This is a genomic window from Enterococcus sp. DIV0682 (genome assembly GCF_051712685.1).
Lineage (GTDB): Bacteria > Bacillota > Bacilli > Lactobacillales > Enterococcaceae > Enterococcus > Enterococcus faecalis.
In genome coordinates, this window is the sequence record NZ_JBIOPK010000001.1 from 1 (window position 1) to 57671 (window position 57671).

52 protein-coding genes and 1 other annotated feature (1 of these 53 running past the window's edge) are annotated in these 57671 nt (G+C 38.4%); of the genes, 45 read left to right on the forward strand and 7 right to left on the reverse strand.

All coding sequences use genetic code 11. From position 1 onward, the window contains the following. From dnaA to IGK96_RS00070, 14 genes are all read left to right on the forward strand, one after another. Positions 1-1344 carry a chromosomal replication initiator protein DnaA gene (dnaA, locus tag IGK96_RS00005; protein WP_002356013.1) on the forward strand — a complete coding sequence of 448 codons (1344 nt, stop codon included), beginning with the start codon at positions 1-3 and terminating at the stop codon, positions 1342-1344. A 201-nt stretch (positions 1345-1545) separates the two neighbouring features. Beyond that, positions 1546-2676, forward strand: a complete 1131-nt coding sequence (gene dnaN / locus IGK96_RS00010) for a DNA polymerase III subunit beta (RefSeq protein WP_002356014.1) — start codon at positions 1546-1548, stop codon at positions 2674-2676. 579 nt (positions 2677-3255) lie between these two features. After that, on the forward strand, positions 3256-3501 hold the full coding sequence (gene yaaA, locus IGK96_RS00015) for a S4 domain-containing protein YaaA (protein WP_002356015.1): 246 nt from the start codon (positions 3256-3258) through the stop codon (positions 3499-3501). Continuing rightward, a complete protein-coding gene (gene recF, locus IGK96_RS00020) occupies positions 3488-4615 on the forward strand; it encodes a DNA replication/repair protein RecF (protein WP_002356016.1) in 1128 nt (375 codons plus the stop codon). The genes yaaA and recF overlap by 14 nt, the downstream gene beginning before the upstream one ends. Next, on the forward strand, positions 4612-6561 hold the full coding sequence (gene gyrB, locus IGK96_RS00025; RefSeq protein ID WP_002359210.1) for a DNA topoisomerase (ATP-hydrolyzing) subunit B: 1950 nt from the start codon (positions 4612-4614) through the stop codon (positions 6559-6561). Before recF ends, gyrB begins: the two co-directional genes overlap by 4 nt. 55 nt (positions 6562-6616) lie before the next feature. Next, a complete protein-coding gene (gyrA, locus tag IGK96_RS00030) occupies positions 6617-9118 on the forward strand; it encodes a DNA gyrase subunit A (RefSeq protein ID WP_002361457.1) in 2502 nt (833 codons plus the stop codon). Between the two features lie 174 nt (positions 9119-9292). Next, complete coding sequence (gene rpsF / locus IGK96_RS00035) at positions 9293-9595, forward strand: 30S ribosomal protein S6 (protein WP_002356019.1); 303 nt, start codon at positions 9293-9295, stop codon at positions 9593-9595. Positions 9596-9639: 44 nt separating this feature from the next. Continuing rightward, the gene (ssb, locus tag IGK96_RS00040; RefSeq protein WP_002363544.1) at positions 9640-10203 is read left to right on the forward strand and encodes a single-stranded DNA-binding protein; all 564 of its coding nucleotides are present in this window, start codon (positions 9640-9642) and stop codon (positions 10201-10203) included. 25 nt (positions 10204-10228) lie between these two features. Continuing rightward, the gene (gene rpsR, locus IGK96_RS00045; protein ID WP_002356021.1) at positions 10229-10468 is read left to right on the forward strand and encodes a 30S ribosomal protein S18; all 240 of its coding nucleotides are present in this window, start codon (positions 10229-10231) and stop codon (positions 10466-10468) included. Positions 10469-10624: 156 nt separating this feature from the next. Then, the gene (locus IGK96_RS00050; RefSeq protein ID WP_002363542.1) at positions 10625-12649 is read left to right on the forward strand and encodes a DHH family phosphoesterase; all 2025 of its coding nucleotides are present in this window, start codon (positions 10625-10627) and stop codon (positions 12647-12649) included. Between the two features lie 5 nt (positions 12650-12654). Further along, complete coding sequence (gene rplI, locus IGK96_RS00055; protein ID WP_002356023.1) at positions 12655-13107, forward strand: 50S ribosomal protein L9; 453 nt, start codon at positions 12655-12657, stop codon at positions 13105-13107. A gap of 273 nt (positions 13108-13380) precedes the next feature. Then, complete coding sequence (gene dnaB, locus IGK96_RS00060) at positions 13381-14748, forward strand: replicative DNA helicase (RefSeq protein ID WP_002381331.1); 1368 nt, start codon at positions 13381-13383, stop codon at positions 14746-14748. A 236-nt stretch (positions 14749-14984) separates the two neighbouring features. Next, positions 14985-16277 (forward strand): adenylosuccinate synthase, encoded by a 1293-nt coding sequence (locus IGK96_RS00065; RefSeq protein WP_002359213.1) that lies wholly within the window; start codon positions 14985-14987, stop codon positions 16275-16277. A 124-nt stretch (positions 16278-16401) separates the two neighbouring features. After that, complete coding sequence (locus IGK96_RS00070) at positions 16402-17271, forward strand: DegV family protein (RefSeq protein ID WP_002359214.1); 870 nt, start codon at positions 16402-16404, stop codon at positions 17269-17271. Positions 17272-17310: 39 nt separating this feature from the next. Here IGK96_RS00070 and IGK96_RS00075 read toward each other — a convergent pair whose 3' ends face one another. Further along, positions 17311-18942, reverse strand: a complete 1632-nt coding sequence (locus tag IGK96_RS00075; RefSeq protein WP_002359215.1) for an ABC-F family ATP-binding cassette domain-containing protein — start codon at positions 18940-18942, stop codon at positions 17311-17313. Between the two features lie 252 nt (positions 18943-19194). Here IGK96_RS00075 and IGK96_RS00080 point away from each other — a divergent pair, with 252 nt between their 5' ends. The 7 genes from IGK96_RS00080 (at position 19195) to IGK96_RS00110 (ending at position 27107) form a co-directional block, all read left to right on the forward strand. Next, on the forward strand, positions 19195-22080 hold the full coding sequence (locus tag IGK96_RS00080; protein ID WP_002415226.1) for a sigma 54-interacting transcriptional regulator: 2886 nt from the start codon (positions 19195-19197) through the stop codon (positions 22078-22080). A gap of 201 nt (positions 22081-22281) precedes the next feature. Next, complete coding sequence (locus tag IGK96_RS00085) at positions 22282-22794, forward strand: mannose/fructose/sorbose PTS transporter subunit IIB (RefSeq protein WP_002385473.1); 513 nt, start codon at positions 22282-22284, stop codon at positions 22792-22794. Positions 22795-23028: 234 nt separating this feature from the next. Continuing rightward, positions 23029-24021, forward strand: a complete 993-nt coding sequence (locus IGK96_RS00090) for a mannose/fructose/sorbose PTS transporter subunit IIA (protein ID WP_010775468.1) — start codon at positions 23029-23031, stop codon at positions 24019-24021. 34 nt (positions 24022-24055) lie between these two features. Further along, complete coding sequence (locus IGK96_RS00095) at positions 24056-24859, forward strand: PTS mannose/fructose/sorbose transporter subunit IIC (RefSeq protein WP_002356031.1); 804 nt, start codon at positions 24056-24058, stop codon at positions 24857-24859. 22 nt (positions 24860-24881) lie between these two features. Beyond that, positions 24882-25793 carry a PTS system mannose/fructose/sorbose family transporter subunit IID gene (locus IGK96_RS00100; protein WP_002356032.1) on the forward strand — a complete coding sequence of 304 codons (912 nt, stop codon included), beginning with the start codon at positions 24882-24884 and terminating at the stop codon, positions 25791-25793. Between the two features lie 161 nt (positions 25794-25954). Continuing rightward, complete coding sequence (locus IGK96_RS00105; RefSeq protein WP_002356033.1) at positions 25955-26332, forward strand: DUF956 family protein; 378 nt, start codon at positions 25955-25957, stop codon at positions 26330-26332. 247 nt (positions 26333-26579) lie between these two features. Continuing rightward, a complete protein-coding gene (locus IGK96_RS00110) occupies positions 26580-27107 on the forward strand; it encodes an HdeD family acid-resistance protein (protein ID WP_002356034.1) in 528 nt (175 codons plus the stop codon). Between the two features lie 44 nt (positions 27108-27151). On the opposite strand, the gene IGK96_RS00115 is transcribed toward IGK96_RS00110, so the two are convergent. Then, positions 27152-27355 carry a hypothetical protein gene (locus IGK96_RS00115; protein WP_002383512.1) on the reverse strand — a complete coding sequence of 68 codons (204 nt, stop codon included), beginning with the start codon at positions 27353-27355 and terminating at the stop codon, positions 27152-27154. A 197-nt stretch (positions 27356-27552) separates the two neighbouring features. Here IGK96_RS00115 and IGK96_RS00120 point away from each other — a divergent pair, with 197 nt between their 5' ends. The 5 genes from IGK96_RS00120 to mprF all read left to right on the forward strand — a co-directional run bounded on the left by IGK96_RS00120 (position 27553) and on the right by mprF (position 34533). After that, the gene (locus IGK96_RS00120) at positions 27553-28323 is read left to right on the forward strand and encodes a MurR/RpiR family transcriptional regulator (RefSeq protein WP_033624281.1); all 771 of its coding nucleotides are present in this window, start codon (positions 27553-27555) and stop codon (positions 28321-28323) included. Between the two features lie 148 nt (positions 28324-28471). Continuing rightward, complete coding sequence (gene malX, locus IGK96_RS00125) at positions 28472-30040, forward strand: maltose/glucose-specific PTS transporter subunit IIBC (RefSeq protein WP_002378674.1); 1569 nt, start codon at positions 28472-28474, stop codon at positions 30038-30040. A gap of 14 nt (positions 30041-30054) precedes the next feature. Beyond that, positions 30055-31269 (forward strand): MalY/PatB family protein, encoded by a 1215-nt coding sequence (locus tag IGK96_RS00130; protein WP_016618494.1) that lies wholly within the window; start codon positions 30055-30057, stop codon positions 31267-31269. Positions 31270-31368: 99 nt separating this feature from the next. Continuing rightward, positions 31369-31749: a RidA family protein gene (locus IGK96_RS00135; protein WP_002356039.1), complete on the forward strand. Its 381-nt coding sequence runs from the start codon at positions 31369-31371 to the stop codon at positions 31747-31749. A 192-nt stretch (positions 31750-31941) separates the two neighbouring features. Then, a complete protein-coding gene (gene mprF, locus IGK96_RS00140; protein WP_002407592.1) occupies positions 31942-34533 on the forward strand; it encodes a bifunctional lysylphosphatidylglycerol flippase/synthetase MprF in 2592 nt (863 codons plus the stop codon). Positions 34534-34570: 37 nt separating this feature from the next. On the opposite strand, the gene IGK96_RS00145 is transcribed toward mprF, so the two are convergent. From IGK96_RS00145 to IGK96_RS00155, 3 genes are all read right to left on the reverse strand, one after another. After that, a complete protein-coding gene (locus tag IGK96_RS00145) occupies positions 34571-37186 on the reverse strand; it encodes a YfhO family protein (RefSeq protein ID WP_016618497.1) in 2616 nt (871 codons plus the stop codon). A gap of 544 nt (positions 37187-37730) precedes the next feature. After that, positions 37731-38240, reverse strand: coding sequence for a ClbS/DfsB family four-helix bundle protein (locus tag IGK96_RS00150; protein WP_002356044.1), 510 nt, complete (start codon positions 38238-38240; stop codon positions 37731-37733). Between the two features lie 7 nt (positions 38241-38247). Continuing rightward, complete coding sequence (locus IGK96_RS00155; RefSeq protein WP_002408153.1) at positions 38248-38715, reverse strand: VOC family protein; 468 nt, start codon at positions 38713-38715, stop codon at positions 38248-38250. 64 nt (positions 38716-38779) lie between these two features. Here IGK96_RS00155 and IGK96_RS00160 point away from each other — a divergent pair, with 64 nt between their 5' ends. Then, a complete protein-coding gene (locus IGK96_RS00160; protein WP_002389777.1) occupies positions 38780-39727 on the forward strand; it encodes a helix-turn-helix transcriptional regulator in 948 nt (315 codons plus the stop codon). A 91-nt stretch (positions 39728-39818) separates the two neighbouring features. Here the strand turns inward: IGK96_RS00160 and IGK96_RS00165 are convergent, their stop codons facing one another. After that, entirely contained in the window at positions 39819-41072 is a 1254-nt protein-coding gene (locus IGK96_RS00165) for a glutamate-5-semialdehyde dehydrogenase (protein ID WP_002385467.1), read from the reverse strand. Continuing rightward, positions 41059-41874: a glutamate 5-kinase gene (gene proB, locus IGK96_RS00170; RefSeq protein WP_002389550.1), complete on the reverse strand. Its 816-nt coding sequence runs from the start codon at positions 41872-41874 to the stop codon at positions 41059-41061. The genes IGK96_RS00165 and proB overlap by 14 nt, the downstream gene beginning before the upstream one ends. A gap of 319 nt (positions 41875-42193) precedes the next feature. On the opposite strand from proB, the gene IGK96_RS00175 reads away from it, so the two are divergent. The 18 genes from IGK96_RS00175 to glmU all read left to right on the forward strand — a co-directional run. Then, positions 42194-42679, forward strand: coding sequence for a dUTP diphosphatase (locus tag IGK96_RS00175; protein ID WP_002367569.1), 486 nt, complete (start codon positions 42194-42196; stop codon positions 42677-42679). Positions 42680-42757: 78 nt separating this feature from the next. After that, on the forward strand, positions 42758-44128 hold the full coding sequence (radA, locus tag IGK96_RS00180; RefSeq protein WP_002356050.1) for a DNA repair protein RadA: 1371 nt from the start codon (positions 42758-42760) through the stop codon (positions 44126-44128). 100 nt (positions 44129-44228) lie between these two features. Continuing rightward, positions 44229-45374, forward strand: a complete 1146-nt coding sequence (locus IGK96_RS00185) for a PIN/TRAM domain-containing protein (RefSeq protein ID WP_002368622.1) — start codon at positions 44229-44231, stop codon at positions 45372-45374. A gap of 18 nt (positions 45375-45392) precedes the next feature. After that, the gene (gene ispF, locus IGK96_RS00190; protein WP_002367570.1) at positions 45393-45866 is read left to right on the forward strand and encodes a 2-C-methyl-D-erythritol 2,4-cyclodiphosphate synthase; all 474 of its coding nucleotides are present in this window, start codon (positions 45393-45395) and stop codon (positions 45864-45866) included. A 52-nt stretch (positions 45867-45918) separates the two neighbouring features. Continuing rightward, positions 45919-47376 (forward strand): glutamate--tRNA ligase, encoded by a 1458-nt coding sequence (gltX, locus tag IGK96_RS00195; protein ID WP_071646502.1) that lies wholly within the window; start codon positions 45919-45921, stop codon positions 47374-47376. After that, positions 47375-47581 (forward strand) — a binding site (T-box leader). (Overlaps the previous gene by 2 nt.) Before the next feature lie 64 nt (positions 47582-47645). Beyond that, positions 47646-48185 (forward strand): serine O-acetyltransferase EpsC, encoded by a 540-nt coding sequence (gene epsC, locus IGK96_RS00200; protein WP_002356054.1) that lies wholly within the window; start codon positions 47646-47648, stop codon positions 48183-48185. Next, positions 48178-49590, forward strand: a complete 1413-nt coding sequence (gene cysS, locus IGK96_RS00205) for a cysteine--tRNA ligase (protein ID WP_002370606.1) — start codon at positions 48178-48180, stop codon at positions 49588-49590. Before epsC ends, cysS begins: the two co-directional genes overlap by 8 nt. Then, positions 49587-49985, forward strand: coding sequence for a Mini-ribonuclease 3 (locus IGK96_RS00210; protein ID WP_002356056.1), 399 nt, complete (start codon positions 49587-49589; stop codon positions 49983-49985). Before cysS ends, IGK96_RS00210 begins: the two co-directional genes overlap by 4 nt. After that, positions 49975-50832, forward strand: a complete 858-nt coding sequence (rlmB, locus tag IGK96_RS00215) for a 23S rRNA (guanosine(2251)-2'-O)-methyltransferase RlmB (RefSeq protein ID WP_002356057.1) — start codon at positions 49975-49977, stop codon at positions 50830-50832. The genes IGK96_RS00210 and rlmB overlap by 11 nt, the downstream gene beginning before the upstream one ends. A 14-nt stretch (positions 50833-50846) precedes the next feature. Then, positions 50847-51377, forward strand: a complete 531-nt coding sequence (locus IGK96_RS00220; RefSeq protein WP_002356058.1) for an NYN domain-containing protein — start codon at positions 50847-50849, stop codon at positions 51375-51377. 85 nt (positions 51378-51462) lie between these two features. Beyond that, positions 51463-52029 carry a sigma-70 family RNA polymerase sigma factor gene (locus IGK96_RS00225; RefSeq protein WP_002356059.1) on the forward strand — a complete coding sequence of 189 codons (567 nt, stop codon included), beginning with the start codon at positions 51463-51465 and terminating at the stop codon, positions 52027-52029. A 57-nt stretch (positions 52030-52086) separates the two neighbouring features. Beyond that, positions 52087-52389, forward strand: a complete 303-nt coding sequence (locus IGK96_RS00230; protein ID WP_002383497.1) for a Veg family protein — start codon at positions 52087-52089, stop codon at positions 52387-52389. A gap of 180 nt (positions 52390-52569) precedes the next feature. Continuing rightward, complete coding sequence (ispE, locus tag IGK96_RS00235) at positions 52570-53421, forward strand: 4-(cytidine 5'-diphospho)-2-C-methyl-D-erythritol kinase (protein WP_002379846.1); 852 nt, start codon at positions 52570-52572, stop codon at positions 53419-53421. 166 nt (positions 53422-53587) lie between these two features. Beyond that, positions 53588-54541, forward strand: a complete 954-nt coding sequence (locus IGK96_RS00240; protein ID WP_002367576.1) for a metal ABC transporter substrate-binding protein — start codon at positions 53588-53590, stop codon at positions 54539-54541. A 25-nt stretch (positions 54542-54566) separates the two neighbouring features. Beyond that, positions 54567-55259, forward strand: coding sequence for a metal ABC transporter ATP-binding protein (locus IGK96_RS00245; RefSeq protein WP_002356064.1), 693 nt, complete (start codon positions 54567-54569; stop codon positions 55257-55259). Positions 55260-55420: 161 nt separating this feature from the next. Next, on the forward strand, positions 55421-56260 hold the full coding sequence (locus IGK96_RS00250) for a metal ABC transporter permease (protein ID WP_010818108.1): 840 nt from the start codon (positions 55421-55423) through the stop codon (positions 56258-56260). 143 nt (positions 56261-56403) lie between these two features. Continuing rightward, the gene (gene purR / locus IGK96_RS00255; RefSeq protein ID WP_002381336.1) at positions 56404-57225 is read left to right on the forward strand and encodes a pur operon repressor; all 822 of its coding nucleotides are present in this window, start codon (positions 56404-56406) and stop codon (positions 57223-57225) included. Positions 57226-57426: 201 nt separating this feature from the next. Further along, positions 57427-57671: the 5' end (the start) of a bifunctional UDP-N-acetylglucosamine diphosphorylase/glucosamine-1-phosphate N-acetyltransferase GlmU gene (glmU, locus tag IGK96_RS00260; RefSeq protein ID WP_016618502.1), read on the forward strand. Its footprint extends 1141 nt past the window's final position; only the first 245 of its 1386 coding nucleotides appear in the window; it begins with the start codon at positions 57427-57429; its stop codon lies beyond the right edge, outside the window.

A 57671-nucleotide genomic window follows, 5' to 3' on the forward strand; every position in this document is an offset into this window, starting at 1 on the left:
ATGCCCGACGTGGAAAGTTTTTGGCATAGCCTTGAAGAAGCCTATCAAGCGATTTTGTCGGCGCCAAGTTTTGATGCTTGGATTAAAACCACACGCCCTTTGAAATTAGACAACAATCAATTGTGGCTAGAAGTCCCTTCTGCAGTTCATCGTGATTACTGGGAAAAAAATCTTTCGGCAAAAATTGTCGAAACTGGATTTAAATTGACCGGTGCAGAAGTGATGCCCCATTTTGTTGTTGCCGATGAAAAAGACGCAGCACTGGCACAAGAACTCGAAGAACCTGCCGAAGAAGAAGTTGTTTTTAGTGAACAAAGTAAAAAAGCGATGCTTAATCCTAAGTACACTTTCGACACCTTCGTTATTGGTAAAGGAAACCAAATGGCGCACGCTGCAGCGCTTGTTGTTGCCGAGGATCCAGGTTCGATTTACAATCCCCTTTTCTTCTATGGTGGTGTAGGGTTAGGGAAAACCCATTTGATGCATGCTATTGGTCATCAAATGTTAGTGAATCAACCAGATGCCAAAGTCAAATATGTTAGTAGCGAAACGTTTACGAATGAATTTATCAACTCAATTCAAACAAAGACATCCGAACAATTTCGGAAAGAATATCGCAATGTTGACTTATTATTAGTCGATGATATTCAATTTTTGGCGGAAAAAGAAGCAACATTGGAAGAATTTTTCCATACCTTCAACGATCTTTACAATGAAAATAAACAAATTGTTTTAACAAGTGATCGCCCGCCGAATGATATTCCAAAATTACCTGAACGATTAGTTTCTCGCTTTGCTTGGGGTTTGTCTGTCGATATCACCCCGCCTGATTTAGAAACACGGATTGCAATTTTGCGCAAAAAAGCAGATGCCGAGCGTTTAGAAATTCCGGATGATACACTAAGTTATATCGCTGGTCAAATTGATTCCAACATCCGTGAATTAGAGGGTGCTTTGGTCCGTGTTCAAGCCTTTGCAACTATTAATGGAGAAGATATTACCACTAGTTTAGCGGCGGACGCCTTGAAATCTCTAAAATCAGTTGGTAGTAAAAATCAATTGTCCATTTTACAAATTCAAGAAGAAGTATCCAAATATTATCATGTGCCTCTTAAAGATTTAAAAGGGAAAAAACGGGTGAAAACAATTGTGGTTCCTCGTCAAATCTCAATGTATCTTGCTAGAGAAATGACCGACAATTCCTTGCCAAAAATTGGTGCCGAATTTGGCGGCAAAGATCATACAACGGTGATTCATGCGCACGAAAAGATTCAGCAATTATTGGAAAAAGATCCAGCGATTCAAAAAGAAGTCAGTGAAATTAAAAATTTATTGAACTCTTAGGATGTGGAAAACTAAACAAAAAAGAACAAAGTTATCCACAACTTATACACAAGTGGATAACTTAGTAAAATCAATGCTCTTTTGACTTTTCCACAGAATCAACATGCCCTATTACTTTTATTATTTATTTATATATAATATACAAAACAGTGGCGTACAAAATTAGAACGTATTGAAAATACTTAAAAAGGAGTTTACATTATGAAATTAACGGTCAAACGAAGTGTCTTTTTACAAGAATTACAAACTGTTCAACGAGCAATTTCTTCTAAAACAACGATTCCAATCTTAACAGGTGTTAAAATTGTGTTATCAGAAGATGGCTTATCACTTACTGGGAGTAACGCGGATATTTCAATTGAAAGTTTTTTAAGTAAAGACGATGAAAAAGCTCAAATGACCATTGAACGCACAGGTAGCATCGTTTTACAATCTCGTTTCTTTGGCGAAATTATTCGTAAATTACCAGAAGATATGTTCACAATGGAAGTTCTAGATAACAATCAAGTTGCAATTACTTCAGGAAAAGCTGATTTTACGGTTAATGGATTAGATGCTGACAATTATCCGCACTTACCAGTAATTGATACTCAAAACCAAATGAAATTACCTGTTCATTTATTGACAAAAATTATTAGTGAAACAGGTTTTGCTGTATCGATGCACGAAAGTCGTCCAATTTTAACTGGGGTTCACTTTATTTTAGAAAATCAAAAATTACTTGCCGTTGCGACAGATTCACATCGTTTAAGTCAACGTGTGATCCCGACAGAACAAGCAGTAGAAGACTTTAACATTGTAATTCCAGGAAAAAGTTTAACTGAACTTTCTCGTTCATTAACCAATGAAGAAGAAATGGTTGAAATCAGCATTATGGAAAATCAAGTGCTATTTAAAACAGAAACAATGTACTTCTATTCTCGTTTGTTAGAAGGAAATTATCCTGATACCAACCGTTTAATTCCAACTAGCCATAACACGCAAATTGAATTTTATGTACCAGAACTGCTTTCAGCAATCGAACGTGCCTCTTTACTTTCTCATGAAGGACGTAACAATATTGTTCGCCTTTCAATTTCACCAGATTCTGTTGTTTTATATGGAAATTCACCTGAAATTGGAAAAGTCGAAGAAGCGTTAAACTATGAAAATGTTTCTGGTGAAGCGTTGGATATTTCTTTCAACCCAGATTATATGAAAGATGCATTGCGAGCGTTTGGCGATATGAATATTACCGTGAAATTCCTTTCTCCAATTCGTCCGTTTACATTGGAGCCAACCGAAACAGAACTAGATTTCATTCAACTAATTACACCGGTTCGTACAAATTAATCATGTTTAAAAAAGACCTTCGGAAAATCACTATGATCGCCGAAGGTTCTTTTTTGTCGTCTGTTTAAAGCCGATAAACGCTGCTAGATAAGCTTTTTAAAACTAGAATAGCTTTTACGCTAATATGATTGTGAATATTTGAACTATCGTTTGACGAATAAATTCTGCCTTTTTTTTCGTGGATAAAGAAAAAAGCCCTTTAATTTTTCGTTTAAGGGCTGTTCATTTTTTTATGAATATTTCCTAGTGAAAGAAGTTTACGTTGCTTAAAACGACGCTCAGACCTCTACAAGCTACTTTTCTTCATTGCGCGCCCTCTTCGTTTGTCTTTGAGTTACCCCTAATTGTTTTTTAGTTAAACGCTACTCGTCATTTCTGCCAAATCAGGCCCCTTTTTTCTCAAGAAAATATCAATTTCCGTTTTAAAATGCTTTTTAAGAGTTTTTTTATCCTAATAATATTTTCGGTCATTTAGAATTAAAATTGCTTAGAATGAAAATTAGACAGATAAATTTGTTTTCTCTTATGAAAAAGGGTATAATATATATGAGAACGTATTAGAAAAAAGAGGGATGCACATTGAAAAAAACGTTTGTTTTAGCAACTGAGTATATAACGCTTGGTCAGTTTCTTAAAGAAATCAACGTCATTGGTAGTGGCGGCCAAGCCAAATGGTATTTGGCAGATAATAGCGTGTTTGTTGATGGCGAGTTGGAAAATCGTCGCGGACGGAAACTTTATGCGGGCATGATGATTGAGATACCTGAAGAAGGTACTTTTTTTATGGTGAAAAACGGAAACGAGTCCGACGATGCGGCTGAATGAGCTGACACTTCAGCATTATCGTAATTATGAAACAGTCAGCTTAGATTTTCCAAAAACGTTAAATCTTTTTTTAGGCGAAAACGCCCAAGGAAAAACCAACTTGTTAGAAAGCATTTATGTTCTAGCAATGACACGAAGTCATCGAACCAGCAATGAAAAAGAATTAATTGGCTGGGAACAAGCAGCAGCTAAAATTAGCGGTGTGGTTGAAAAAAAGACAGGCACCGTGCCGTTGGAAATTTTAATTTCCAACAAAGGACGTAAAACCAAGGTTAATCACATTGAGCAAAAAAGGCTCAGTGCGTACATTGGGCAACTGAATGTTATTTTATTTGCCCCAGAAGATTTATCTTTGGTGAAAGGCTCACCTCAAGTCCGCCGGAAATTTATTGACATGGAACTCGGACAAGTGAGTCCTATTTATCTTTATGATCTTGTCCAATATCAGTCTGTTTTAAAGCAACGGAACCAATACCTAAAACAACTAGCTGAAAAGAAACAAACAGATACTGTTTATCTGGATATTTTGACAGAACAGCTAGCTGAATTTGGCGGGAAAGTTCTATACGCTCGGTTAGGTTTTCTTAAAAAATTAGAACACTGGGCAAACTTACTCCATCAAAAAATTAGTCATGGACGCGAAACGCTCACCATAGACTACGCATCAAGCATCCCAATTGACAACACGGATCTTTCCTTAGAAGCACTTCAAAATCAATTGCTCCAACAATTAATGAACAATCGTAAGCGTGAATTGTTTAAAGCGAATACTTTTTTAGGCCCTCATCGTGACGATTTGCTATTTATTGTCAATGGTCAAAATGTTCAAACGTATGGCTCACAAGGCCAACAGCGGACGACAGCTTTAAGTATTAAATTGGCAGAGATTGATTTGATGCATTCAGAAACAGGAGAATATCCTGTGTTATTACTAGATGATGTCATGAGTGAATTAGATAATGAACGTCAAATTCACTTGTTAGAAACGATTGAAGGCAAAGTTCAAACGTTCTTAACGACAACTAGTTTAGATCACATAAAAGACAAGCTAACAGTTGAACCAGATATTTTTTATGTTCAACAAGGCAAGATAGAAAGGAATTCAGCGACATGACAGAAGAAGAAAAAAACATGAGAGAACGTGCGCAAGAATATGACGCTAGTCAGATTCAAGTTTTGGAGGGCTTAGAAGCTGTCCGGAAACGTCCTGGTATGTACATAGGTTCTACTAGTGGCGAAGGGTTACACCACTTAGTATGGGAAATCGTTGACAACTCTATCGACGAAGCCTTAGCAGGATTTGCTAAATCAATTCAAGTAATTATCGAACCAGACGATAGTATTACTGTTATCGATGATGGTCGTGGAATTCCAGTCGGGATTCAAGCCAAAACAGGTCGCCCAGCTGTGGAAACAGTGTTTACAGTGCTACATGCCGGCGGGAAATTTGGCGGTGGCGGCTATAAAGTATCAGGTGGCTTGCACGGTGTTGGTTCCTCTGTTGTTAATGCTTTATCGACCAGTTTAGATGTTCGTGTTTATAAAGATGGCAAAGTGTACTACCAAGAATATCGTCGTGGTGCGGTTGTTGATGACCTAAAAGTTATCGAAGAAACGGATCGTCACGGAACCACTGTTCACTTTATTCCAGACCCTGAAATTTTTACAGAAACAACCGTTTATGATTTTGATAAATTAGCAACACGGGTTCGTGAATTAGCCTTTTTAAATCGAGGCTTACACATTTCAATTGAAGACCGTCGTGAAGGACAAGAAGATAAAAAAGAGTATCACTATGAAGGCGGGATTAAGAGTTATGTTGAGCATTTAAATGCCAATAAAGACGTTATTTTCCCAGAGCCAATCTTCATTGAAGGAGAGCAACAAGATATTACAGTGGAAGTGTCAATGCAGTATACAGATGGCTACCACTCAAATATTTTAAGTTTTGCCAACAATATTCATACTTATGAAGGCGGAACGCATGAATCTGGTTTTAAAACTTCTTTAACACGTGTGATTAATGACTATGCACGTAAACAAAAATTGATGAAAGAAAACGATGAAAAATTAACTGGGGAAGATGTTCGTGAAGGTTTAACCGCAGTGGTTTCCATCAAACATCCCGATCCTCAATTTGAAGGACAAACGAAAACGAAATTAGGGAACTCAGAAGTACGGACCGTTACGGATCGTCTATTCTCAGAATACTTTACAAAATTTTTAATGGAAAACCCAACAGTCGGCAAACAAATTGTCGAAAAAGGCATGTTGGCTTCAAAAGCTCGTTTAGCCGCTAAAAGAGCCCGTGAAGTCACCCGTCGTAAAGGCGCGTTAGAAATTAGCAACTTGCCAGGGAAGCTGGCTGATTGCTCAAGTAAAGATCCGGAAAAATGCGAATTATTTATCGTCGAAGGAGACTCGGCCGGCGGTTCAGCAAAACAAGGCCGTAGCCGTGAATTCCAAGCCATTTTACCAATTCGTGGGAAAATCTTGAATGTCGAGAAAGCCAGCATGGATAAAATTTTAGCCAATGAAGAAATTCGGTCATTATTTACAGCTATGGGAACAGGCTTCGGCGAAGATTTCGATGTTTCTAAAGCACGTTATCACAAACTAGTAATTATGACCGATGCCGATGTCGATGGTGCGCATATTCGAACGTTGTTATTAACCTTGTTCTATCGCTTCATGCGGCCAATTGTTGAAGCTGGTTATGTGTATATTGCCCAACCACCACTATATGGTGTGAAACAAGGGAAAAACATCACCTACGTTCAACCGGGCAAACATGCTGAAGAGGAACTAGCAAAAGTGTTAGAAGAATTACCTGCTTCACCAAAACCAAGTGTTCAACGTTACAAAGGTTTGGGTGAAATGGATGATCACCAACTTTGGGAAACAACAATGGACCCAGAAAAACGATTAATGGCGCGAGTGAGTGTCGATGATGCCATTGAAGCTGACCAAATTTTTGAAATGCTAATGGGCGATCGTGTGGAACCACGTCGTGCGTTTATCGAAGAAAATGCCCATTACGTGAAAAACTTGGATATTTAATGTGTCGCAACGTTGTAAGAGACGCTAGAACATATATTTAGAGGGGAAAAAATTCATGAGTGAAGAAATTAAAGAAAACATTCAAGACGTCAATCTGACCAGCGAAATGAAAGAATCTTTCATTGACTACGCAATGAGTGTTATCGTAGCCCGCGCGTTACCTGACGTTCGTGACGGTTTAAAACCTGTTCATCGCCGAATCTTATATGGAATGAACGAATTAGGGGTAACCCCTGATAAACCACACAAAAAATCAGCCCGGATTGTTGGGGATGTTATGGGTAAATATCACCCCCATGGGGACAGTGCGATTTACGAATCAATGGTGCGGATGGCACAACCTTTTAGTTATCGGGCTATGTTAGTTGACGGCCACGGAAACTTCGGTTCCGTCGATGGTGACGGCGCTGCCGCTATGCGTTATACCGAAGCACGTATGAGTAAAATTGCTTTAGAAATGCTACGAGATATTAACAAAAATACAGTCGATTTCCAAGGAAACTATGATGATTCAGAACAAGAACCAGTAGTTTTACCTGCTCGTTTTCCAAACTTACTAGTTAACGGAACAACGGGGATTGCGGTGGGGATGGCAACAAATATTCCACCACACAATTTAAGTGAAGTGATTGATGCAACAAGTTTATTGATGGACAATCCTGATGTAACGACGAATGAATTGATGGAAGTGTTACCTGGACCAGATTTTCCAACAGGCGGTTTAGTGATGGGGAAATCAGGGATTCGCCGAGCATATGAAACAGGGAAAGGTTCGATTACTGTTCGTGCAAAAGTTGAATTGACTGAAATGCCGAATGGAAAAGAACGTATTTTAGTAACTGAATTGCCTTATATGGTGAATAAAGCCAAATTAATCGAACGAATTTCTGAATTACACAGAGATAAACGAATTGAAGGAATTACTGATTTGCGGGATGAATCTTCTCGTGAAGGCATGCGGATTGTCATCGATGTTCGTCGAGATGTGAGTGCCTCTGTTGTGTTAAACAACTTGTACAAAATGACTGCCTTACAAACATCTTTTGGTTTTAACATGTTAGCCATCGAAAAAGGCGTACCGAAAATTTTAAGCTTGAAACGTATTTTAGAAAACTACGTCGAGCACCAAAAAGAAGTCATTACTCGCCGGACGATTTTTGACAAAAACAAAGCAGAAGCACGGGCGCATATTTTAGAAGGTCTACGAATTGCCTTAGATCATATCGATGAAATCATTGCCATTATCCGTGGGTCACAATCAGATGACGAAGCAAAAGCAACGTTAATTGAACGCTTTGAATTTTCAGATCGTCAAGCGCAAGCGATTTTAGATATGCGTTTACGCCGTTTAACAGGCTTAGAACGCGACAAAATTGAAAATGAATATCAAGAGCTATTGAAATTCATTGCGGACTTAGAGGACATTTTAGCCCGCCCAGAACGCGTCATTGAAATCATTAAAACAGAGTTAAATGACGTTCGCACAAAATTTGGTGATGCACGACGCACAGAATTATTAGTAGGTGAAGTCCTAAGTCTTGAAGATGAAGATTTAATCGAAGAAGAAGAAGTCGTGATTACATTAACCAATAACGGCTACATTAAGCGGATGGCAAACTCCGAATTCCGGGCGCAACGCCGCGGCGGACGTGGTGTCCAAGGCATGGGCGTTCATGATGATGATTTCGTGAAAAACCTAGTTTCTTGTTCAACACATGACACGTTATTATTCTTTACGAACACTGGGAAAGTTTACCGAGCAAAAGGTTACGAAATCCCTGAATACGGTAGAACAGCAAAAGGAATTCCAGTGATTAACTTACTGGGAATTGATTCTGCAGAAAAAATTCAAGCGATTATTTCTGTTGAGGGCAAAGCGGAAGCAGGTAAATACTTGTTCTTCACAACCTTAAAAGGAACCGTCAAACGGACAGCCGTAACAGCCTTTTCTAATATCCGTAGTAATGGATTAATCGCCATTAGCTTAAAAGAAGATGATGAGTTAGTTAACGTAGTAACGACTAATGGCAATCAGAAGATGATTATCGGAACACATGCAGGATACTCTGTCACATTTGATGAAAATACTGTACGTGATATGGGCCGGACAGCATCAGGTGTTCGTGGAATCCGTCTCCGCGAAAATGATTATGTGGTCGGCGCAGCGATTCTGGATGAAAATAAAGAAGTCCTAGTCATTACTGAAAATGGTTATGGTAAGCGTACAAAAGCCTCTGAATATCCAGTTAAAGGACGTGGCGGTAAAGGGATTAAGACAGCAAATATCACTGAGAAAAATGGTCCATTAGCTGGTTTAACCACGGTCAATGGTGATGAAGATATCTTATTGATTACGAACAAAGGCGTCATTATCCGCTTTAACGTTGATTCTGTTTCTCAAACAGGACGCGCAACATTAGGGGTTCGTTTAATGAGAATGGAAGATGGTGCCAAAGTGGTAACAATGGCTGTTGTAGAACCAGAAGAAGTGGAAGAAGAAATCGTTGAAGTTGTAGAAACAACAGAAAACGAAACAACATCAGAAACAGAAGAATAACATAAAAAAGTTTCGCCAGTTGGCGAAACTTTTTTATTGGGGCTTTTCAAAACTATTTCTTGCTTTTGTCCATCAATTAGCATATAATTAGAGATTGTGAACTACCTTTTTAGGTATGTTCTCCTTGCTCTTAGCCAACTAAGAGCCTTGAAGTCCATAGGGAGGTGAAAATCAATGAGTCAAGATACGAAGTACGAAATCATGTACATTATTCGTCCGAACATTGATGAAGAAGCAAAAACTGCTTTAGTAGAACGTTTCGACACAATCTTAAAAGATAACGGAGCAGAAGTTATCGAATCTAAAGATTGGGAAAAACGCCGCTTAGCATATGAAATGAACGGATTCCGTGAAGGCATCTATCATATCGTTAATGTTACTTCTCCATCAACAGCTGGCGCAATCAACGAGTTTGATCGTTTAGCAAAAATCAATGACGATATTATCCGTCATATGATCGTGAAGGTAGAAGCATAATTTGTTTCACATGAAACATTTATTGACGAAAGGAGATGTTTTGAATGATTAATAACGTTGTATTAGTCGGAAGATTGACAAAAGATCCTGACTTACGTTACACCGCTAGTGGTTCAGCTGTTGCGACCTTTACACTTGCTGTAAACCGTAACTTTACGAATCAAAATGGTGACCGTGAAGCAGACTTTATCAACTGTGTGATTTGGCGTAAACCCGCAGAAACAATGGCTAATTATGCCCGTAAAGGTACATTATTAGGTGTTGTCGGAAGAATTCAAACTCGTAATTACGAGAACCAACAAGGTCAACGTGTCTACGTAACTGAAGTGGTTTGTGAAAACTTCCAATTGTTAGAATCTCGTTCTGCTTCAGAACAAAGAGGAACTGGCGGCGGTAGCTTTAATAACAACGAAAATGGTTATCAATCACAAAATCGTAGCTTTGGTAATAACAATGCCGGTTCTGGATTTAATAACAACAATAGTTTCAATCCATCATCTTCTCAGTCGCAAAACAATAACGGTATGCCTGATTTCGATAAAGATTCTGATCCATTTGGTGGCTCAGGTTCATCTATCGACATTTCAGATGATGATTTACCATTCTAAACGAATTTGATAGGAGGGAACAAGAATGGCACAACAAAGAAGAGGCGGACGTAAACGTCGGAAAGTCGACTACATCGCAGCAAACCACATCGAATACATCGATTATAAAGATACTGAATTGTTAAAACGATTCATTTCAGAACGTGGCAAAATTTTACCACGTCGTGTTACAGGTACTGGCGCTAAAAACCAACGTAAATTAACGATTGCTATTAAACGCGCACGTATCATGGGATTATTACCATTCGTTAGTGACGAACAATAATTTTATGACAATTTCCAGAACCAAAGAGCTTGCTCTTTGGTTCTTTTTTATCTTGACTAGTGTTTCACGTGAAACATAACAAGGTTCGCAGAATGAAGTGTTTTGTGATAAAATAAGGGATGAAATAACTAGTGAATCACCAGAGCAATACGCTCGTTGGAACAAGTCGCCTCAAAGGTCTGCAGAAAGATTGGAGGCAAAAAAATGCAAAAGAAGAGAATTCAAAAAAACGGTTTCTTAATTGTTGTGGGTCTTCTCTTAGTAGAATTTCTCCTCTATTTCTTACTAACAAATAAATGGCTGCTATTGGCGGTAATTATCGCATTAGATATCTTTCTCTTAGTGGTTATTCGGCTGTTGATTAGAGATGTAGAAATTACAAACGTAGAAAAGATTCAAGAAGCAAGTTCCATTGCTGAACAATCGTTGGATTATGTTGTAAATGAAGTACCTGTGGGAATTATTACGTATAACGGGGAAACACGCGCGGTAGAATGGCTTAATCCTTATGCTGCTTCTATTTTTAATAAAGATAATCAGCTAACGTTAACCGCTAGCCAAGTTACGTCTTATTTAGAATTAGCAGAACGAAACCAAGATATTTTTACGATTGACGAAAATACCTATCGCTTTAGCGTCAATAAAGAACAACATACAATTACTTTTGAAGATATCACTAAAGAAAGTAATTTGTATCAAGAAAAAGTCGAAATGCAAACGGCTATTGGCATTGTGTCTGTTGATAATTATGATGATGTCACCGATACAATGGATGAGAAAGAAATTTCTTATTTGAATAGTTTCATTACGACGATGGTTTCTGATTGGATGGACCAATACAAAGTTTTTTATAAGCGAATCAACGCAGAACGTTATTTTTTCATTGCCCAATGGGAAGATATTCAAAAAATGATGGACGAAAAATTTTCTATTTTGGATACGATCCGTAAGGAATCAGCTAACCATGAAGTAGCCATTACGTTAAGTATGGGGATTGCTTATGGGGGGCCAACCTTAGATCAAACCGGGACCACGGCTCAAACAAACCTAGATACAGCTTTAGTACGTGGCGGCGATCAAGTGGTTGTAAAAGAAGCCAAAGATGAAGCGAAGCCGTTATTTTTTGGTGGAAAAACGGCAGTAACGACGAAACGTTCCCAAGTACGTTCTCGTGCAATGAGCATGGCAATTAAGGGAATTATTGCGGAATCTGCTGACATCTATATTATGGGCCATCGTTATCCAGATATGGATGCGTTAGGTTCAGCATTTGGTGTTGCTCGTTTAGCTTCGTTTAATAATCGAAAAGCGTGGATTGTTTTAGATGAAAATGAAATCATTCCCGATGTCAAAAGAGTGTTAGAGGCGATTAAAGAGTACCCAGAATTAGAAGAGCGCATTATTAGTCCTAAAGAGGCCATGAAGCGCAAGAAAGAAAGTAGCTTATTAGTTATGGTAGATTACCATAAACCGTCTCTATCGATCTCACAAGAGCTCTATGAGCGTTTTGATAAAGTGGTAATCATTGATCACCATCGACGAGGAGACGAATTTCCAGCAAAACCCTTGCTTTCTTATATTGAATCTTCTGCCTCTTCTGCTTCAGAATTAGTCACAGAATTGATCGAATACCAAAGTAATAGCGCAAATAAACTGCAGGCCTTTGAAGCAACCATGATGTTGGCGGGAATTGTGGTTGATACGAAAAGTTTCAATACACGAACGACGGCGCGAACATTTGATGTGGCTAGTTATTTACGAACTTGTGGAGCAGACTCATCTTTAGTACAATATCTATTAAGTTCTGATCTTACAAGCTATCTGGAAATGAACAATTTAATCTCTAAAAGCGAATATGTCACAAAAGATACCGTCGTTGTTGCCGGGAGTGAAGACAAAGAATATGATAGTGTCACAGCTGCCAAAACAGCGGACACATTACTTTCTATGGCAGGGATTAATGCAGCATTTGTCATTACCAAGCGGACGGATCAACAGATTGGCATTAGTGCTCGGAGTAATGGTTCAATTAATGTCCAAATTATTATGGAAAATTTAGGTGGTGGCGGTCACTTTACTAATGCGGCAGTACAATTATCAAACGTAACAGTAGCAGAAGTAAAAGAGCAACTACTTGATGTAATTCGTCAAAATATTAATGAAATGTATGAACAGGAGTGAAGGAAATGAAAGTCATTTTTTTACAAGACGTTAAAGGAAAAGGAAAAAAAGGGGACGTAAAAGAAGTGCCAACTGGTTACGCCCAAAACTTTTTAATTAAAAATGGTTATGCGAAAGAAGCCAATAAAGGGAGCATGAGTGCGTTAGCGGGTCAAAAGAAAGCCCAAGAAAAACATGAAGCAGAAGTTTTAGCACAAGCAAAAGAAATGCAAGCCTTTTTAGAAGATGAAAAGACTGTTGTAGAGATTAAGGCAAAAGCTGGAGAAGACAGCCGTTTATTTGGCTCAATTCCTTCAAAACAAATTGCAGAAGCCTTAAACAAACAATACAATGTAAAATTGGATAAACGCAAAATCGAATTAGCCAACCCAATTCGTTCTCTAGGTTACACTAACGTACCAGTCAAACTACATCATGAAGTTACAGCGAAAATTAAGGTTCATGTCGTAGCGGAATAATACAATTGATAAAAAAAGAAGCCGATTTCTCCGGCTTCTTTTTTATGTCAAATAAATTACAGTAATTATTTTTATGACGTTTAGAAATCAAATGCACAACATTTTAAATTAATAAAAATATTATATTTTTATTAATTATATATTTTTAAAAATTGGAAAGTGAACTAAAAATAGAGAAATCAGCAGAGAAAAAATGTACTTTTTTTAATGAAATTGTGTTAAAATGGATAGACTAAATGAACCAGAAAGTAAGACATCGTGGGAGAGAACAAAATGAATGAATTATTGCAAGATAGGGTACCGCCACAAAATATTGAAGCGGAACAAGCCGTTTTAGGTTCTATTTTCTTAGATGCAGATGTGCTAATAGAAGCGATGGAATATGTGGAACCTAAAGATTTCTATCGTCGTAGTCATCAGTTGATTTTCCAAACGATGATGACCTTAAGCGACCGAAATGAAGCGATTGATGTGGTAACAATCAAAGATCGCCTAGAACAAGAGAATTTGTTAGAAGATGTTGGCGGACTAAGTTATCTGTCAGATTTAGCTTTAGCTGTACCGACAGCTGCCAATGTCATTTATTATGCAAAAATTGTTGAACAAAAATCGTTGCTGCGCAACTTAATCCAAACCGCTACAGAGATTGTAACTAAAGGCTTTGAGCAAGGTGAAGATGTTGAATCTATTTTGGATGATGCAGAACGAAGCATTTTAGAAGTCTCTGAAAAGCGGAATCGCAGTGGCTTTTTATCAATTTCAGATGTTCTAAATACAACTATTGCGAATATTGACCAATTATACCAAAATGATGAAGAGATTACTGGTTTACCTACAGGCTATCAAGCATTGGATAAAATGACTGCTGGCTTGCAAGCGGAAGAGCTAATCATTCTAGCGGCCCGTCCAGCGGTAGGGAAAACCGCTTTTGCATTAAATATTGCCCAAAATGTCGGCACCAAAACAGATAAAGCTGTCGCTATTTTTAGTTTAGAAATGGGGGCAGAGTCATTAGTGAACCGGATGCTTTGTGCAGAAGGATCCATTGAGGCCAGCCATTTAAGAACAGGGCAATTATCTGAAGAAGAATGGCAAAACTTAATTATTGCGATGGGTAGTTTGTCCCGTGCGAATATCTATATTGATGACACACCAGGGATTAAAATTACCGAAATTCGTGCGAAATGTCGTAAATTAGCACAAGAAAAAGGCAACCTAGGTCTAATTTTGATCGACTACCTACAATTGATTGAAGGAACTGGAAAAGAGAACCGCCAACAGGAGGTTTCTGATATTTCACGTCAATTAAAAAAATTAGCGAAAGAATTAAAAGTCCCGGTTATCGCTTTGTCACAGCTTTCTCGTGGCGTGGAACAACGTCAAGATAAACGTCCTGTGTTAAGTGATATTCGTGAATCAGGTTCCATTGAGCAAGATGCCGATATCGTTGCCTTTCTTTATCGTGATGATTACTATGATCGTGGTGAAGGAGAAGACGGCGATCATGAGCCACCAGAAGTTGACAATGTTGTAGAAGTCATCATTGAGAAAAACCGTAGTGGTGCGCGTGGAACGGTCGAATTACTTTTCATTAAAGAATATAATAAATTTTCTTCGCTTTCGCCGAGGACAGAATTTTAAAAAACGAACTCATTTTTTGAGTTCGTTTTTTTGCTTATTAAGGGATTAAAATCAGAGAGTAAAACACGAACAATATTCGTATATTTTATTATTTTACAAAAACATAACTAAAAATGTTCGTATTTTTGACAGAAACGCTTTTGATTGTGAAAGAATATTCGATTTTTACCCTTGAAAGGGACTGGTTTTACTGGTACAATGATTCAGGACAAAAAAATTATGAACGAGGTGTTCGAATGTCATCAGTAGTAGTTGTTGGAACGCAATGGGGCGACGAAGGTAAAGGAAAAATTACAGACTTTCTAAGTGAAAACGCAGAAGTGATCGCTCGTTACCAAGGCGGAGATAACGCCGGACATACCATTAAATTCGACGGCGTAACGTATAAATTACATTTAATTCCTTCAGGGATTTTCTATAAAGAAAAAATTAGTGTAATTGGTAACGGCGTAGTTGTGAATCCAAAATCTTTAGTAAAAGAATTAGCTTATTTAAAAGAAAATAATGTTGCCACTGATAATTTACGTATTTCAGATCGTGCCCATGTCATCTTGCCGTATCATATTAAATTGGATCAATTGCAAGAAGATGCGAAAGGTGAAAACAAGATTGGGACAACGATTAAAGGAATTGGCCCAGCCTACATGGATAAAGCAGCACGGGTGGGAATCCGTATCGCTGATTTATTGGATAAAGAAATTTTTGCGGAACGTTTGCAAATTAACTTAGAAGAAAAAAATCGTCAATTCGTTAAAATGTTTGATAGCGAAGCCATTGAATTTGATGATATTTTTGAAGAATACTATGAATACGGACAACAAATTAAACAATATGTTACAGATACTTCGGTTATTTTAAATGATGCATTAGATGCTGGAAAACGGGTTTTATTTGAAGGGGCACAAGGTGTCATGTTGGATATCGATCAAGGAACCTATCCATTTGTTACTTCCTCTAATCCAGTAGCTGGTGGCGTAACTATCGGTAGTGGCGTTGGTCCATCAAAAATTAATAAAGTGGTTGGTGTCTGCAAAGCGTACACTTCACGTGTCGGTGACGGCCCATTCCCAACAGAATTATTTGATGAAACAGGAGAAACCATTCGTCGTGTCGGTAAAGAATACGGAACAACAACAGGACGTCCGCGTCGTGTCGGTTGGTTTGATTCAGTAGTTATGCGTCATTCAAAACGTGTATCAGGGATTACAAACTTGTCATTAAACTCGATTGACGTGTTAAGTGGTTTAGAAACGGTGAAAATTTGTACAGCTTATGAACTTGATGGTGAATTAATTTATCATTATCCAGCAAGCTTGAAAGAATTAAGCCGCTGTAAACCAGTTTATGAAGAATTACCAGGTTGGTCTGAAGATATCACTGGTTGCAAAACTTTAGCCGATTTACCAGCTAATGCTCGTAACTACGTGCATCGGATTTCAGAATTAGTTGGTGTGCGCATTTCAACATTCTCTGTAGGTCCAGACCGTAACCAAACGAACGTTTTAGAAAGCGTTTGGGCACAAATTTAAGCAGATTTTTAAGGGAACGTAAAGGATGGCTTATGCCAGTTCAGCCTTTACGTTCTTTTTTAATTTTATATAAAAATGAAAAACTATGGTAAAATAAAAGAAAACATGAAGGGGGCAATTGTCCGTGAATTATCAATTAGTGACAGATTCTTGTTGTGACTTGCCGTATACATACTTAAAAGAAAACCAAGTACCTTTTATTAGCATGAATATTCAAATTGACGGGAAAGAATATCGCGATGATTTAGGTGAAACGTTTGATTATCAGAACTTCTTAACGGCTATTAAAAATGGAAGTATGCCCACTACCTCTCAAGTTAATGTAGGACGCTACAATGAATTTTTCCGTCCTTTTGTGGAGCAAGGGTTACCGGTGATTTATTTAGCTTTTTCATCTGGGTTAAGTGGCTCTTATCAAAGTGCGTTGCAATCAGTAGAGATGTTAAAAGAAGAATATGATAATGTAGAAATTCATATTATTGACACAAAAGCAGCTAGCTTAGGTCAAGGGATGTTAGTCCGAGAAGCCATTCGATTACAAACAGATGGTCATTCATTAGGAGAAGTTGTTGCCTATCTTGAAGAGCAAAAAATGAAACTTCACTCGTGGGTAACGGTAGATGATTTAAAACATTTAGAACGTGGCGGACGGATTTCTAAAACAGCGGCTGCACTTGGTGGCTTAATGAACATTAAACCAATTATTCGCGTGGATGCGGCAGGCAAACTAGCATCCGTTGGTAAAACTCGTGGACGAAACAAGTCCTTGCAAAAGATTGCGCAAGAAACGATTCAAGGCATTGTAGAGCCAATGAAACAAACACTATTGATTGCATATGCAGGAACGAAAGATGACGCGGAAAAAGTCAAAGAATTAATTGAAAAAGAAATAGAAGTTAATGAGATACTGATTTATCCTCTAGGACCCACCATTACTAGTCATACCGGAATAGGTTGTATTGCTGTGTTTTCTTTTGGTGAAAAAAGAAAATAAAAAATAGAGAAGTCATTTTTTAATGACTTCTCTATTTTTTTAATAATCTGAACTGAATAAAACGTCCATTTGTTTTTGAATTTCTGGGTTTTCCAAGAATTCATCATAGGTTGTTTCTGCCCGATCAATAACCCCTTTATCAGAAACAGCAATAATTCGGTTCGCTAATGTTTGGATAAATTGGTGGTCATGTGAAGCAAAAAGAATTGAACCAGTGAAAGCCATCAACCCATCATTTAACGCAGTAATTGATTCTAAGTCTAAGTGGTTCGTTGGATCATCTAAAACTAAGACATTGGCTTTGGAAAGCATTAATTTTGAAAGCATGACACGCACTTTTTCGCCTCCGGAAAGAACATTGACTGGTTTTAGTACCTCTTCACCAGAGAATAACATCCGACCTAAGAAACTACGTAAGAACGTATTGTCATCTTCTTCTTTACCAGCAAATTGACGTAACCAATCTAAAATGGTTAATGGCTCTTCAAAGTCTTTGCTGTTGTCTTTTGGTAAATAAGCTTGGCTAGTTGTAACGCCCCAACGAACAGAACCTGTATCGGGAGTAATTTCGCCCATAATCACTTTGAATAACGTAGTCGTTGTAATATCTGAGTCAGCGATGAATGCCACTTTATCATCTTTTGTTAAGTTGAACGAGATATTATCTAAGATTTTTTTGCCATCAATCGTTACAGAGACATTTTCAACTTGTAATAAGTCATTGCCGATTTCACGTTCTGGTGTAAAACCAACGAATGGATAACGACGAGAGGAAGGTTGAATGTCATCTAAGGTAATTTTATCTAACATTTTTTTACGAGACGTTGCTTGTTTTGATTTTGAGGCATTGGCGCTAAAACGAGCGATAAAGTCTTGTAATTCTTTGATTTGTTCTTCTTTTTTGGCATTAGATTGTGCTTGCAATTTTGTCGCTAGTTGGCTTGATTCCAACCAGAAATCATAGTTACCCACGTAAAGTTTGATTTTACTAAAGTCTAAATCTGCCATGTGGGTGCAGACTTTGTTTAGGAAATGACGGTCATGGGAAACCACGATAACAGTATTTTCAAAGTTGATTAAAAATTCTTCTAACCAATTGATTGAGCGGGTGTCTAAACCATTTGTCGGCTCGTCTAATAGTAAGACATCTGGTTTACCAAAAAGAGATTGAGCTAATAATACTTTGACTTTTTGACCAGCTGTTAATTCGCTCATTTTTTGATCATGTAATTCTTCTGGAATGTTTAGCCCTTGGAGTAAAACAGCTGCTTCAGGTTCTGCTTCCCAACCGTCAAGTTCAGCAAATTCGCCTTCTAGTTCTGCGGCACGAATCCCATCTTCATCTGAAAAATCTTCTTTCATATAGATAGCATCTTTTTCTTTCATTACTTCGTAAAGACGTTTATGTCCCATAATTACAGTTTCTAAAACAGTGTAGTCTTCGTAGTCAAAGTGATTTTGTTTCAGCGTTGCTAGTCGCTCATTAGGACCCATTGAAACCACGCCAGTTGTCGGTTGAATCTCACCTGATAAAATTTTAAGAAACGTTGATTTTCCTGCACCGTTTGCGCCGATTAAGCCGTAACAGTTGCCAGGAGTAAATTTAATATTCACTTCTTCAAAAAGTTTACGATCTGGAAATTGTAAACTTACATCATTAACAGTAATCAATTGTTTTCCTCGCTTTTAATATATTCTTGAACCTCTCTGCATTATATCGGCTACAGAACCTTTTTTCAAGGAGTTTCAATCTTTTTACAGAAACGAATAAAAAGGTGGGTTTTTTATAGAAAAAAGGCGCTTTTTTAAAATGTTTCATGTGAAACAGAATTTTTTTTCATGAAAGGGTTTTTAGTGTATTTTTTTAATGATACACTGTATCATGTAAATTAATTAGTGTATCGATTAAAGGAGCCATCAAAAATGAAGCGGATTGAAAAAATCTATCAATATGTTAAAGAGCAAACGAAGAATTTAACGCCAATGACCTTAACAAGTGATGCGGGAGTCACGACACAAGAAATTTCAGAACGTTTAAACATTCAGCGGACCAATGCTAGTAAAGATTTGAATCAACTGGTTCGTGAAGGGCGCTTGAAAAAATTATCTGGTCGACCAGTAAAATATGTCGCGCAGGTGGCGTTTCAGCATCGACCATTAACCAAGCCAGTTAAAAGTTATCGGGAAAAATCAATGGATCACTCCACAAAAACTTTTATCGAACCATTGGTTGAACCAGTAGTCACGACAAGTAAAACCCCAGAAGTTGAAGATATTTTCAAAAAAATTATCGGTTCAGCTGGAAGCATGAAAACGCCGGTGGAACAAGCCAAAGCAGCGATTTTATATCCGCCAAAAGGCTTGAATTGTTTAATTACTGGACCAACAGGTTCTGGGAAAACTTATTTTGCTCATGCCATGTTTCAATTTGCGAAGCTGAACCAAATTGTGGCCAAAGAAAAAGAGTTTGTGGTGTTTAACTGTGCAGACTATGCGCATAATCCAGAACTTTTGATGTCGCATTTATTTGGGTATGTAGAAGGGGCCTTCACAGGCGCTACGAAAGCAAAAGAAGGGATTATTGATGAAGCAGATGGCAGCATTCTGTTTTTAGATGAAGTACATCGGTTACCACCCGAAGGACAAGAAATGATTTTTTATTTTATGGATCACGGCGTGTACGCGCGTTTAGGTGAAACAGTGAAATCACATCATGCGGATGTTCGGATTATTTGTGCTACGACGGAGAATCCTACTTCTTCTTTATTGAATACTTTTGTGCGACGCATTCCGATTATCATTCAATTACCGAACTTTAGTGACCGTCCTGCGAAAGAAAAAATTGACCTCCTAAAAGTGATGGTTTCAATGGAAGCAGCGCGGATTCAACGGCGAATCTCTTTGTCAGAAGATGTGGTCAAAGCGTTAATTGGAAGTGTTTCTTATGGAAATGTCGGTCAGCTAAAATCGAATGTGCAACTTGTGACTGCGCGAGGGTTCCTTAATCAGATGGAACAAGAGGAATTAATGATTACGATGGACGAATTAACGGACAATATTAAAGAAGGCATTATGCAACTTGCCAGTAATCGAGAAGTATTGTCGGAGTTATCGAAATATCTGGAACCGCAATTAGTGGTATCACCAAATGAATCTTTAGTAGCTATTCAGTCAGATGCCTATGAATTGCCTTACAATCTATATGAGATTATTGGAGATAAAGCGGCTCTCTTAAAAGCAGACGGCTTGGACCAAGAACTAATTAATAATTTTATTACAACGGATATCAATGTTCATTTAAAATCTTTCTACAAAGATTATGGATTCACCTTTGATACAGAAAATAAATTGGCTGAAATTGTTGACCAACGAATTATTGATGTCACTAAGAAAATTTATAATTTTGCAGCGAAGCGGTTATCGTATTCGTTTCAACCCAATTTTATTTATGCAATGAGTTTACACATTAGTTCTTTCTTGAAACGCATCCAATTAGGCAAAGATCCTAAGCATCCTTTAAATGAAAGTATTCGAAATATGGTTTTAGATTATCCAACAGAGTTTGAAACAGCGAAAGAAATTAAAAATATTATTGAAAGTAGTTATCAGATGGAGATTCCTGAATCTGAAAGTTACTATTTAGCTGTTTTGCTCATTTCTTTAAGAGAAAATCCTGAGGCTGGCCGGATTGGCATTGTCGTGGCTGCGCACGGAAATAGTACCGCTAGCAGTATGGTACAAGTGGTTTCTCAATTGTTAAATGTTGATAATTTGAAGGCTGTGGATATGCCGTTAGATATGCCACCGAAAGAAGCTTTGCGTAAAATCGTTGAAGCAGTTGGTGAAGTGAATGAAGAAAATGGCGTACTATTATTAGTGGACATGGGTTCATTAAGTACGTTTTCAGAAGAAATTGTACGCCAGACAGGCATTGATGTGCGGACAGTAGACATGGTGACCACGCCAATTGTGCTTGAAGCGGCCCGCAAAACCGCATTAATTGATACGCAATTGGAAACACTTCACGAGTCTTTAAAAAACTTTCATGGCTATGCCGATATTCGCCAAAGTGAAACGAAACAAATCATTGAAAATTGGAAAACAAGAGCAATTATTGCTATCTGCGCTTCTGGAGAAGGAACTGCGCGCCGAATGAAAGAGCTTATTGAGGAAGCTGTCTTGCCACAAATAGACTGGCATTTAGAAGTGATTCCTTTGTCCATTGTAAATATGAAAGAAGTCTTGCCTAAAATTCAAGAAGACTATGAAATTATTGCGACAACTGGGATTACCAATCCCAAAATTGGTGTTCCTTATATTTCCATGGAAAATTTCTTTTCCGGTGAAGCAGAAAAAATTATTCAGCAATTACTAGCAGAGCGGAAAGAAGAAGTAATGAATAAGCCGTTGGACGAAGCGGCAGCAAAAGAAATTTGTCTAAAATATATGGAGCAAAGTTTCACTTTCATTAATGGAAAAAAAATCATTGAGCTGTTGTGGTCATTCGCTAAAAATATCCAAACCCAATTAACGATGCCAGAAGAGTACACATTTTACATCAATTTGATTATGCACACATCGGGCATGTTGGAGCGTATTTTACGGAATGATACACTGACGGTTTCAGAAAAGGAACTTGGTCGATTGGTTCAAGAACCAATTTATCCAGTGATTGTGGCCTCAATTGAGACTATGGAAGAAGCTCTTAATATGGATGTTCCAGCAGAAGAAGTTTATTTTATCGCACAGTTAGTCAAAAATGCCCAGTGTATCGAAGATAAAATCACCGAAATTGATACACTAGATTAATACAGAAAAATCGATACACTATTTATTAGTGTATCGATTTTTTGATTTTCTAAAAAAAACCTATAATTTTCTAGGTTTCGAACCGATACACTAAAGTTGGCACGAAACTTGCTTATAATAAGGTGTCCCTTTTTACCTAAATTTTTAAGTAAAAAGACAAAGGTCCTAACCTTTAAAAATGAATTTAAAGGAGCATTCCCGATGGTAATGGATATTCGTTTAGCTCGAATTGATGATCGATTAATTCATGGCCAAGTAGCAACTGTTTGGGCAAAATTGACGAACATTAATCGCATTTTAGTGGTTAGTGATTCCGTTGCTCATGACAATTTGAGAAAAGCCTTGTTGGTCCAAGCTGCTCCACCTGGTGTCAAAGTAAATGTCATCACTGTTCAAAAAATGATTGATGTTTACCCTGATCCTCGTTTTGATTCGTTTCGAGCCATGTTGTTATTCACTAATCCTTTGGACGTGAAACGAGTGGTCGAAGGCGGTGTACAACTAACTTCTGTGAATATTGGCGGAATGAGTTTCAGCACAGGCAAGCGAATGATTACGAATGCAGTCGCAGTGGATGCCAACGATTTAAAAGCATTTCTGTTTTTAAATGAACAAGGTATTGAATTGGAAATTCGAAAAGTCGCAGCAGACAGCCAAGTGAATTTGATGGATTTACTGAAAAAAGAGCGTAGCAAAGAAAATAACGCCAGCTGACGTTTATTTTTACAGACGAAAGACATTGAAAGGATGTGGTGGCCTAGGACCAACATCATTGCTTCATGAACTGTATTGATAAAGGCAAGTGCTGATGTTGAAAAAAATCAAGAACTATTGAAATTTTTTCATTTATTTTTGTCAGAATCTGATTTATCTGATTTTTTTCAAAAAGTGAAAGCGTTTAGCAGTACAACCATGAAAAAAAACATCAATTATACAGGAGGTATAAAAATGGTAGGAATTATCCTAGCAAGTCACGGTGAATTTGCTGAAGGGATCTTGCAATCTGGTGCAATGATCTTTGGCGAACAAGAAAATGTAAAAGCAGTTACGTTAATGCCTAGCGAAGGTCCCGATGATGTAAAAGCAAAAATGCAAGAAGCCATTGCATCGTTTGACAATCAAGACGAAGTACTATTTTTAGTTGACCTATGGGGAGGAACACCATTTAACCAAGCGAACTCATTGTTAGAAGATCATAAAGACAAATGGGCAATCGTTGCAGGTATGAACTTACCAATGGTTATTGAAGCATATGCTTCTCGTTTCTCTATGGAATCAGCACAAGAAATTGCGACACACATTCTTGAAACAGCAAAAGATGGTGTCAAAGTTAAACCAGAAGAGTTACAACCAGCAGAAGCACCAAAAGCTGCTACGACAGAAGATGCACAGCCAAAAGGTTCGTTACCACCAGGTACAGTTGTTGGCGATGGCAAAATTAAATTTGTGCTAGCACGTATTGATTCACGTTTATTACATGGTCAAGTAGCAACAGCTTGGACAAAAGCAACACAACCAAACAGAATTATTGTTGTTTCTGATGCCGTTGCAAAAGATGACTTACGTAAGAAATTAATCGAACAAGCAGCTCCTCCAGGAGTAAAAGCCAATGTTATTCCAATCAGTAAAATGATTGAAGTAGCGAAAGATCCACGTTTTGGCAATACAAAAGCATTATTATTATTTGAAAATCCTGAAGACGTCTTAAAAGTGGTTGAAGGCGGCGTAGAAATCCCAGAAGTAAACGTTGGTTCAATGGCTCACTCTGTTGGAAAAGTCGTTGTAAGCAAAGTATTATCAATGGGTCAAGAAGACGTTGATACGTTTGATGAATTAAAAGCCAAAGGCATCAAATTTGATGTGCGTAAAGTGCCAAATGATTCAAAAGCGAATATGGACGAAATTTTGAAAAAAGCAAAAAATGAGTTAGCAAACGCGTAACTCGCCAAATACAAATCAAAATAGGAGGCTTATCATGTCTGTTATATCAATTATTTTAGTTTTACTCGTTGCCTTTCTAGCTGGTATGGAAGGGATTTTGGATGAGTTCCAATTCCACCAACCGTTAGTAGCATGTACATTAATCGGATTAGTTACTGGTAATTTAGAAGCCGGAATTGTTTTAGGTGGTACTTTACAAATGATCGCGTTAGGTTGGGCGAACATCGGGGCTGCCGTTGCACCGGATGCCGCTTTAGCATCTGTTGCCTCAGCAATTATTTTAGTTTTAGGTGGCCAAGGTGTTAAAGGTGTTCCTTCAGCGATTGCCATCGCAGTTCCTTTAGCGGTTGCAGGTTTGTTCTTAACAATGATCGTTCGGACAGTTGCGGTTCCAATCGTTCACATGATGGATGCGGCTGCTGAAAAAGGCAACATTAAACAAGTTGAAATGTTACACATTTTCGCTGTATGTTTACAAGGTATTCGTATTGCGATTCCAGCAGGTGCGTTACTATTCATTCCTGCTGACACTGTTCGTAATTTCTTAGAATCAATGCCAGCTTGGTTAACTGATGGTATGGCTATCGGTGGTGGTATGGTCGTTGCCGTAGGTTATGCATTAGTAATCAACATGATGGCAACAAAAGAAGTATGGCCATTCTTCATTATCGGTTTCGTAGTCGCAGCGATTTCTCAATTAACATTAATCGCATTAGGTGCTTTAGGTGTCGCTTTAGCTCTTATTTACTTGAACTTATCTAAAATGGGCGGTTCTTCTAACTCAAATGGCGGAGGCAACTCTGGCGACCCATTAGGCGATATTTTAAACGACTACTAATTCTGAAGGAGGAGCAAAGAAAATGGCAGAAAAAATTCAATTAACTAAAAAAGATCGTTTAGCTGTAGCTTGGCGTTCAACATTTATCCAAGGTTCTTGGAACTATGAACGTATGCAAAACGGCGGCTGGGCATTCTCAATGATTCCAGCAATCAAAAAATTATATAAAACGAAAGAAGAACGTTCAGCGGCGTTAAAACGTCACTTAGAATTCTTTAATACACACCCATACATTGCCTCACCAATCCTTGGTGTAACATTAGCTTTGGAAGAAGAACGTGCCAATGGCGCACCAGTTGATGACGTAGCGATTCAAGGGGTTAAAGTTGGGATGATGGGTCCTTTAGCCGGTGTCGGTGACCCAGTTTTCTGGTTTACTGTTCGTCCAATGTTAGGAGCTTTAGGTGCTTCCTTAGCAATGGGTGGTAATATCTTAGGCCCAATCTTATTCTTCGTTGCTTGGAACTTAATTCGTTGGTCATTCATGTGGTATACACAAGAGTTTGGTTACAAAGCAGGTTCTAAAATTACTGATGACCTTTCAGGTGGTTTACTACAAGATATTACAAAAGGTGCTTCTATTTTAGGGATGTTCGTACTGGCCGCATTAGTTCAACGTTGGGTATCGATTAAGTTCTTACCAATTGTCTCACAAGTTAAGTTAGACAAAGGTGCTTATATCGAGTGGGATAAACTTCCTGCTGGCGGTGAAGGAATGCATAAAGCCTTTGAACAAGTGAACCAAGGCTTGGCGCTTTCACCAACGAAAGTTACTACTTTACAAGATAACTTAGATCAATTGATTCCAGGTCTAGCACCATTACTACTTACATTCTTATGTATGTGGTTATTGAAGAAAAAAGTTAGCCCAATCGTTATCATTCTTGGTTTATTCGTAGTCGGCGTAGTCGGCCACTTAATCGGCTTATTATAAGAATGACGAGGTAAGTTTATTACTTCTAATCAAAAAAAGCGGAAGAGAAGTCGAGAAACTTTTCTTCCGCTTTTTTAAACAAAGATGTAATTTTGTTTGTTTCGATCAGGAAAGAAACGTATAATAAAGAGGAATTAGTCGAATGAAATGGAGCAGATAACATGGTACAATCATTAAACACAAAAGTTGATTTAGTTATAGATGCGACGGCATTTACAGGATTAACAGATTATGGACAAATTATGATAGGTGACCGCGGGTTTGAATTTTACCATGCCAAAGATCCACGTAAGTTTATCCAAATTCCGTGGGAAGAAGTCGATTACGTGTTGGCTTCAGTAATGTTCAAAGGAAAATGGATTCCTCGTTATGCGATTCAAACCAAGAAAAATGGGACGTATACGTTTGCTTCAAAAGAGCCGAAGCGAGTGTTACGAGCTATTCGTGAATATGTTGACCCAGATCATATGGTCCAATCTTTGAGTTTCTTTGATGTCATAAAAAGAGGGATTCTCTCGATTGGGAAAAAGAAAAAATAATTTATAACTGTTACTTTTTTATAAACTAGATGAAAAAGTAGCGGTTTTTTTGTGGGAAAACGAGGGACTTATTTATACAAAAAAGGCACAATTGTGCACCAAAAAAGAGACAATCAAGTGATACGTTGTTTTTAATGGAGTTATCATTGAAATGGTTTTCAGAAAGCACGATGAAAATATTTGACACCTTGTAAAATAGTAGTAACATAATAAGTGTAATAAATTATTTTATAGAGGAGTGAGTGTCATGGAACAACGACAACATCATGGAATGGACTGGGGTTCATTAGTATTAGGAATTCTATTTGTTCTGACTGCATTAATTTCTTTCCAAAATCCTGCCGGTAATTTAATTGCCATTGTGATGGTTTTTGCGATTTTTGCTATTATTAAAGGGATTTTCGAAATTTTTGTACGTAATCGTATGAAAGAATTACTAGGCTACAAAGCTTATGCACCAATCATCTTAGGGATTATTGATATCCTAATTGGTGTTTACTTATTGTTTAACTTAAATATTGGTGTCGCTGTGTTACCATTTGTTTTTGCAATTTGGTTTTTATTCGACTCAATTTTCGGCTTATTTACTTTAGATTTTGCTAAACGAGTAAGCACAGGTTACTTCTGGTTCACATTAATTGTTGATGTTTTAGGGATTATCTTAGGTGTAATGTTATTATTTAATCCATTGTCTTCAGCATTAACTCTAAGCTTCTTAGTTGGCTTCTACTTTATGATGTTTGGTATTAGTAATATTGTATATGCTTTTAGATAAAAGAAGTAAAAAAACAGGTTTTCCGAAAAGGAAAACCTGTTTTTTTAATAACGACGGTGGCAGTTGCCATTATTTCCCGAAATTGTTCGAACAAGCCACACGATAATCGCTACGGGAACTAAAATTTTTACTGCTAGCCACAATAAGCTTCCCACGATACCGACAACGGCACTAAAGAGTGAACCGACAACTAAAAATAAAAGGACCACTAAAAGAATATTTATAAACATTGGTCGTTGATTATTCATACGTACTACCTCCAAATTTTTCCTGTTTTCTATATACAGAGTATAGCAAGAACGCGCAATAAGTACCTCCATCGGAAGGCTGATTTTTTTCTCTGGCGAATGATGGAGCCGCTGTTGGTTATTTTGGACTTTCTTATTGAAATAATCAGAATATTCTGGTGTATAATTATAAAAAAGGATTTAAAGTGAGGGATTGGATGTCGACTGAGGGATTAATCGCTTTGTTAGAAAAGAAACGAAATGATTTAAGTAAAATTGAAAATCAAGTACTGGATTATATTTTGACGCATATGACGGAAATTAGTTCACAAACCATTTATGAGGTGGCGCAGGCGTTGTTTGTCTCAACAGCCACTATTTCTCGAACAGCAAAACACTTAGGTTATCGAGGCTTCCAAGAATTAAAATACGCGATCGTCCAATCGGTGCAGAGCGAGAGCACAGAAAGCGATAGTCTTAGTTTTCAAGCCATTACACAACAGTTGATCGCCAATGTGCAAGACAGTTTTCAACAAATGGATGAAGCCAAAGTCGCGGAAATGCTTAAAATGATTGAGCGTGCGAATACGATTGAAGTGTTCGGTGTTGGTGGCAGTTTTCCTATTTGTACTGATTTTGCACGAAAGCTAACATTTTTAGGAAAAAAAGCCTATGCACGATCTGATTGGGATGAACAAGCGGCAGCAGTTAAGAATCTGGATGGACAGGATTTAGCCATTTTTGTCAGTTATACAGGAGAAACTAAGGGGATTTTAGCGTATGCACGTGTAGCGCAGGAACAGCAAGTGCCGATGATTAGTTTGATTTCGACTAAAGGAAGCACCTTGGAAAAATTGTCGACGACGACGTTATTTGCCAAAGGGACGACACGTTATCATCAGCGCGTGGATTTAAGTTCAAGAATTGCTGTCATTTGTTTGTTCGATACGGTTTTATTAATGTACGCAGAGGCAAAGCAACCGCGGTAATTTTATGCAACACCATACTAAATGATGTAAGGGGATACAGAAAAAGTGTAGCCTCTTTTTTCTTTGTTTTGGGCTAGTTATAATGAGGGCAATGAATGTAAACGCAATCATTTTTAGTTTTGTAAAGAATGAATGGAGGAGTTAAGAAATGGCAGTAAAGAAAAAGAAAGCGACTTTCTGGGAGTTTTTCCAAGGATTAGGTAAAACGTTTATGTTGCCAGTGGCTTTATTAGCTTTTATGGGGATTTTGTTGGGATTAGGAAGTTCTTTTTCCAGTGAATCCATGATTGAAACGATCCCGTTTTTAGGAAAGCCCGCAGTGAAAATTATTTTCCAATTTATGTCGACAATTGGTGGTTTTGCGTTTGCCTATTTACCTGTCATGTTTGCAATGGCCATTCCGTTGGGGTTAGTTCGGAAAGAAAAAGGAATTGCTGCGTTTTCAGGTTTCGTAGGCTATACGGTGATGAATTTAGCGATTAATTTCTACTTAGTGCAGACGAATCGCCTCGTGGATCCTGAGCAGTTGCGGGAAGCCGGCCAAGGAATGGTTTTTGGGATTCAAACGATTGAAATGGGCGTTCTTGGTGGAATTATCGCTGGGCTTATTGTCTATAAGTTGCATAATCGATTTTACACGGTGCAACTACCAGATAGTTTTGCCTTCTTTTCTGGCGCACGGTTTGTACCAATTATTACTTCATTAGTGATGGCCTTCGTGGGCTTAGTAATTCCGTTAGTTTGGCCACTTTTCGCGCTAATGATTATGGCGATTGGCCAACTTATCCAACGTTCTGGTATTTTTGGGCCTTTTCTGTTTGGGTCAGGGGAACGTCTACTGTTGCCGTTTGGGTTGCATCATATTTTGGTTTCCATGATTCGTTTTACTGAAGCAGGGGGTTCAGCGGTGGTGGCTGGCAAAGAAGTGTTTGGTGCGTTAAATATTTTCTATGCAGAATTGCAAAATAATTTACCGATTTCACCAAGCGCAACAGCTTTCTTGTCACAAGGGAAAATGCCGACCTTTATTTTTGGCTTACCAGCGGCGGCACTTGCGATGTATCATACTGCAGCTCCGGCGAATCGACATAAGATTAAAGGCTTACTCCTTTCGGGTGTAATTGCTACGGCTATCACTGGCATTACAGAACCAATTGAATTTTTATTCTTATTTATTAGTCCATTATTATGGCTGTTTCATGTCATTATGACTGGTCTAGGTTTCATGGTAATGGCTTTATTGGGTGTTGTGATTGGAAACACTGATGGCGGGCTACTAGACTTTGTTATTTTTGGCTTGTTACAAGGAACTTATACAAAATGGTGGTGGGTTCTCATTGTCGGCGCTATCTGGTTTGTTGTTTATTATTTCGTCTTTAAAACAGTCATTGTAACCTTTGATTTAAAAACACCTGGACGAGACAAGGTCTTAGATGAGACTGAATATACCGATCAAGAAGTTCAATATAAGAAAACGGGTGGCTATGATGCGCCTGGGATTTTAGCGGCTTTGGGTGGGCAAGAGAATATTCAAGCTATTGATAATTGCATTACGCGTTTACGTTTAGTGTTAGCAGATGCTAATAAAGTAGATGATGACAAATTAAAGCAATTAGGGGCTTTAGGCGTCGTGCATTTAGATGCGCAGAATGTGCAAGTGATTATCGGAACCAAAGTGACAACGGTCCGTAATCAATTAGAGATGATTTTAGGTTAGAAAAAAGACAGAAGGTGAAGAGTGTGTCGTTTGATAAAGCAATTGATCGACGAGGAACGTATTGTACACAGTGGGATTTTGTAGAAGATCGATTTGGGGAAGCGGACTTGCTTCCCTTCACTATTTCCGATACGGATTTTGCTGTGCCAGAGGCAGTTCTGGCAACATTACAGGAGCGTTTGAAACATCCCGTATTTGGCTATACGAGGTGGAACCATCCACAATTAAAAGAAGCAATTCAAACGTGGTACCAGACAAGATTCCAGACGAAGATTGAAGAACACTGGATTATGTATACCCCGACCGTTATCTATGGGATTTCTGCGTTGATCCAATTATTAACTAATGAAGGGGAGGGCATTATTTTACAAACACCTGCGTATGATGCATTTTTTAAAGTTATTCAGGAAAATAAGCGGCAAGTAGTGGCAAATGAACTGCTTTATCAAGAGAAGCGCTACAGCATTGATTTTATTGATTTAGAAAAAAAACTAGCGCAACCAGAAAATCGCTGTTTGCTTTTATGTTCCCCGCATAATCCAACAGGACGTGTTTGGGAGCAATGGGAATTAGAGCGAATGGTTTCATTGTGCCAACAGTATGATGTGTTTTTACTTTCTGATGAAATTCATATGGATATCGTTAATAAAGGCCAAGTTCATCGACCAATTACGCAATTTGGTTATAAAAAATCTGCCATTATTACCAGTGGCACGAAAACCTTTAATTTTCCAGGGCTGATTTTTGCTTACGCCCTAATTCCAGATAACGAATTACGTGACGCTTTTCAGCTCAAATTAAAAAATGCCGATGGTTTATCATCAACAAGTATTTTGGGAATGCTAGCAACCATGACGGCCTATCAAAAATGTGGTACTTGGGTTGACGAGTTGAATGATTATTTAGCGGAGAACCAACGTTACGTGAAAGATTTTTTACAGACATATTTGCCAAAAATTAAAGTGACGGAGCTGGAAGCCACTTACTTAATGTGGTTGGACGTATCAGCGGCAGTTCCAGATGTGGCCCGCTTACAAGAGGCTTTAGTTTCTGTGGGGAAAGTCGCCATTATGGACGGCTCGATTTATGGCGGTAATGGACAACGATTTTTACGGTTAAATATTGGCTGTTCGCAAGCAAAACTACACGAGGGACTTGAAAGGATGCGCCAAGGTTTTGAAGCTGTTTTACAAAAGGATGGCACAGCATCAGCGCTTGGGAATAATTGAGAAAAGATAGCATTCCGAAAATGGTTGCAGTACAATGGAAAAATAGAAACAAATAAAATAACAAAAAGTAACAACTTGTCATTTACTGGGGGAAAAGAAATGAAAACAATTAAAACAAAGCAAGCACCACAAGCAATTGGACCATATTCACAAGCAAAAATTGTGAATGGTTTATTGATTACTTCTGGTCAGATTCCACTGGATCCTGAAACAGGCAAGGTGGTTGGGACAACGATTAAAGAACAAACCAATCAAGTACTGAAAAATATTCAAGGGATTTTAACAGAAGCTGGTAGTGATTTTGCTCATGTAGTCAAAACGACATGCTATTTACAAAATATGGCGGATTTCACGGCATTCAATGAAGTCTATGCTGAGTATTTTAGTGCGGAATATCCTGCACGCACAACGATTGAAATCTCTAAATTACCGATGGATGTGTTGGTGGAGATTGAGATTATCGCAGAAGTAGTGGCGTAAAAAATACAGTTAAAAGAGTGAGAAAAAAATCGTCTTAGATTTTTTTCTCACTCTTTTTTTTCAATAAAACAATACGATTCAGCCAAAATGTCTAGCCGTGCTGGAAAATTTTCAGCAAATAGGCTACCATGGAAGAAAATCGATAAAACGAAAGTTAAATGAATAGAAAAGAGATATGAAAGAGGCTATAAGATGAAAAAAAATATTAGCCAACTAACGCAGTGGTTGAAAGAACACAGTTTATTATTGAAACTAATTTTTCTTGGTTCTGTATTAGTTTTCGTGGCTAACCAAGTGACACATATCGCTCAAGGCATGACCTGGGCGGATATTTTTTCCACGATGGAACAACAAAGTACGGGGCGTTTAATTGGTATGGTCTTGGCAGGACTATTAGGGGTTATTCCGATGCTCCTTTATGACTATGTAGTCGTTAAATTATTGGAAAAAGAAGGTAAGCCACCAATGAAACGAATGGATTGGTTAACTTCGGCTTGGGTCACCAATACCATTAATAACTTAGCGGGTTTTGGCGGCGTGGTTGGTGCAACGCTACGGATTAATTTTTACGGAAAAGATGTACCGCGGGGCAAGGTTGTAGCAACGGTCTCAAAAGTTGCTCTGTTCTTGATTTCAGGGTTATCTATTTTATCTTTTGTGGCGTTTGTTGATTTATTTTTTATTCGAACCCAAAATGTTTTTCGTGAATATTGGGTTTGGTTATTATTGGGCAGTCTGATTGCGCCAGCGCTCTGGTTTTTCACGTATTTAAAACGGCGAACATTGTTTAAAACATTTTTTCCAAAAGCGGTACTCCTATTATTCGGCGCTTCATTAGGTCAATGGCTAGGGGGGATGTTTGCTTTCTTAATGATAGGTCGCTTGATGCAGGTGCCAGTTTCGATGGTTTCTGTTTACCCAATGTTTGTTATCGCTACGTTAATCGGGATGTTAACTATGGTTCCTGGTGGTATGGGAACGTTTGATGTCTTAATGATTTTGGGCTTATCACAATTAGGGATTGATCGATCACAAGCGGTCGTCTGGTTGTTGTATTATCGTTTGTTTTATTATGTGACGCCTTTTATGACAGGAGTTATTTTGTTCTTGCAACAAGCAGGCATGAAAGTTAATCAATTTTTTGATAATTTACCTCGGTTATTTTCACAAAAAGTGGCGCATTTTATTTTGGTGGCGGCGTTATATTTTGCAGGAATTATGATGGTTCTATTGTCGACTGTGACGAATTTGTCGAATGTCAGTCGTTTATTCCAAGTGTTACTTCCCTTTTCTTTTAATTTTTTAGATCAGACATTGAATTTATTTGTAGGATTCTTGTTATTAGGTTTAGCTCGAGGCATTTCTATGAAAGTGAAAAAAGCTTATTGGCCTACAATTATTTTACTAGGATTTTGTATTGTAAATACGGTGGCACGAACGACTTCGTGGCAGTTGATTACTGTTTATGCTGTTATTTTATTGGCGGTTATTTTGGCTCGTAAAGAATTTTATCGTGAAAAGTTTGTTTATTCATGGGGCGCTTTAACGGTAGATAGTATTTTGTTTGGCTGCTTGTTTATCGGTTATGCGGTTGCTGGCTATTACGCCGCACGACCAGCTGGTGGCAATCAAGTTATCAATCACTTTTTGTTGTTCCCGTCAGATGATGTTTGGTTTAACGGATTGATTGGATTAAGTATTTCCTTGATTGGTTTATTCTTTTTGTATCAATATTTAGCCGAAACAACTGTTACTTTAGGTGAGGGGTTTGAGGAAGCGCGGTTGACACGCTTTTTGGAAAAATTTGGTGGCAACGAAGGCAGTCAATTTTTGTATTTAAAGGATTATGGTCATTTTTATTACCAAGAAGAAGGCGAAGATCAAGTACTTTTTGGGTTTCAAATGAAGTTTAATAAATGCTTTGTCTTGGCGGATCCAATTGGGCAACGAGAGAAATGGACAGCGGCGACACTGGCGTTTATGGATCAAGCTGATTTGTTAGGCTATCAATTAGTTTTTTATCGTATTTCGGAAGAATATGTTATGAATCTTCACGATTGCGGATTTGAATTTATGAAAGTTGGGGAAGAAGGCTTGATTCAATTTGATGAGCCGTCAACAGTGAATCAAACAGCCTGGACGGAAACAGTGACTGAAAAAATAGCAGCAGAAGCAGCGGATTTTCAGTTTGAATTTTATCCCGAAACGATTAGTGATGCCTTATATCAAGAGTTAGAACGAGTTTCTGCGGACTGGTCACGGAATCAAAAAGAGCGCTACTTTATTGGTGGACGGTTGGATCCCGAGTACTTGAAATGCAGTAGCGTGGGCTTGGTGAGACAGAAACAAACGGTCATTGGTTTTATTACGGGAAAAGAAATGGAAAAAGGCAAAAGTATTTCGTATGATTTGTTACGTATTCGTTCAGAAGCACCTGCTTTTACTAGAGAATATTTGTTCACTCATTTTATTGAAACCTATCAACAGCAGGGCTATCAATTAATTGATATTGGGATGGCGCCGTTGGCTAACGTAGGGGAGAGCAAGTACTCTTTCTTAAAAGAACGCTTTGTTAATATTTTTTACAAGTATAGTTATCAAATTTATGCGTTTCAAGATACACGCAAGCGCAAAGAACAATATGTCACTAGTTGGCAACCACGTTATTTTGCTTATCCTAAGCGGACCAGTGTACTCTTTGCTTTTGTGCAACTTTCCTTGTTGATTACGAAAGGAAGACATCAAAGTGTTTCGCTTGTGGAAGAAGCAATGACTGAAATTTAAAAAAATCACGCGATGACTTAGCCATCGCGTGATTTTTTTATTTGTCTTCTTTTTTACGGTTTCGTCTAGCAGGAATCAAGGTTACGTAGACAACGAAACCACCAGTACATAGAACGAATAACACGATGCCAGGAATCAATCCTTCTGGTAAATAAGAGAACTGAATAGTATGGGTTCCAGCGCTGACAGGAACGCTTAGAAAGGCATCTTTAAAGGCTTTTGGGGTAACTTTTTTGCCATCAATTTTGACACGCCAACCTTTGTCATAAGGAATTGTAGTGACGAGTACTTGATCTTTGTCGGCGGTAAAGGTACCTGAAGCAGAGCGTTTGCCAGTGGTTAAATCAACGCCTTTTTCTTGCACGGCGGAAATGGCTTTTTCAAATGCATTGGTATTTAAGCCAACTACTTGCGGCTGAACAAAACTTACTGCTTTGGTTCCATAAAAACTTACTTTGAAGTTAACGGTTGTATCTTTTGGATAGTAGCCTAAATTATAATATTGGCCAGTAATGCCAATTTGTGATTGCTGACTCGAGCCGTTCACGGTGACCGTCGCAGTGGAACTTTCCAATTGAGCAAAATCCGTTGGGAATAAACTCAAATAAGCTTGCGTATTGGCGGGCACATTGACTGTATAAGAAATCTCTTTGGCTACGTTATGTTGTTTCTCCGTAAAAGTTACGCCAGCTGTATTTTGCGTAATTGTCACGTTATTTTGAAGCGTCATCGTTGGTTGATAAAAGGTAAAATACCGTTCATTAGTATTGGCTAAAGCATTTAGTAAATTTGTTTGACTACCTAAATTATCATTGAGAGGTTGCCGGACATTGTAAATCTCTTTGTTTGCTAAAAATCCTAACGGCAAAGCATTTTCGTTACGATAAAGCTGATATTTACCAGCAGCAGCTTGTCGTTCAAAGCCGAATTTCATTGGATTATTTTCAGCAATATTGTATTTAATGCCCATCAAAGCATCCATTAACAAGGTATTATTTTGGTAACGAATATTTAAATTCGTGCCTCGCGAGCGGAAACCTAAGGCGTTTAGGTATGTTGAAGAATGTCGGTTCCGTACGGAAGAAAACATGCTAATGCCACTGTAGCCATAGTTAATGCCGTCATTGGCCGAAACACCATTTAAATTTTCCAAGCGATAAAAAGTATCATTTTCTTTTTTTGTTTGATCGACTAGATTTTTTAAGTCAGGATAAGGTTCAGAATACAAACTACGTGATGCGTAGTTCCAATCATCTAAAATACCAGTGACCATCGCCCGTGTGTTAATGATTGCTTCACCAGAAACGAGTAGCAATAACAAAATCACTAAGTATTGCATAGGCGCTTTTTTCAATTGATAAAAAGCAATCCCGAAAAAGTATAATAGCAAAAAAGTTGCCGTTAATACGAAAGAGGTTAAAGTCACAAACGTATAACTAGTAGCACCTTTTGTGCCCATTGCAAGAGCAAAAATTGCTAAAAGAATCAAAATCAAGCCGCTTAAGACGCCGAGATCATCCTTTTCAAATTTCTCCCAACCATAACCAGCAAGCAAAATAACTAGGAATGAAAAGAGGAAACTATAGCGGAAAAGAAACATGTTCGGCGCATGCATACCGTGCCAGAATAAATTTAAGGGCGTGATGTAAAAGCTAGCAATCAATAGGACAAACAAACTGCCAAAAAGTAGTTTGTTTTTCAATGGAACTTCTTTCGTAACGAAATAGAAGAGACAAAAAATCAAAGGCAACAACCCAATGTAAATAAAAGGAATGGACCCATATTTGGTTGTATCGTAAACGCCAATCATATTTTTCATAATAATATCTAAAAAGGCAGTCGCTTCTGTTTTAAAGGTTGTAATTTCAGAAAGAGTTTCACCATTGGTTCGTAAATCTAAGACAGCAGGTAAGACCATAATCATAGATGCTCCACCAGCTAAAAGAGAAGTAGTAAAATACGCAACGATTCGAGATTTATATCGTTGCCAGTCTGTAAACGTTCGTGCAAAATAGTACAGGAAGGAAAACAACCCAATCATAAAGCCAAAATAATAATTTGTAATGAAAAGCAAGAAATAACTGACAAACAATAATGTCGGTTTTCGTTGGTCCATTAAACGATGAATTCCTAAAATTACGAGTGGCAGATAAATAAAGGCATCCAGCCACATAATTAATTCTGAATGGGCCACAATGAAGGACATTAGCGCATAAGACACACTTAAAGTCACATGGGACCATTTAGGAATCTTAAAGGTTTGTTTTGCCAAGAACCAAAAACTCAAGCCAGCACTCCCAATTTTCAATAACGTTAGGAAATAGAGCGCATCAGGCATGTTTTGATTGTTAAAGAAAAAGACGAGCGGCGTAAATAAGCCACCAAGATAATAGGAAATTAAGGACAAGTAGTTTAGTCCCAAAGAAGCATTCCACGTATAGAAAAGACTTTGTTTTCCATGAAGAACATTGTTAAAGCTTGCGTGAAAATTTGAAAATTGAGAAAAGGCATCGCTGGCTAAAACACTGCGACTACTTCCTGGATAAATCCCAATACTCAAATAGATAATTGCCATAATTAAAAATGGAATGAAGAAACTGGCTAACATATAAGGCCAGTTGTTTTTTAAAAACTGCCTACTTTTATTTTTCATAAATAACCTCACCTGATTTTTCGAAAGTACCTATAGTTTATCATACTCTTTATTTGATGTACCAATAGAAGAAAAACTTTAAAATTTTATTAGGATCCTAAGGGTGGAGTGAAGAAGAATTAGTAGTAAGAGATTGACATTCAAATGCTAAATCACCAGATTAAAACAACGAATATTCTCCGAAAAATTGCTGAAAACACCCTGTGGATAACTTTGTGCATAACTCTGTTGAAAACCACAAAAAAGCTTTTTATCTCGGTTTATCCACAAGGATAAGTTTTCGAGTTGCTAAAAAAAATAGACGCAAGTTCAGAAGGCCTGCTTGCTAAAAGTAAAGGAATCCCTAAAGTTGAAAGAAGATGAAAACGTTATTAAAACAACGTTTTCATCTTCTTTTTTCTAGAATTTACAAAGATTTAATGTCAAACAAATAAGCATTGTGGAAAAGTTTTTTGGAAAAAACAAGAAATTTCATCCACAAAGTTTTCTGTGGAGAATTTAAAAATGCTTGTCAAGCTTTTTTTGAAAAAATGTGGATAACTTTTTAAAGACAAGCTTTTTTCCATTTGCGAATTTGCGTTCGGAAACTAGTAAAAGGGGCAACGCTATTAATGTGAATCCATTTCCAAAGAGGCCATTGTGCTTTGGTGGTCGCCCAAGCCCGTTGTTGAGGTAAAAATAATTCGTCTTCGGAAAGCGAGTCAATCCAATGAAGTAATTTTTCTAAGGTGTCTTGCAACGCAATCAGCTGACTTTCTAAACTCATTTGTCCATAGGTTTGATAAAATGATTGATAGAGAGCACCCAGTTGATTCCATTTATAACCTTCAGCTGGCGTTTGAACGGTCAGACCACGTTGTTCTTGTTCTTCCCAAGAAAGCAGCAAGTTGAGCCAGCCTAATTGATAGGCTAAGTTCTCTGAAGGTGTTTTAGCTACTGTTTCAATTCGGTGATCTTTAAGTGTTTCAGGAATTTCTGCAAATTCAGCTAAATATTTTTGTGAAGCTATTTGAATGGCCTCAATCAAGGCTTCTTTTGATTCATAGGTTCGCATTCTTCGGCTAACGTCCTTTCTTGGTAGGATCTGCTTGTTTTTCATGAGTAATTTGAGTGACTAAACCAAAAGGATCTTTCACAATCGCATAAAATGTTGCAAATTCATTTTCAATTGGTTCTTGGATAATACAGGATTCGGGATGGCACGTGAGTTTTTCAAAAATTGTTTTGGCAGAGTGACGGCTCTCGACGGTTAAGCTGAGGGTCAATTGTTCTGTGGGCGTGGTATTCATTCCTGCAAACAAAGGATTATCAGCTAGTTGTAATTGAAAAGTGTCCATTTGTAAAATCGAGTGAGAAAGCCAGTGTTCTTCGCCAGCGGGAATGGTCAAAGAAGGATTTAAGCGCTCTTTAAATTCTTGATTAGTAATTTTAAAAAGAATATCACCAGCAAAGGCTTCTTGGTAAAACGTCAAGGCTTCCGTTGCTCGTCCATTTAAGACCATAAAAAGGGCAAATTGTGTGTTTTTCATTGTTTGAACCTCCTAAGATTGATAAGATAAGCATAACAATAAAAGGTGTCAAAAAGTGACACCGATGGAGGGAAAAATGAAAAAATCAGAACGTTTAAATCAGGAACTTTTTTTCTTGAGAACCCATCCTCAGTTTAATTTAAATCAGTTAATGAAAACTTTTGGGATTTCTAAAAGCACAGCTTTGCGGGATATTGAAGCTTTGGAAAATTTAGGCGTGCCGCTATATGTGGAGAATGGTCGTTATGGTGGCTATCGAGTTTTAAACAAACCGTTGTTGCCGCCGATTTATTTTAACGAAAATGAAGTGTTAGCGATCTTTTTTTCGTTACAATTACTGAAATTAGTCGCAGAGTCACCGTTTGGTCATTCCTATCAGCAAATTAAGCAAAAATTATTGCATTCTTTAGATGAACCAACCCAATTTAAAATCAGTCAAATGAGTAAGGTCGTCTATTACGAAGGAATTGAACAAGTAGAAGCACCAGGCAATTTAGAGCAGCTGTTTCATTGTATTTTGGCGCAACAAGTAATTCAGTTTAACTATACCAGATATGAAGCAACAACGAAAAAAATCTTACCAACCCGGTTAACTATTTTAGAAGGGTATTGGTATTGTTCAGGCTATGATGTGACTAAAAAGGCTTGGCGTACTTACCGCTGTGATTTTATGGAGGCTATTCAGCAGTTAAACCAAACACTGGATTTTACGACTGAAGAATTGAAAGAATCGTATCGCCATCAACAAACGACGGCACGTACGATTCCATTTAAAGCAATCATTACAGAAAAAGGCAAAGAATTTTTTTATAAACATCGCTTTGACAATATTCAGTTGGAAGAAACGCCCACGCAGTGTTTTTTAGTTGGACAGATTCATCCAACAGAAACACAATTTTTAGCCAACTATTTTATGGGCTTTGGTGAAGAAGTGACAATTTTAGAGCCAGTCCAAGTGAAACAAGCGTATGTAGAAAGTATAATGAGGATTCAAAAAAAATATCAAGAATAGATTGTGGAACTGTGAACAATCTCATGTGTAAAAATGCACATTGGAGAGGAGAAAGAAAAACCCTTGATCTTTAAATCAAGGGTTTTTCTTTCTAAGAACGTGCTTGCCCATTTCCATAAATAACATATTTTGTCGAAGTAAGCTCTGCTAAGCCCATAGGTCCACGGGCATGTAATTTTTGCGTACTAATGCCGATTTCGGCGCCAAATCCAAATTCAAAACCGTCCGTGAAACGAGTTGAAGCATTCGCATAAACAGCGGCTGCATCCACTTGTTGTAAAAATTGTTGTGTGGCAAAGTAATTATCACTAATAATACTTTCAGAATGTTTTGTATTGTAGCGATTAATATGCTGGATGGCTTCGTCCAAAGAATCAACGACTTTCACTGCTAAGATAAAGTCGAGAAATTCCGTTTCCCAATCTTGTTCAGTCGCTGGAATGGCTTCTTCAAAAATTGCTAACGCACGTTCATCTGCCCGAAGTTCCACGTGAAACTCCTTCAAGGCTTTTTCAATTGTTGGTAAAAAGGCTTCAGCCACCTCTTGATGAATTAATAACGTTTCGGCGGCGTTACAGACAGAAGGACGTTGACATTTAGCATTGACAATAATTTCAGTTGCCATTGTTAACTGGGCGTCTTTGTCCACGTAAATATGACAATTGCCTGTACCTGTTTCAATAACAGGCACAGTGGCTGTTGTCAAAACAGTTTTGATTAAGTTGGCGCCGCCACGTGGAATGAGGACATCCAAGTAGTCATTTAAGCGCATAAGTTGTTGGGCTGTTTCTCTAGAAGTATCATCAACAAATTGAATGAGATGGGGAGAAACGGCTTCTTGTATTAGCGCTTCTTGTAAAATTGTCACCAATATCTGATTGGAGTGAAACGCTTCTTTTCCGCCTCGAAGAATAACAGCATTTCCTGATTTGAAACAAAGGCTAGCGGCATCTGTTGTCACGTTTGGCCGCGATTCATAAATGATTCCAATAACACCTAAAGGCACGCGTTGTTGCCCAATTAACAGCCCCGCTTCATTGCGCCACATTTTATCTACTTCCCCAATTGGATCGGGTAAAGTAGCGACTTGGCGTATGCCCTCGGCCATCGCTGTGATCCGTTCTTCTGTTAAACGTAAGCGGTCTTGCATTGTTTCAGAAATTCCGTGGGTAGCGGCTTGCTCTAAATCTAATGCGTTTGCTTGTAAAATGCGGGGCGCATTGGCTTCAATGGCTGCGGCCATTTTGTTTAACAAAGTATTTTTTTGACGAGTATCCATCAAGCCTAGCGTATAAGAGGCTTCTTTAGCTTGTTGCCCTAGTTGCTTTAAATCAGTCACTTTCATGCCCTCCTTTAATAAATAACGTACCGATATCTTTTCCTTCTAAAATTTCAAAAATGATTTTTGGCTGCTTTCCGTTTGCTAAAATCATCGCCTGTTGATTAGCTAACACACGTTCAGCAGCTTTTAATTTACTAGACATCCCACCAGTGCCAAAGCGGCTCCCCTTACCACCGGCTAATTGGAACAAGTCTTCATTAATTTCATTGATTTCAGAAAATAACGTGGCTTCTTTGTTGACAGTAGGGTTATCTGAAAAGAAACCATCAATATCTGATAACATAACTAACAAGTCAGCTTGAACAATTTGGCAGACAATGGCAGACAATTGATCGTTATCCCCGAACTTGGTTAAGTGATCCAATTCTTCAATTGCGACAGTATCATTTTCATTGACGATAGGAATAATATTCATTTTTAACAGTTGTTCAAAAGTATTGGTAACATTATTGCGACTTTCAGGATATTCAATAACATCACGAGTTAATAAAACTTGTGCCATTTGTTGGCTATAGGTTGAAAACCGCTGATTATAAATGTTCATTAATTCTGCTTGGCCGACTGCAGCGACTGCCTGTTGTTCGGGAATTGTCGTTGGGCGTACAGATAGATTTAATTTATTCAGTCCGACACCAATTGCGCCAGAAGAAACTAAAATAATTTCTTTGCCTTGGTTGCTTAAATCACTCAAAGTAAAGGCTAATTGATCAATTGCTTTTAAGTTAATATTGCCATTGGGATAAATCAGAGAACTGGTTCCGACTTTGATCACAATTCGTTTGGCCTGTTGGAGTTTGTTTCTCATAAGTGCCTCGTTTCTTTTTACAGTAAAATTTGACACTCATTATAACAAAATCAGCGGCTACTAGAAAGTGCTAAATAATGAATAGTAAAGAAAGTTTAATGAAAGTGTGAACTTTTTGAGGGAATCTTGGGACTTTTTGGGATTTGGTCTGTTTATTTTAAGAGAAGATGATAGACTAAAAGAAGGAAATTAAACAAAAATTCTCCTCTTTTTTGCGTAGTCTAGATTAACTGGGCTTTTAGAAATGAGAAACTTACTAAAAACAACCAGAGTATCAGAGATTATGGTAAAATAGGAGTAGTTTAGACAGTAGGGGAGAATGAATATGAAACAACGTGGTTTTGAGATTATTTCTAAGTATCAAGAAGAGGGCTTGAGTGTCCCACAACGAGCAACAAAAGGTGCCGCGGGGTATGATTTTCAAGCAGCCGAAACGGTCGTTGTACCAAGTCTTTGGAAGTTACAACAAGCTGGAGAAAATCCCAAACCAATTTTAGTTAAAACAGGAATTAAGGCGTATATGCCTGATTCTGAATATTTAGAATTGGTGAGTCGTTCTTCGAACCCGCTAAAACGGTTCCTACTTTTAGCGAATGGTGTCGGAGTCATTGACAGTGATTATTATAATAACGAGAATAACGAAGGACATATCATGTTCCAATTTTTAAACTTTGGATATGAAGATGTTGTCATTGAAAAAGGTGAACGAATTGGCCAAGGGATTTTTAAACCGTTTTTATTAGCGGATGATGACCAAGTCGATGCAGAAAGAACGGGCGGTTTTGGTTCGTCTGGACAAAAATAAAGCCCATTTTTTCAGTAGGCAACGTTATTCAAACCATTTAATAAATGTTAAAATAAACAACAGATAAGGAGATTCTACATGGCAAAAAAAGCAAAAGTTCAATTTGAATGTCAAAGCTGTGGGTATGTGTCTCCAAAATATCTCGGACGCTGTCCTAATTGCGGACAATGGAATTCGATGGTGGAAGAGGTTATTCAAGATACTTCTGATCGTCGTGCTAGAGTAAGTTTGACTGGTAAAAAGACACAACCACAACGGCTATCTGAAGTTGTACCTAAAAAAGAGCCGCGTGTAAAAACTGAATTAGTGGAGCTGAATCGGGTTTTAGGTGGTGGCGTTGTTCCAGGTTCATTAGTTTTAATCGGTGGCGATCCCGGAATTGGTAAGTCAACATTGCTCTTACAAGTATCGCAACAATTAGCAGCCACAGGTGGCACGGTTTTATATGTTTCTGGTGAAGAAAGTGCTGAGCAAATTAAATTGCGAGCGGAGCGTCTAGGCACCGTCAACGAGACATTTTACTTATACGCAGAAACAGATATGCACGAAATATCACGAGCCATTGAAAAATTAGAACCAGATTATGTCATTATTGACTCGATTCAAACAATGACGCAGCCAGATGTTACCAGCGTTGCTGGTAGTGTCAGTCAGGTCCGAGAAACAACTGCCGAATTATTGAAACTGGCAAAAACGAATGGAATTGCCATTTTTATTGTCGGACACGTAACGAAGGAAGGGTCTATCGCAGGGCCACGGATGTTGGAACATATGGTAGACACGGTTCTTTATTTTGAAGGAGATAAGCATCACACCTTTAGAATCTTACGGGCTGTCAAAAATCGGTTTGGCTCAACAAATGAGATTGGTATTTTTGAAATGCAGACACATGGATTGGTTGAAGTTATGAATCCTTCTCAGGTCTTTTTAGAAGAACGTTTAGAAGGAGCCACTGGGTCTTCGATTGTGGTAGCAATGGAAGGTTCACGCCCCATTTTGGTGGAAATCCAAGCGTTAGTTACCCCAACGATGTTTGGCAATGCCAAGCGAACGACCACCGGGTTGGACTTTAATCGCGTTTCTTTAATCATGGCGGTTTTAGAAAAACGGGCAGGCCTTTTATTACAAAACCAGGATGCGTATCTAAAAGCGGCTGGTGGAGTCAAAATTAATGAACCAGCTATTGATTTAGCGTTAGCAATCAGTATTGCTTCTAGCTATAAAGAAAAAGGAACCTCATCTTCGGAATGTTTCATTGGTGAGATTGGTTTAACTGGTGAAATTCGCCGCGTGAATAGTATTGAACAACGAGTGCGTGAAGCGCAAAAACTAGGCTTTACAAAAGTCTATGTCCCTAAAAATAACCTTGGTGGCTGGGAAGCGCCTGAAGGTATTGAAATTATTGGCGTTTCAACAATTGGTGAAACGTTAAGAAAAGTTTTTAAATAATGAAAGTAGAAATAATCCGTTTAGGTTGTTGGTGGCGTATGATTTTTGTACGCCCCACAACACTAGACGTCTTTATTAAATAAACGAGGAGGATGGCTATATGCAAAAACGAATCATCACGTTGCTGATGATCATTGCTGGTGCAAGTTTAGGAATTTCTCTTTTCCCAATGGCTTGGGAAATGGCTAAGCAAGGCAATAACAGTTGGTTAAACAATAACTTTACGAACGGATTAATCGGTGCAATTATTTTCTTTATTTTATCTTTAGGGTTAGCAAAGTATATTGTTTCCGCTGTCAAAAAAATCGAAGCAGCTTTAAATGAAATGAGTTTAACCTATTTATTATTTGGAAGTATTGGTGCCATCATTGGTTTAACAATTGGCGTCATTATCTCCATTCCAATGTACAACTTACAAATTCCTGTCGTGAATAGTTTACTACCAATTCTAGTTATGATTATTCTGGGTTACTTAGGTTTCCGAATGGGAACAACACGGATTGAGGAGTGGAAAAAAGTTTTCACACCTCGCCAAAAGAAAGCAAATACGGAAGACACCGAAGGACAAATGTTGGAACGTAAAGTGGAAGACAACTTCCATAAATACAAAATTTTAGACACCAGTGTCATCATTGATGGCAGAATCTACGATATCGCTAAAACAGGCTTTTTAGAAGGTGTTTTGCTCATCCCTAACTTTGTTTTATATGAATTACAATACATTGCTGATTCTGGAGACAGTTTAAAACGGGTGAGAGGTCGTCGTGGCTTAGATATTTTAAATGCTTTACAAAAAGAAGAAGGTATCTCTGTTGAGATGTATGACGGAGATTTCGAGGATATCTCTGAAGTAGACAGTAAATTAATCAAATTAGCAAAATTATTAGATGGCGTGGTTGTGACCAATGACTACAACTTAAATAAAGTCTCTGAATTTCAAAATGTGCCTGTTTTAAACATTAATGCTTTAGCTAATGCTGTGAAACCAGTGGTGATTCCAGGTGAAACGATGAATGTGATGGTTGTAAAAGCCGGAACAGAGCGTCAACAAGGGGTCGCTTACTTAGATGATGGCACAATGGTTGTGGTAGAAGATGGCCAGCATTACATGAATGAGCAAATCGAAGTGGTCGTCACAAGTGCTTTACAAACCGCAGCTGGGCGTATGATTTTTGCCAAACCGGCGCATGCGGGTCGCGGAATTAATGATCGCAAGGATAACCATCCTAAAAACGATAAAAATTAAGCAAAGTGAGGACTTAGTATGATTCGAATCGGTCAAGGTTTTGATGTTCATCAATTAGTTCCGCAACGACCTTTAATTATTGGTGGGGTTACTCTTCCTTATGAAAAAGGTCTGTTAGGTCACTCAGATGCTGATGTTTTAACACATGCAATTATTGATGCAATCCTTGGTGCCGCTGGTCTGGGTGATATTGGACAACTGTTCCCCGAAACCGATCCGCAGTTCAAAAATGCGAATTCTGTAAACTTATTAAAAAAAGTAAATGAAAAAGTTGGGCGGTCGGGCTTTACTATTGGCAATATTGATTGTACAATTTTAGCGGAAGAGCCAAAGATGAGCCCATACTTGGCAGAGATGAAAAAGAATCTAGCCGCGAGTTGCCACTTAGCGGTCACACAAGTGAACATTAAGGCAACGACCATGGAAACGATGGGCTTTGTTGGTAAAAAAGAAGGAATCGGCGCAATTGCCGTTGCTTTATTGGAAAAATAACTGAAAACGACGTTAAACCGTCTGTTTTTAAAAAATGGAAAGAGGAATGAACATGACGAAAGTTCGTGTGCGTTACGCACCAAGTCCAACTGGACACTTGCACATTGGGAATGCAAGAACAGCATTATTTAACTACTTATTTGCCCGCCATAATGACGGAGAATTTATCATTCGTATCGAGGATACCGACCAAAAACGGAACATCGAAGACGGCGAGAAAAGTCAGTTGGAAAACTTAGCATGGTTAGGGATGGAATGGGATGAATCACCTGCTCATCCGGGAGAATATGGTCCATATCGTCAATCAGAACGTAAAGAAATTTACCAACCATTGATTGATCAATTATTAAGTAGCAATCGTGCGTATAAGTGTTATTGTACGCCAGAAGAATTAGAAGCAGAACGTGAAGCACAACAAGCTCGTGGGGAAATGCCTCACTACGCAGGCACTTGTGCGAATTTAACACCTTCTGAACAAGCAGCCAAAGAAGCGGCTGGTCTAGAACCAGTGATTCGTTTCCGTGTGCCGCGTAACACAGAATACAAATTTGATGACATCGTGAAAGGTGAAATTACTTTTGAGTCAGATAACATTGGTGGCGATTTTGTCATCCAAAAACGCGATGGGATGCCAACGTATAACTTTGCCGTTGCAGTAGATGATCACTTAATGAAAATTTCTCACGTTTTACGTGGCGATGATCACATTGCGAACACACCGAAACAATTAATGATTTACGAAGCGTTTGAATGGACACCACCTGTCTTTGGTCATATGACCTTAATCATTAATTCAGAAACTGGCAAAAAATTGAGCAAACGTGATGAAACAATTTTACAATTTATTGAACAATACCGTGAATTAGGTTACTTACCAGAAGCCATGTTCAACTTTATTGCTTTACTAGGATGGTCTCCTGTTGGCGAAGAAGAAATCTTCTCACAAGAAGACTTGATTAAATTGTTTGATGAACAACGCTTAAGCAAGTCACCAGCGGCCTTTGATGCGAAAAAATTAGAATGGATTAACAATCAATACATGAAACAAATGGACTTAGGTGAACTAACAGATATGTGTCTTCCTTATTTAGTCGCTGACGGTCGTGTTGAAGAAAATCCATCTCCTGAAAAAATCGAATGGTTAAAACAATTAGTTAGCTTGTATCAACCACAAATGAGTTATGCAGCTGAAATTGTGGAACTATCAAACTTGTTCTTTAATGAACATCCAGTTTTAGATGATGCTGCGAAAGAATTCTTGCAAGGAGAAACAGTGCCAACTGTGTTACAGGCGTTTAAAGAACAATTAGAAGCCTTGGACGTTTTCGATGTGCCAAGTATTAAAGCAGCGATTAAAGCCGTCCAAAAAGAAACCGGCGTTAAAGGCAAAAACTTGTTTATGCCAATTCGAATTGCTGTTTCTGGACAAATGCATGGTCCTGAATTAGGCGAAACCATCGAATTATTAGGCAAAGAAAAAGCATTAGATCATTTAAATAAAGTGTTATAAAAACACAAAGAATAGAAGAAGTAGACAAGCAGATGGATTTCAGAGACGCTGTGGGTGGTGAGAACAGCGAGCATCTTTTGTCGAAATGCATCTATGAGTGGCTTTGGTGAAAAAAGTAACCGAAGACGTCGGCAGGCGTTAACTGTATCGAGGCAAGAGCTAGTTCTTGTGAAGAAAAGTGGAACCACGCATGGGCGTCTTTTAAGCAACGTTTTTTTGTTGCTTAAAAGACGTTTTTTATTTTTGTATAGTAGAAAGGAGTTCACCCTATGAGTTGGTTGAAACGTAGCGTCGCAGCTGTTAAAAGAAACGATCCTGCAGCGCGGACCACACTAGAAGTTCTTTTAACGTATCCTGGCTTGCACGCCCTGTTTTGGCATCGCTTGTCTCATTTCTTATATAGGCATCAGTTGTTTTTGTTGGCGAAGATTCATGCACAATTTTGGCGTTTCATAACGGGCGTAGAAATTCATCCCGGAGCCACAATTGGAGCGGGGGTTTTTATCGATCACGGCATGGGCATTGTGATTGGGGAAACCGCGGAAATAGAAGAAGATGTTGTTTTGTTTCACGGAGTGACGTTAGGTGGGACCGGTCGTGATACGGGTAAACGCCATCCAACAGTGAAAAAAGGAGCGATGATTTCGGCACGAGCTCAAATTTTAGGGCCAGTTGTGATTGGTGAACGTTCAAAAATTGGGGCGGGTGCTGTTGTTATTTCAGACATCCCAGCAGATGCTACAGCTGTGGGTGTTCCTGCGAAAGTCGTTCGTCTAAATGGAAGAAAGGTGGAAAAAGGGCATGATTAAAATTTATAATACATTGACCAGAGAAAAAGAAGTATTTACGCCAATTGAGGCGCATAAAGTTCGGATGTATGTCTGCGGACCAACCGTGTATAACTATATCCATATCGGTAATGCGCGCAGTGCGATCGCTTTTGATACGATTCGTCGTTATTTTGAATATCGTGGGTATGAAGTGAATTATGTCTCGAACTTTACAGATGTCGATGATAAAATTATCAAGGCAGCTAAAGAATTGAAAATTACTGCGCCGGAAGTGGCGGAGCGTTTTATCAAAGCCTTTGAAGAAGACACGCAAGCATTGAATGTCCAGCCAGCAACGTTACATCCTCGGGTGATGGACCACATGCCTGATATCTTAGCTTTTATCGACGTTTTAATTGAAAAAGGTTTTGCTTATGAGGTCGCAGGTGATGTGTATTATCGCACCCGTAAATTCCCTAATTATGGTAAATTAAGCCATCAATCGATTGATGAATTAGAAGTGGGGGCAAGTCAACGAACTGGCGTTGAACAACAATTAAAAGAAGACCCATTGGATTTTGCTCTTTGGAAAAGTGCCAAAGAAGATGAAATTTCTTGGGATTCTCCTTGGGGTAAAGGACGTCCCGGCTGGCATATTGAATGCTCTGTCATGGCGACAAAACACTTGGGAGAGACGATTGATATTCATGGCGGTGGACAAGATTTAGAATTTCCACATCATGAGAATGAAATTGCACAGAGCGAAGCCAAAACAGGTCATACCTTTGCCAATTACTGGATGCATAACGGCTATGTCACAATTGGTGAAGATGATGAAAAAATGAGCAAATCCCTAGGTAACTTCATTACTGTTCATGAAATGATTCAAAAAGTGGATCCGCAAATTTTACGTTTCTTTATGTCCACCACCCAGTACCGTCGCCCGATTCGTTATAGCGAAAGCACTCTAAAAGAGGCAGCAGCCAATTATCAAAAATTGAAAAATGCGTTTGAAAATTTACGTTTTAGACAAGCAGATGCGGTCGCAAGTTTGCCAGAGGATGAACACTATTTAGCTCAATTAAACGAATTAGAACAACGTTTTATTACGGAAATGGACGATGATTTCAATGCAGCTAACGGGATTACGGTCGTTTATGAATTAGCGAAGATGATGAATCAGTACAGTGAACAAGCGACAGTTTCGGAACCAGTTCTAGTGGCGATGGATAAGCTTTTCAGTGGCTGGTTAGCTATTTTTGGTTTATTCTTTAAAAACGAAGAATTAGTGGATGCACAAGTCGATGCGTTAATTGAAGAACGGAACCAAGCACGGAAAGACCGTGATTTTGCCCGAAGTGATGAAATCCGCGATTTATTAAAAGAACAAGGCATTGTTTTAGAAGATACTCCGCAAGGAACGAGATGGAGAAGAAGTGAATGAGAGATTACAAACAATTAAACGGTTTAGCTTTGGCCTATGTTGGCGATGCGATTTATGAAATTTACATTCGTGATTATTTAGTTTCCTTAGGACAAACGAAACCGAATGTTTTGCATCGCATGGCGACACACTACGTGTCAGCAAAAGCCCAAGCAAGCTTAATGCAAGCGATGTTAGCGGGAGAAATGCTAACGGAGGAAGAAGAAGTGATGTACAAACGCGGTCGGAATGCTAAAAGTCACACCTTTGCCAAAAATGCTGATGTGACGACCTATCGGGTAGCGACCGGTTTCGAATCCTTGATGGGTTATTTACATTTGACACAACAAAAAGAACGTTTAGAAGAATTAATTAACTGGTGTATCAAGAAAGTAGGTGAAACCAATGAAAAATGAAAAATCTCGTCCTTTTAAAAAAGGTAAGAAACGTCCAGAACGTTCAGATAAGCGTTCAAAAGAACGGAACCCACGACCAGCGACAGCAGGTGCTGATGGAACCTCAGAAGAGCTAGCAGATAACTTTGTCTTTGGTTTCCATGCCACTGTTGAGGCGTTGCAGCAAGGACGCGGGAATAAATTGTTTTTACAAGAAGATGCTCGTGGCGAGAAAATTGAGCAATTAAAACAAGCAGCGAAAGAACAGGCTGTTCCAGTTAAATGGGTGCCTAAAGCAAAATTAGATACGATGAGTGATCACGGCGTGCATCAAGGTATGGTTTTAGCAATCACGGCGTATCAATATTTAACTTTAGAAGAATTATTGGAACAAACAAAAGAAAAGACAGAAACACCATTTTTCCTAATTTTAGACAGTCTAGAGGACCCACATAACTTTGGCTCAATTTTGCGAACAGCTGATGCGACAGGCGTGGACGGTATTATCATTCCGAAACATCGTGCAGTGGGAATTACACCAACCGTAACCAAAGCGTCAACAGGGGCCGTGGAACATATTCCAGTGGCTCGTGTAACGAATCTAGCGCAAAGTATTGCAACGCTAAAAGAGAATCAATTTTGGATTTTTGGTACAGATATGTCTGGGACGGATTATCGTCGCTGGAATACACAAGGCGCAATTGCCTTAATCATCGGAAATGAAGGTCGTGGCATGAGTCAAGGTCTTCATAAAGAAGTGGATGAATTATTAACGATTCCAATGACTGGACACGTTCAAAGCTTAAACGCTGGTGTGGCTGCAGGCTTGCTAATGTATGAAGTCTATCGTGGCCGCAACCCATTATAGAAGCAGGCGATTGTATGAAAAAACAATTGTTAATCGTTGATGGCTATAATATGATTGGTGCTTGGCCAGAATTGGTCCAGTTGAAAAAGCAAGAGCGTTTAGAGGATGCGCGTGAACTGCTTCTTAGTCGTCTGTCCAATTATGCCAAATATGAAGGGTTGGAAATCATTGTGGTCTTTGATGCCCAACTAGTCCCAGGCATTCAGCAAACGTACAAAAAGTACCTTTTGACCGTGGTTTTCACCAAAGAAGATGAAACAGCAGATAGTTATATTGAACGTCTAGCTGGTGAAAAAAATGATCGTTTAACGCAAGTAACAGTCGCAACGAGTGATTTGGCTGAACAATGGGTGGTCTTTTCACAAGGTGCATTGCGGACTTCGGCCAATGAACTTTACAAAGCTGTCCAGAAAACAGAAAAGACGATTGCCATTCATGCAACGGATATCCATTTCCAGCAATTTCGTCGAAATTCTCCATGGAACGTGGAGCAGTTATCAAAACTTTCTGAGAAGCTAGAAGAATTGTCTCAAAAAAAAGATTAAACAAATGTTCGCTTAAGTCATAAATTTCTAACATGCTATGCTCTCCTAAATCATTCGATACGTTTATCGAAAAGGAGGGCTTTTTATGTTAGAACAGATTCAACAAGCATTAGCAGGAGACCAAGAACAATTTCAAGCCTTATATGGGCAATATCAGCCAGTGATTTATAAGTGCATGAAAAAATACTATTTAAAAGATTATGATACTGAAGACTGGCTTCAAGAAGGACGAATTGTCTTCTTTCGGACGTTAGAACGATTTGATTCAGAAAAACAAGCATCATTGGGAAAGTTTTTTAAACGAAATTTTGAAAATCACGTACATAGCTTAATTCGCCATCAATGCGCCTATAAGAGGCGAACAGATACCTTGTCTATTTCCCTGGAACAACGCTTAGAAAGCGCTGGTGAAGAGTTAGTGGACTATTTAGGGACAGCGGCTACCGACCCATTAGGTCAATTAATGATTCAAGAAAAATTGGCAGCTTTTCCGACACGTCTTTCCTCGTTGGAACAACAAATTTTAAACGCATACTTAAAAGGCTACACGTTAGAAGAAATCGCTAAAGTGCGTGGGGGAACTTTTTCAGCTGTCCGAAGTGCCTATGATCGTGCCAAAGCAAAAATGAAATATACATTAGAAAATGAATAAAAATTCGACAAAACAGCTGGTTTGTCGAGCAAAAGTAGTTGCAAACAGACTTCTAGTATGATAAACTTGAAATTTTTTAAAAAAAGTGATATAATGTTTCTCGAGGTGAATGCAATGCCAACAACGTTATCGTCAATTAAGAAAGATTTGGAAGGCCGTATCGGCAGTGAAATTATGTTAGTTGCTCAGACTGGAAGAAAGCGCCAAACAGAACGTAAAGGAATCTTAACGGAGACTTATCCATCTGTTTTTGTTGTTGACTTGGATCCAGACGAGAACTCATTTGAACGTGTATCTTATAGCTATTCAGATGTTTTAACACGCACCGTTGAAATCGAATTCATCGGTCAAGCCGTATAATTTAGAAAGTCCGCTTAGGAGTGAAGGAAGAGCCCTTCGTTCCTAAGCTCTTTTTAATTTCAACCATCTGTCGTCAGAGAAAGAGCAATCTTCGGTGTACTTCTTCATGGACATATGATAGAATCTAAAAGATTAAAATGTTGGTAGACAAAAGATTAAGGAAGGTGAATCAGGGAACCGATGGAAATAATCGAACGAGCTCCTGCGAAAATTAATCTTGGGTTAGATGTTCTGCATAAACGTGTGGATGGCTATCATGAAGTTGAATCTATTTTTGCAAGTGTAGATTTAGCCGATCATTTAACTTTTGAAAATCTAGAAGAAGACATCATTCGTATTGAAACGGACAGCTCTTTTTTACCCGTGGATCGACGGAATCATGTCTATCAAGCAGTTGACTTATTAAAGCGTACCTATAATATTCATAAAGGAATTAAAATATATATTGAAAAACGTATCCCCGTGGCAGCTGGTTTAGCAGGGGGGAGCAGTGACTGTGCCGCAGCATTACGAGGCTTGAACAAACTGTGGAATCTGGGGTTGACGATGGACGAACTCTGTGAAATTGGCAGCCAAATTGGTATGGATGTTCCTTATTGTTTAAGGGGCGGAACAGCCTTTGCAAACGGACGTGGGGAGAAAATTGAAACATTACCGACCATGCCTCAATGTTGGATTGTGTTAGTTAAACCAAGAATTAGTGTATCCACTAGTACCGTTTTTAATGATTTAGCGGTAGATGAATTGCACCATCCAGATATTGCTGGACTAAGAATAGCCATCGAAAATGGTGATTATACTGGGATGACCCAAACGGTCGGCAATGCGTTGGAAAGTGTCACGATTGCCAGACATCCGATCGTGCAACAAATCAAGGATCGCATGCTGAAGTACGGCGCTGATGCAGCGTTGATGAGCGGCAGTGGACCGACAGTCTTTGCTTTATGTGAAAAGAAAACACGAGCACAACGGATTTATAATGGACTCAAAGGCTTTTGCGAAGAAGTTTATTTGGTTCGGACATTGAAATAAATAAAAACAACAGAGCGTGGAGCAAAAACCCAAAGTGATTTTTGTCCCACGCTCTGTTGTTTTTTTAAATTTATTCCTTGACGTCCCGTGATCCATTTGGTACATTATTCCTGGCAAATCGTAAATATTACGGTTTATAACAGGTAAATCGAAAAGAGGACAGAACATGACGAAAATCTACCGCCGTTTGATAATCGGCGTTACTTTAGCAATCAGTGCTTTTCTTTTAGCTAGCTGTGGGCAAACCACACAATCGCCAAAAGAGAAGAAAGAGCTCACGGTAATGACTACTTTTTATCCGATGTACGACTTCGCAAAACAAGTCGTTGGTGATGAGGGAGAGGTTGAGCTGTTGATTCCAGCTGGAACGGAACCACACGATTATGAACCAAGCGCAAAAGACTTAGCGAAAATTACTGATGCGGATGTCTTTGTTTATAATAGTAAAGAGCTAGAAACTTGGGTTCCGAATGTTATTGAAAACTTGGACACGAAAAAAGTTTCAATCGTGGAAGCCAGTCAATCCATTCAATTGATGCAAGGAACAGAAGAGGAAGAATCTGGCGAAGAAGGTCATGAAGGCCATAACCATTCCCACGAACTGGATCCGCATGTCTGGTTAGATCCCGTGTTAGCGCAAAAAGAAGTAACAGCGATTCGGGATGCGCTTATCAAAAAATATCCTGAGAAAAAAGCCGTATTTGAAAAAAATACCGCTGCTTATTTGGAAAAATTGACTGCGCTAGATAAGGAATACCAAGCTGCATTTGCAGGCGCTAAAAATCGGACCTTTGTGACGCAACATGCTGCATTTGGCTATTTGGCAAAACAATATGGTTTGACCCAAGAACCGATTGCTGGGATTTCTCCAGACCAAGAACCTTCGCCAAGTCGTTTAGCCGAATTAAAAAAATATATTAAAACAAACAATGTTTCTGTGATCTATTTTGAAGCATCGGCTTCTACAAAAGTAGCCAAAACATTGGCAGACGAGACAGGCGTCGAATTAGCTGTATTGAATCCTTTAGAGAGTTTAACTCAAAAAGAACAAGAAGCAGGCGAGAACTACGTGTCTGTCATGAAAGAAAACCTCGCTGCTTTACAAAAAAGCATTCATTAATCTGGCAACAGAAAGGAGCCAACTTATGCATTATATTGAAGTCGAAAATTTAACCTTCTATTATGATGATGAACCTGTTTTAGAAGATGTTTCTTATTATGTTGATCCAGGGGAATTCGTTATTTTAACAGGAGAAAATGGCGCTGCCAAGTCAACGCTGATCAAAAGTACCTTAGGGTTATTAAAACCAACAAGTGGCAAAATTACGGTCGCTAAAAAAAATAGTGCTGGTGAAAAAATCAGCATTGGCTACATTCCACAACAAGTCGCTTCTTTCAATGCGGGCTTTCCTAGCACCGTCATTGAATTAGTACGTTCAGGTCGTTTTCCCAGAAATCGTTGGTTCAAACCGTTGACGAAAAAAGATCATCTTCATGTGGAAAAAGCTTTGAAATCAGTGGACATGTGGGAAATGCGCCACAAACGAATTGGCGAGCTTTCTGGCGGGCAAAAGCAACGAATTAGTTTAGCACGAGTGTTTGCGACCGATCCAGATTTGTTTATTTTAGATGAGCCAACAACAGGTATGGATGAACAATCGCGAAACGAATTTTATCAATTGTTGCAACACAGTGCGCATGAACATGGAAAAGCTATTTTGATGATTACGCATGATCATGAAGATATCAAAACCTATGTAGATCGTCAAATTCGTCTTGTCCGCAAAGAAGATTCGAAATGGCGTTGCTTCCATATGAGTGAAGAATCGTATACGTAAATTTTCCAATAAAACGTTATCTGGCTCGATCATAACGAAAGCCAAGGAACGGCTTAAAGAAATGTTGGGAAAATTTAAAAAATAAGCAGGAATTAAAAAATTAATTCGCTTAAACGTCGCTACAATGGTAGTGTTCATTTTAGCGGTAAGGAGTGAATCGTATGGCAGAAATGCTTTCTTATGCATTTATGCAAAAGGCCTTTTTAGCAGCACTGTTTATCTCAGTGATTGCTCCAATGCTCGGCGTCTTTCTAGTTATTCGCCGACAATCTTTAATGGCAGATACCCTTTCACATGTGTCATTAGCCGGTGTGGCACTAGGCTTCTTTTTTAATTGGAATCCTAATTTAATGACCTTAATTGTCGTGATTGTGGCTGCAATCATTCTAGAATATTTACGAATGATTTATAGCACCTATTCAGAAATTTCGATTGCTATTTTAATGTCAGGCGGTTTGGCTTTGGCGTTAGTTTTAATGAATTTAACAGGAGGCAATTCAGCTGCTAGTATTCAATCGTATTTATTTGGTTCCATCGTCACGATTACGTGGAATCAAGTGGTTATGTTGGCAATTTTATTCGTAGTTTTAGTTCTATTGTTTATGTTATTTAAACGTCCAATGTATGTTTTAACATTTGATGAAGATACTGCTCATGTTGATGGGCTACCTATTCATTGGATGTCGATGCTTTTTAATGTAATTACTGGTGTGGCGATTGCTGTGATGATTCCGATCGCGGGAGCCTTGTTAATTTCAGCAATTATGGTCTTACCAGCTGCGATAGGTATGCGAATTGGTAAAGGCTTCAACACGGTGATCATCATCAGTGTGTTTATGGGCTTGATTGGCATGCTAACAGGGTTGACTAGCTCGTATTATTTGGAAACACCACCGAGTGCAAGCATTACCCTAATTTTTATTGGTTTATTCTTATTAGTCAATATTTATCGCCGAGTGGTTGTTATGGTCCAACGAAAACAAAAAATGCAAAGAAACTAAGGAGAAAAACGAAAGTTTTTCTCCTTTATTTCTTTTTTTTAAAAGAAATGGCGAACTATTTTCAGTTATTTGAAAAAAATCCTCGAATTTTTCGGTTAAACCCCTTATAATAAGGAACGATAGAATGAAAAGGAGTGACGAATTTGAAAATTCGGAGAAGTGAACGATTAATCGATATGACCCAATATCTTTTAGATCATCCCCATACATTGGTTTCTTTGACATATTTTGCTGACCGATACCAATCTGCCAAGTCTTCCATTAGTGAAGATTTAGCAATTGTTAAAAAAACATTTAAAGAACGTGGAACAGGTATTTTAGAAACGATTCCAGGCGCTGCAGGCGGTGTCCGCTTTATCCCTGAAATTCCTTATGAGGAAGCGGAGCAGTTGATTATGGATTTATGTGATCGTTTGTCAGAACAAGATCGCTTATTACCTGGGGGCTATGTTTATCTTTCAGATTTACTTGGGGAACCGAATTTATTAAGACAAGTGGGCCGGATTATTGCTTCTAAATATTTAGGCAAACAAATTGATGCGGTAATGACCGTTGCGACCAAAGGAGTGCCAATTGCGCAAGCTGTGTCTTATTACTTAAATGTTCCGTTTGTGATTGTTCGTCGCGATTCTAAGATTACTGAAGGTTCAACGGTGAGCGTGAACTATGTATCAGGGTCTTCAGAACGTATCGAAAAAATGGAACTTTCAAAACGCAGCTTAAAACGCGGCTCAAAAGTTTTAGTCGTGGATGACTTCATGAAAGGCGGCGGCACCGTCAATGGTATGAAGAGTATGATTGAAGAATTTGAAGCAGAACTTGTGGGCATTACCGTTTTTGCTGAGTCAAAATTCAATGGCCGTCGTGCAATCGATGACTACACTTCGCTATTGTACGTGGAAGATGTGGATACACAAACAAAAACGATTAGCGTAGTCCCAGGAAACTATTTCACAGAGAAATAATTTGAAAAAGAGCGTGGAAATGGTCCATTCCATTTTCAGGTTCTTTTTTTCTGTTTTATTCCTTTAAAAAAAGATGAGAAAATAAATTGGTCTACCTTTTAAATGCCTTATTTTGTTGAAAAAGACAAAAGAGTAAGATAAACTAGAAAAGGTATAATGAGGATGATTTAGAAGAAAATCAAACAATTTAGTTAATTTGAGGTGGCAAACGTGGAAAATAGATACGCAATTATTTTAGCAGCTGGTAAAGGAACACGCATGAAATCTAAACTTTATAAAGTATTGCATCCAGTTGCTGGTAAACCAATGGTCGAACATATTTTAGATCAAGTAGAACAAACAGAACCAACAGAAATCGTGACAATCGTTGGACATGGGGCGGAAATGATTAAAAGCCATTTAGGCGAACGTAGTCAATATGCCTTACAAGCTGAACAATTGGGAAC

Coding starts and splice junctions, on each gene's coding strand:
- IGK96_RS00105 (WP_002356033.1), top strand. CDS start 25,955: ATGGTACAATCATTAAACACAAAAGTTGATTTAGTTATAGATGCGACG.
- cysS (WP_002370606.1), top strand. CDS start 48,178: ATGATTAAAATTTATAATACATTGACCAGAGAAAAAGAAGTATTTACG.
- ispE (WP_002379846.1), top strand. CDS start 52,570: ATGGAAATAATCGAACGAGCTCCTGCGAAAATTAATCTTGGGTTAGAT.
- IGK96_RS00100 (WP_002356032.1), top strand. CDS start 24,882: ATGGCAGAAAAAATTCAATTAACTAAAAAAGATCGTTTAGCTGTAGCT.
- IGK96_RS00110 (WP_002356034.1), top strand. CDS start 26,580: ATGGAACAACGACAACATCATGGAATGGACTGGGGTTCATTAGTATTA.
- IGK96_RS00150 (WP_002356044.1), bottom strand. CDS start 38,240: ATGCGAACCTATGAATCAAAAGAAGCCTTGATTGAGGCCATTCAAATA.
- gltX (WP_071646502.1), top strand. CDS start 45,919: ATGACGAAAGTTCGTGTGCGTTACGCACCAAGTCCAACTGGACACTTG.
- rpsF (WP_002356019.1), top strand. CDS start 9,293: ATGAGTCAAGATACGAAGTACGAAATCATGTACATTATTCGTCCGAAC.
- IGK96_RS00210 (WP_002356056.1), top strand. CDS start 49,587: ATGAGAGATTACAAACAATTAAACGGTTTAGCTTTGGCCTATGTTGGC.
- ssb (WP_002363544.1), top strand. CDS start 9,640: ATGATTAATAACGTTGTATTAGTCGGAAGATTGACAAAAGATCCTGAC.
- IGK96_RS00220 (WP_002356058.1), top strand. CDS start 50,847: ATGAAAAAACAATTGTTAATCGTTGATGGCTATAATATGATTGGTGCT.
- dnaN (WP_002356014.1), top strand. CDS start 1,546: ATGAAATTAACGGTCAAACGAAGTGTCTTTTTACAAGAATTACAAACT.
- ispF (WP_002367570.1), top strand. CDS start 45,393: ATGATTCGAATCGGTCAAGGTTTTGATGTTCATCAATTAGTTCCGCAA.
- malX (WP_002378674.1), top strand. CDS start 28,472: ATGGCAGTAAAGAAAAAGAAAGCGACTTTCTGGGAGTTTTTCCAAGGA.
- IGK96_RS00085 (WP_002385473.1), top strand. CDS start 22,282: ATGGTAATGGATATTCGTTTAGCTCGAATTGATGATCGATTAATTCAT.
- IGK96_RS00080 (WP_002415226.1), top strand. CDS start 19,195: ATGAAGCGGATTGAAAAAATCTATCAATATGTTAAAGAGCAAACGAAG.
- gyrA (WP_002361457.1), top strand. CDS start 6,617: ATGAGTGAAGAAATTAAAGAAAACATTCAAGACGTCAATCTGACCAGC.
- IGK96_RS00185 (WP_002368622.1), top strand. CDS start 44,229: ATGCAAAAACGAATCATCACGTTGCTGATGATCATTGCTGGTGCAAGT.
- dnaA (WP_002356013.1), top strand. CDS start 1: ATGCCCGACGTGGAAAGTTTTTGGCATAGCCTTGAAGAAGCCTATCAA.
- recF (WP_002356016.1), top strand. CDS start 3,488: ATGCGGCTGAATGAGCTGACACTTCAGCATTATCGTAATTATGAAACA.
- epsC (WP_002356054.1), top strand. CDS start 47,646: ATGAGTTGGTTGAAACGTAGCGTCGCAGCTGTTAAAAGAAACGATCCT.
- rpsR (WP_002356021.1), top strand. CDS start 10,229: ATGGCACAACAAAGAAGAGGCGGACGTAAACGTCGGAAAGTCGACTAC.
- IGK96_RS00245 (WP_002356064.1), top strand. CDS start 54,567: ATGCATTATATTGAAGTCGAAAATTTAACCTTCTATTATGATGATGAA.
- rplI (WP_002356023.1), top strand. CDS start 12,655: ATGAAAGTCATTTTTTTACAAGACGTTAAAGGAAAAGGAAAAAAAGGG.
- IGK96_RS00240 (WP_002367576.1), top strand. CDS start 53,588: ATGACGAAAATCTACCGCCGTTTGATAATCGGCGTTACTTTAGCAATC.
- IGK96_RS00135 (WP_002356039.1), top strand. CDS start 31,369: ATGAAAACAATTAAAACAAAGCAAGCACCACAAGCAATTGGACCATAT.
- IGK96_RS00120 (WP_033624281.1), top strand. CDS start 27,553: ATGTCGACTGAGGGATTAATCGCTTTGTTAGAAAAGAAACGAAATGAT.
- IGK96_RS00250 (WP_010818108.1), top strand. CDS start 55,421: ATGGCAGAAATGCTTTCTTATGCATTTATGCAAAAGGCCTTTTTAGCA.
- IGK96_RS00145 (WP_016618497.1), bottom strand. CDS start 37,186: ATGAAAAATAAAAGTAGGCAGTTTTTAAAAAACAACTGGCCTTATATG.
- radA (WP_002356050.1), top strand. CDS start 42,758: ATGGCAAAAAAAGCAAAAGTTCAATTTGAATGTCAAAGCTGTGGGTAT.
- IGK96_RS00115 (WP_002383512.1), bottom strand. CDS start 27,355: ATGAATAATCAACGACCAATGTTTATAAATATTCTTTTAGTGGTCCTT.
- IGK96_RS00230 (WP_002383497.1), top strand. CDS start 52,087: ATGATAAACTTGAAATTTTTTAAAAAAAGTGATATAATGTTTCTCGAG.
- IGK96_RS00065 (WP_002359213.1), top strand. CDS start 14,985: ATGTCATCAGTAGTAGTTGTTGGAACGCAATGGGGCGACGAAGGTAAA.
- rlmB (WP_002356057.1), top strand. CDS start 49,975: ATGAAAAATGAAAAATCTCGTCCTTTTAAAAAAGGTAAGAAACGTCCA.
- proB (WP_002389550.1), bottom strand. CDS start 41,874: ATGAGAAACAAACTCCAACAGGCCAAACGAATTGTGATCAAAGTCGGA.
- dnaB (WP_002381331.1), top strand. CDS start 13,381: ATGAATGAATTATTGCAAGATAGGGTACCGCCACAAAATATTGAAGCG.
- IGK96_RS00225 (WP_002356059.1), top strand. CDS start 51,463: ATGTTAGAACAGATTCAACAAGCATTAGCAGGAGACCAAGAACAATTT.
- IGK96_RS00175 (WP_002367569.1), top strand. CDS start 42,194: ATGAATATGAAACAACGTGGTTTTGAGATTATTTCTAAGTATCAAGAA.
- gyrB (WP_002359210.1), top strand. CDS start 4,612: ATGACAGAAGAAGAAAAAAACATGAGAGAACGTGCGCAAGAATATGAC.
- IGK96_RS00160 (WP_002389777.1), top strand. CDS start 38,780: ATGGAGGGAAAAATGAAAAAATCAGAACGTTTAAATCAGGAACTTTTT.
- IGK96_RS00095 (WP_002356031.1), top strand. CDS start 24,056: ATGTCTGTTATATCAATTATTTTAGTTTTACTCGTTGCCTTTCTAGCT.
- IGK96_RS00090 (WP_010775468.1), top strand. CDS start 23,029: ATGGTAGGAATTATCCTAGCAAGTCACGGTGAATTTGCTGAAGGGATC.
- IGK96_RS00155 (WP_002408153.1), bottom strand. CDS start 38,715: ATGAAAAACACACAATTTGCCCTTTTTATGGTCTTAAATGGACGAGCA.
- mprF (WP_002407592.1), top strand. CDS start 31,942: ATGAAAAAAAATATTAGCCAACTAACGCAGTGGTTGAAAGAACACAGT.
- IGK96_RS00165 (WP_002385467.1), bottom strand. CDS start 41,072: ATGAAAGTGACTGATTTAAAGCAACTAGGGCAACAAGCTAAAGAAGCC.